This window comes from Pseudomonas cremoris (genome assembly GCF_014230465.1).
Window position 1 is genome coordinate 55,604 of sequence record NZ_JAAXCY010000008.1, and the last position, 56,792, is coordinate 112,395.

The 56,792-nt window shown below is 60.3% G+C and carries 58 protein-coding genes (2 of these 58 running past the window's edge); 25 read left to right on the forward strand and 33 right to left on the reverse strand.

All coding sequences use genetic code 11. From position 1 onward, the window contains the following. The 5 genes from HF257_RS20205 to HF257_RS20225 form a co-directional block, all read right to left on the reverse strand. On the reverse strand, positions 1-1,808 hold the 5' portion of the coding sequence (locus HF257_RS20205) for a TonB-dependent receptor domain-containing protein (RefSeq protein WP_185707928.1). 829 nt of this gene lie to the left of the window's left edge; only the first 1,808 of its 2,637 coding nucleotides appear in the window; it begins with the start codon at positions 1,806-1,808; its stop codon lies off the left edge, out of view. 254 nt (positions 1,809-2,062) lie between these two features. Beyond that, complete coding sequence (locus HF257_RS20210; RefSeq protein WP_185707930.1) at positions 2,063-3,001, reverse strand: FecR domain-containing protein; 939 nt, start codon at positions 2,999-3,001, stop codon at positions 2,063-2,065. Continuing rightward, positions 2,998-3,522, reverse strand: a complete 525-nt coding sequence (locus tag HF257_RS20215) for a sigma-70 family RNA polymerase sigma factor (RefSeq protein WP_185707932.1) — start codon at positions 3,520-3,522, stop codon at positions 2,998-3,000. The genes HF257_RS20210 and HF257_RS20215 overlap by 4 nt, the downstream gene beginning before the upstream one ends. Before the next feature lie 108 nt (positions 3,523-3,630). Further along, a complete protein-coding gene (locus tag HF257_RS20220) occupies positions 3,631-4,422 on the reverse strand; it encodes a phosphate/phosphite/phosphonate ABC transporter substrate-binding protein (RefSeq protein WP_185707934.1) in 792 nt (263 codons plus the stop codon). 9 nt (positions 4,423-4,431) lie between these two features. Continuing rightward, positions 4,432-5,361 carry a fatty acid desaturase gene (locus HF257_RS20225; RefSeq protein WP_185707936.1) on the reverse strand — a complete coding sequence of 310 codons (930 nt, stop codon included), beginning with the start codon at positions 5,359-5,361 and terminating at the stop codon, positions 4,432-4,434. A gap of 301 nt (positions 5,362-5,662) precedes the next feature. Here HF257_RS20225 and HF257_RS20230 point away from each other — a divergent pair, with 301 nt between their 5' ends. Together HF257_RS20230 and HF257_RS20235 are read left to right on the forward strand one after the other, a co-directional pair. Continuing rightward, positions 5,663-6,100: a GNAT family N-acetyltransferase gene (locus HF257_RS20230; protein ID WP_185707938.1), complete on the forward strand. Its 438-nt coding sequence runs from the start codon at positions 5,663-5,665 to the stop codon at positions 6,098-6,100. Between the two features lie 60 nt (positions 6,101-6,160). After that, complete coding sequence (locus HF257_RS20235) at positions 6,161-6,979, forward strand: class I SAM-dependent methyltransferase (protein ID WP_185707940.1); 819 nt, start codon at positions 6,161-6,163, stop codon at positions 6,977-6,979. 136 nt (positions 6,980-7,115) lie between these two features. Here the strand turns inward: HF257_RS20235 and def are convergent, their stop codons facing one another. From def to HF257_RS20250, 3 genes are all read right to left on the reverse strand, one after another. Then, positions 7,116-7,655: a peptide deformylase gene (gene def, locus HF257_RS20240; protein ID WP_185707943.1), complete on the reverse strand. Its 540-nt coding sequence runs from the start codon at positions 7,653-7,655 to the stop codon at positions 7,116-7,118. Between the two features lie 3 nt (positions 7,656-7,658). Beyond that, positions 7,659-8,609: a YihY/virulence factor BrkB family protein gene (locus HF257_RS20245; RefSeq protein ID WP_185707945.1), complete on the reverse strand. Its 951-nt coding sequence runs from the start codon at positions 8,607-8,609 to the stop codon at positions 7,659-7,661. Positions 8,610-8,779: 170 nt separating this feature from the next. Continuing rightward, positions 8,780-8,965: a CsbD family protein gene (locus tag HF257_RS20250; protein ID WP_176994235.1), complete on the reverse strand. Its 186-nt coding sequence runs from the start codon at positions 8,963-8,965 to the stop codon at positions 8,780-8,782. Positions 8,966-9,165: 200 nt separating this feature from the next. Here HF257_RS20250 and HF257_RS20255 point away from each other — a divergent pair, with 200 nt between their 5' ends. Further along, the gene (locus HF257_RS20255; protein ID WP_185707947.1) at positions 9,166-9,543 is read left to right on the forward strand and encodes a hypothetical protein; all 378 of its coding nucleotides are present in this window, start codon (positions 9,166-9,168) and stop codon (positions 9,541-9,543) included. Positions 9,544-9,719: 176 nt separating this feature from the next. Here the strand turns inward: HF257_RS20255 and fadD1 are convergent, their stop codons facing one another. Together fadD1 and fadD2 are read right to left on the reverse strand one after the other, a co-directional pair. Then, entirely contained in the window at positions 9,720-11,411 is a 1,692-nt protein-coding gene (gene fadD1 / locus HF257_RS20260; protein ID WP_185707949.1) for a long-chain-fatty-acid--CoA ligase FadD1, read from the reverse strand. Between the two features lie 389 nt (positions 11,412-11,800). Next, positions 11,801-13,489, reverse strand: a complete 1,689-nt coding sequence (gene fadD2, locus HF257_RS20265; protein ID WP_185707951.1) for a long-chain-fatty-acid--CoA ligase FadD2 — start codon at positions 13,487-13,489, stop codon at positions 11,801-11,803. Positions 13,490-13,698: 209 nt separating this feature from the next. Between fadD2 and HF257_RS20270 the strand changes: the two genes are divergently transcribed. Next, complete coding sequence (locus HF257_RS20270; protein ID WP_185707953.1) at positions 13,699-14,643, forward strand: alpha/beta hydrolase; 945 nt, start codon at positions 13,699-13,701, stop codon at positions 14,641-14,643. Positions 14,644-14,697: 54 nt separating this feature from the next. After that, on the forward strand, positions 14,698-15,168 hold the full coding sequence (locus HF257_RS20275; RefSeq protein ID WP_105523957.1) for a MaoC family dehydratase: 471 nt from the start codon (positions 14,698-14,700) through the stop codon (positions 15,166-15,168). An 88-nt stretch (positions 15,169-15,256) separates the two neighbouring features. On the opposite strand, the gene HF257_RS20280 is transcribed toward HF257_RS20275, so the two are convergent. Further along, the gene (locus HF257_RS20280; RefSeq protein ID WP_025858443.1) at positions 15,257-15,724 is read right to left on the reverse strand and encodes a ferritin-like domain-containing protein; all 468 of its coding nucleotides are present in this window, start codon (positions 15,722-15,724) and stop codon (positions 15,257-15,259) included. A 205-nt stretch (positions 15,725-15,929) separates the two neighbouring features. On the opposite strand from HF257_RS20280, the gene HF257_RS20285 reads away from it, so the two are divergent. Together HF257_RS20285 and HF257_RS20290 are read left to right on the forward strand one after the other, a co-directional pair. Continuing rightward, the gene (locus HF257_RS20285) at positions 15,930-16,166 is read left to right on the forward strand and encodes a DUF3820 family protein (protein WP_017139191.1); all 237 of its coding nucleotides are present in this window, start codon (positions 15,930-15,932) and stop codon (positions 16,164-16,166) included. A gap of 10 nt (positions 16,167-16,176) precedes the next feature. Next, positions 16,177-17,352, forward strand: coding sequence for an aminotransferase class V-fold PLP-dependent enzyme (locus HF257_RS20290; RefSeq protein WP_185707955.1), 1,176 nt, complete (start codon positions 16,177-16,179; stop codon positions 17,350-17,352). A gap of 204 nt (positions 17,353-17,556) precedes the next feature. Here HF257_RS20290 and HF257_RS20295 read toward each other — a convergent pair whose 3' ends face one another. Genes HF257_RS20295 through zwf form a run of 3 tightly spaced genes read right to left on the reverse strand, consistent with a single transcriptional unit; the run spans position 17,557 to position 20,406 of the window. After that, complete coding sequence (locus HF257_RS20295; RefSeq protein ID WP_185707957.1) at positions 17,557-18,222, reverse strand: bifunctional 4-hydroxy-2-oxoglutarate aldolase/2-dehydro-3-deoxy-phosphogluconate aldolase; 666 nt, start codon at positions 18,220-18,222, stop codon at positions 17,557-17,559. A gap of 17 nt (positions 18,223-18,239) precedes the next feature. Continuing rightward, a complete protein-coding gene (gene pgl, locus HF257_RS20300; RefSeq protein WP_185707959.1) occupies positions 18,240-18,953 on the reverse strand; it encodes a 6-phosphogluconolactonase in 714 nt (237 codons plus the stop codon). Then, entirely contained in the window at positions 18,940-20,406 is a 1,467-nt protein-coding gene (zwf, locus tag HF257_RS20305) for a glucose-6-phosphate dehydrogenase (RefSeq protein WP_185707961.1), read from the reverse strand. Before zwf ends, pgl begins: the two co-directional genes overlap by 14 nt. Before the next feature lie 219 nt (positions 20,407-20,625). Between zwf and HF257_RS20310 the strand changes: the two genes are divergently transcribed. After that, the gene (locus HF257_RS20310) at positions 20,626-21,486 is read left to right on the forward strand and encodes a MurR/RpiR family transcriptional regulator (protein ID WP_185708207.1); all 861 of its coding nucleotides are present in this window, start codon (positions 20,626-20,628) and stop codon (positions 21,484-21,486) included. A 130-nt stretch (positions 21,487-21,616) separates the two neighbouring features. Here the strand turns inward: HF257_RS20310 and HF257_RS20315 are convergent, their stop codons facing one another. The 10 genes from HF257_RS20315 to HF257_RS20360 all read right to left on the reverse strand — a co-directional run bounded on the left by HF257_RS20315 (position 21,617) and on the right by HF257_RS20360 (position 32,834). After that, positions 21,617-22,462 (reverse strand): D-hexose-6-phosphate mutarotase, encoded by an 846-nt coding sequence (locus HF257_RS20315; RefSeq protein ID WP_185707963.1) that lies wholly within the window; start codon positions 22,460-22,462, stop codon positions 21,617-21,619. Positions 22,463-22,613: 151 nt separating this feature from the next. Then, positions 22,614-23,960, reverse strand: coding sequence for a carbohydrate porin (locus tag HF257_RS20320; protein WP_185707965.1), 1,347 nt, complete (start codon positions 23,958-23,960; stop codon positions 22,614-22,616). Between the two features lie 85 nt (positions 23,961-24,045). Further along, the gene (locus HF257_RS20325; protein WP_185707967.1) at positions 24,046-25,206 is read right to left on the reverse strand and encodes an ABC transporter ATP-binding protein; all 1,161 of its coding nucleotides are present in this window, start codon (positions 25,204-25,206) and stop codon (positions 24,046-24,048) included. 2 nt (positions 25,207-25,208) lie between these two features. Then, positions 25,209-26,054: a carbohydrate ABC transporter permease gene (locus HF257_RS20330; protein WP_185707969.1), complete on the reverse strand. Its 846-nt coding sequence runs from the start codon at positions 26,052-26,054 to the stop codon at positions 25,209-25,211. Next, on the reverse strand, positions 26,047-26,955 hold the full coding sequence (locus HF257_RS20335) for a carbohydrate ABC transporter permease (RefSeq protein ID WP_053257700.1): 909 nt from the start codon (positions 26,953-26,955) through the stop codon (positions 26,047-26,049). Before HF257_RS20335 ends, HF257_RS20330 begins: the two co-directional genes overlap by 8 nt. Before the next feature lie 80 nt (positions 26,956-27,035). Further along, positions 27,036-28,322 carry an ABC transporter substrate-binding protein gene (locus HF257_RS20340; protein ID WP_185707971.1) on the reverse strand — a complete coding sequence of 429 codons (1,287 nt, stop codon included), beginning with the start codon at positions 28,320-28,322 and terminating at the stop codon, positions 27,036-27,038. Between the two features lie 104 nt (positions 28,323-28,426). Continuing rightward, positions 28,427-29,686, reverse strand: a complete 1,260-nt coding sequence (locus tag HF257_RS20345; RefSeq protein ID WP_185707973.1) for a D-mannose isomerase — start codon at positions 29,684-29,686, stop codon at positions 28,427-28,429. 249 nt (positions 29,687-29,935) lie between these two features. Continuing rightward, positions 29,936-30,766, reverse strand: coding sequence for an ATPase (locus tag HF257_RS20350; RefSeq protein WP_185707975.1), 831 nt, complete (start codon positions 30,764-30,766; stop codon positions 29,936-29,938). A gap of 123 nt (positions 30,767-30,889) precedes the next feature. Then, complete coding sequence (locus HF257_RS20355) at positions 30,890-31,888, reverse strand: NAD-dependent epimerase/dehydratase family protein (RefSeq protein ID WP_185707977.1); 999 nt, start codon at positions 31,886-31,888, stop codon at positions 30,890-30,892. A 52-nt stretch (positions 31,889-31,940) separates the two neighbouring features. Next, positions 31,941-32,834: a LysR family transcriptional regulator ArgP gene (locus tag HF257_RS20360; RefSeq protein WP_185707979.1), complete on the reverse strand. Its 894-nt coding sequence runs from the start codon at positions 32,832-32,834 to the stop codon at positions 31,941-31,943. A 98-nt stretch (positions 32,835-32,932) separates the two neighbouring features. On the opposite strand from HF257_RS20360, the gene HF257_RS20365 reads away from it, so the two are divergent. The 6 genes from HF257_RS20365 to HF257_RS20390 all read left to right on the forward strand — a co-directional run bounded on the left by HF257_RS20365 (position 32,933) and on the right by HF257_RS20390 (position 40,149). Continuing rightward, the gene (locus tag HF257_RS20365; RefSeq protein ID WP_185707980.1) at positions 32,933-33,334 is read left to right on the forward strand and encodes an ACT domain-containing protein; all 402 of its coding nucleotides are present in this window, start codon (positions 32,933-32,935) and stop codon (positions 33,332-33,334) included. A gap of 5 nt (positions 33,335-33,339) precedes the next feature. Next, the gene (locus HF257_RS20370; RefSeq protein WP_185707982.1) at positions 33,340-33,939 is read left to right on the forward strand and encodes a LysE/ArgO family amino acid transporter; all 600 of its coding nucleotides are present in this window, start codon (positions 33,340-33,342) and stop codon (positions 33,937-33,939) included. Positions 33,940-34,117: 178 nt separating this feature from the next. Continuing rightward, a complete protein-coding gene (locus tag HF257_RS20375; protein WP_017125974.1) occupies positions 34,118-34,714 on the forward strand; it encodes a superoxide dismutase in 597 nt (198 codons plus the stop codon). Positions 34,715-34,897: 183 nt separating this feature from the next. After that, a complete protein-coding gene (locus HF257_RS20380; RefSeq protein ID WP_185707984.1) occupies positions 34,898-36,949 on the forward strand; it encodes a putative bifunctional diguanylate cyclase/phosphodiesterase in 2,052 nt (683 codons plus the stop codon). A gap of 127 nt (positions 36,950-37,076) precedes the next feature. Continuing rightward, entirely contained in the window at positions 37,077-38,420 is a 1,344-nt protein-coding gene (locus tag HF257_RS20385; protein ID WP_185707986.1) for an imelysin family protein, read from the forward strand. Between the two features lie 274 nt (positions 38,421-38,694). Beyond that, positions 38,695-40,149: a TrkH family potassium uptake protein gene (locus HF257_RS20390; protein WP_185707988.1), complete on the forward strand. Its 1,455-nt coding sequence runs from the start codon at positions 38,695-38,697 to the stop codon at positions 40,147-40,149. On the opposite strand, the gene HF257_RS20395 is transcribed toward HF257_RS20390, so the two are convergent. After that, the gene (locus tag HF257_RS20395) at positions 40,106-41,164 is read right to left on the reverse strand and encodes an AraC family transcriptional regulator (protein WP_185707990.1); all 1,059 of its coding nucleotides are present in this window, start codon (positions 41,162-41,164) and stop codon (positions 40,106-40,108) included. The two genes, HF257_RS20390 and HF257_RS20395, sit on opposite strands and share 44 nt — an antisense overlap. Positions 41,165-41,326: 162 nt before the next feature. On the opposite strand from HF257_RS20395, the gene HF257_RS20400 reads away from it, so the two are divergent. The 4 genes from HF257_RS20400 (at position 41,327) to HF257_RS20410 (ending at position 43,472) form a co-directional block, all read left to right on the forward strand. After that, positions 41,327-41,638, forward strand: coding sequence for a DUF962 domain-containing protein (locus tag HF257_RS20400; protein WP_185707991.1), 312 nt, complete (start codon positions 41,327-41,329; stop codon positions 41,636-41,638). A gap of 159 nt (positions 41,639-41,797) precedes the next feature. After that, complete coding sequence (locus tag HF257_RS33455) at positions 41,798-41,926, forward strand: hypothetical protein (protein WP_256581662.1); 129 nt, start codon at positions 41,798-41,800, stop codon at positions 41,924-41,926. 74 nt (positions 41,927-42,000) lie between these two features. Beyond that, the gene (locus HF257_RS20405; protein ID WP_185707993.1) at positions 42,001-42,171 is read left to right on the forward strand and encodes a hypothetical protein; all 171 of its coding nucleotides are present in this window, start codon (positions 42,001-42,003) and stop codon (positions 42,169-42,171) included. A 104-nt stretch (positions 42,172-42,275) separates the two neighbouring features. Further along, positions 42,276-43,472, forward strand: a complete 1,197-nt coding sequence (locus HF257_RS20410; protein ID WP_185707995.1) for an MFS transporter — start codon at positions 42,276-42,278, stop codon at positions 43,470-43,472. Here the strand turns inward: HF257_RS20410 and arfB are convergent. From arfB to HF257_RS20450, 8 genes are all read right to left on the reverse strand, one after another. Further along, entirely contained in the window at positions 43,469-43,882 is a 414-nt protein-coding gene (arfB, locus tag HF257_RS20415) for an alternative ribosome rescue aminoacyl-tRNA hydrolase ArfB (RefSeq protein ID WP_185707997.1), read from the reverse strand. The genes HF257_RS20410 and arfB overlap by 4 nt on opposite strands. Before the next feature lie 12 nt (positions 43,883-43,894). Then, complete coding sequence (locus tag HF257_RS20420; protein WP_185707999.1) at positions 43,895-44,578, reverse strand: pentapeptide repeat-containing protein; 684 nt, start codon at positions 44,576-44,578, stop codon at positions 43,895-43,897. A gap of 105 nt (positions 44,579-44,683) precedes the next feature. Next, positions 44,684-46,105, reverse strand: a complete 1,422-nt coding sequence (locus tag HF257_RS20425; RefSeq protein WP_185708001.1) for an amino acid permease — start codon at positions 46,103-46,105, stop codon at positions 44,684-44,686. Positions 46,106-46,689: 584 nt separating this feature from the next. Continuing rightward, positions 46,690-47,901 carry a 23S rRNA pseudouridine(2605) synthase RluB gene (gene rluB, locus HF257_RS20430; protein WP_010208149.1) on the reverse strand — a complete coding sequence of 404 codons (1,212 nt, stop codon included), beginning with the start codon at positions 47,899-47,901 and terminating at the stop codon, positions 46,690-46,692. A gap of 303 nt (positions 47,902-48,204) precedes the next feature. Continuing rightward, complete coding sequence (gene scpB / locus HF257_RS20435; protein WP_185708003.1) at positions 48,205-49,137, reverse strand: SMC-Scp complex subunit ScpB; 933 nt, start codon at positions 49,135-49,137, stop codon at positions 48,205-48,207. Between the two features lie 12 nt (positions 49,138-49,149). After that, positions 49,150-49,848, reverse strand: coding sequence for a segregation and condensation protein A (locus tag HF257_RS20440; protein WP_177325347.1), 699 nt, complete (start codon positions 49,846-49,848; stop codon positions 49,150-49,152). Between the two features lie 120 nt (positions 49,849-49,968). Beyond that, entirely contained in the window at positions 49,969-50,598 is a 630-nt protein-coding gene (locus HF257_RS20445; RefSeq protein ID WP_185708208.1) for an L-threonylcarbamoyladenylate synthase, read from the reverse strand. A 13-nt stretch (positions 50,599-50,611) separates the two neighbouring features. Then, entirely contained in the window at positions 50,612-51,475 is an 864-nt protein-coding gene (locus HF257_RS20450) for a PHP domain-containing protein (protein ID WP_185708005.1), read from the reverse strand. Between the two features lie 87 nt (positions 51,476-51,562). Between HF257_RS20450 and HF257_RS20455 the strand changes: the two genes are divergently transcribed. The 7 genes from HF257_RS20455 to HF257_RS20485 all read left to right on the forward strand — a co-directional run. Beyond that, positions 51,563-52,159, forward strand: coding sequence for a septation protein A (locus HF257_RS20455; RefSeq protein WP_185708007.1), 597 nt, complete (start codon positions 51,563-51,565; stop codon positions 52,157-52,159). 1 nt (position 52,160) lies between these two features. After that, complete coding sequence (locus HF257_RS20460) at positions 52,161-52,460, forward strand: YciI family protein (protein WP_015885584.1); 300 nt, start codon at positions 52,161-52,163, stop codon at positions 52,458-52,460. Between the two features lie 106 nt (positions 52,461-52,566). Further along, positions 52,567-52,974, forward strand: coding sequence for a translation initiation factor 2 (locus HF257_RS20465; RefSeq protein WP_185708009.1), 408 nt, complete (start codon positions 52,567-52,569; stop codon positions 52,972-52,974). Positions 52,975-52,981: 7 nt separating this feature from the next. Further along, complete coding sequence (locus HF257_RS20470) at positions 52,982-53,659, forward strand: response regulator transcription factor (protein WP_185708011.1); 678 nt, start codon at positions 52,982-52,984, stop codon at positions 53,657-53,659. A 252-nt stretch (positions 53,660-53,911) separates the two neighbouring features. Then, positions 53,912-54,376, forward strand: coding sequence for an LTXXQ domain protein (locus tag HF257_RS20475; RefSeq protein WP_185708013.1), 465 nt, complete (start codon positions 53,912-53,914; stop codon positions 54,374-54,376). A 67-nt stretch (positions 54,377-54,443) separates the two neighbouring features. Continuing rightward, the gene (locus tag HF257_RS20480) at positions 54,444-55,787 is read left to right on the forward strand and encodes a sensor histidine kinase (protein ID WP_185708015.1); all 1,344 of its coding nucleotides are present in this window, start codon (positions 54,444-54,446) and stop codon (positions 55,785-55,787) included. Between the two features lie 40 nt (positions 55,788-55,827). After that, a protein-coding gene (locus HF257_RS20485) for a CoA transferase (RefSeq protein WP_185708017.1) crosses the window boundary here: on the forward strand, positions 55,828-56,792 show its 5' portion. The gene runs 385 nt beyond the window's last position; only the first 965 of its 1,350 coding nucleotides appear in the window; its start codon is at positions 55,828-55,830; its stop codon lies beyond the right edge, outside the window.

Sequence of the window (56,792 nt, forward strand, 5' to 3'; positions counted from 1 at the left end):
GACGTACCGATCTGCCCCAGGCTCGGTGCGTGGTAGGCGTTGTTGATGGTGCCGCGCAGCGCCACTTGCGGCGTGAAGTCATAACGCGCCGAGAGCTTGCCGGTGGTGGCCGAACCGAAGTCCGAGTAATGCTCGGTGCGCCCGGCAATGCCGACTTGCAGCTTATCGGTAACCTGGTTTTCCAAACCGAAATACACGCCGCCGACATCACGTTTGAACGTGCCCGCATCGTCCGGAGTCAGGCCGGACGCCTGCACTGCACCCACTTGCACGTTGTCGATGCCGCCGTAGGAGTAAGAGTCGTAGTCACCGGCTTCCAAGCGGTACTGCTCGTGACGATAGGCCACACCGGCCGAGACAGTCAGCGGGTGGCTGGACCAGTTCACGTCGAGGTCCTTGGCGTAGTCGAGGGTGATGTTGGTCTGGTCGTTGACCAGCGTGGCGACGTTGAATTTGGTCGGGCTGTTGGCGCCGTAGCTGGGGTTGACGGTGTTGAAGGCCAGCTCATCGTGCTCGTCCCGACCGTACGTGGCGCTCAGGTCGAAGCGGCCGATGCTGTCGTCTTCATAGCGCGTGCCCACCGTGATGGCGCCGTCTTCATAGCGATAGCGGTACTTGGGAATGGTGCCGTTGGGGTAGATCGACGTGACGTTGTTCGGGCTGCTGGCCAGCAGCGGCGGCGTGTTGTTGACCGAGGTGTCCTGGCCGAACGTGGCGAAACTGTAGACGCGCCACTGATCGTTCAGGCCGATTTCGGCGTTGGCCGCCAAGTTGTATTTGTCGCGCCCGGCACCGCCCCAGCGCGGGTCTTGCACACGGCCATCGGCCACGTATTTGTCGCCGATATCGTCCGGCTTGTTGTTCAAGGTGTTGAAGCTCAGGGTCAGGAAACCATCGCCCGGCAGGCCTATGCCGTACCAGCCATCGGTGGTTTTGCTGAAGCCATCGCCCTGGGCGTATTTGCCCAACTGGGTGTTGATGCCACCACCACTGTCGCGCTCCTTGAGCACGATGTTGACCACCCCGGCCACCGCGTCGGAGCCGTACTGCGCAGAGGCACCGTCACGCAGCACTTCGACGTGGTCGATGGCGCTGATGGGGATCATGTCCAGGTCGACCGGCTGGGCGCCAATGAACGGCACGCCACCGGAAATGTTCACCACCGCCGAGGTGTGCCGACGCTTGCCGTTGATCAGCACCAGCGTCTGGTCGGGCGACAGGCCACGCAGCGACGCGCCTTTGGGATCCTGTCCACGGGTGGCGCTGTTGTTCTGCGGAAAGTTGAACGACGGCAGCAATTGGAACAGCGCCTGGTTGAGGCTGGTGGCGCCGGTCTGCTTGAGTTCTTCGGCGTTGATCACGTCCACCGGCGCGGCGCTGGTGAGGGCCGTTGCGTCACTGCGCCGGGTGCCGATGGCGACCACGCGGTCCAGGGTCGGCACCTGGGCGGCGCTGGTTTGCGCCTTGACGTTGCTGGTCGAGCTTTTGGGCCCGCCTTCCTTGATGATAAACGCGCCATCCGGGCTGACCTGCACTTGCAGGCCGGTGCCCTTGAGTGCGGCATCCACTGCCTGTTGCGCTGACAGCGAACCGTCCACGCTGGCCGAGGAATAGTTACCTAGTTGCGGGGTGAAGGAGATCACCTGGCCGCTTTGACGGCTGATGTTCAGCAACACTTCATCCAGCGGACCCGGCGCGATGTGATAGACCTGACGCGCATCGCTGGCACTGGCGGCAAACGACAACAACAGGCTGGCCAACGGCACCAGGGCAAAGGTTCGACGCGACACACGGTTGAACTGACTCACTGTGGCTCCCCCCAAGGAAACTCGGTTGCACTGCTCCCCGCAGCGCTTACGGGAGTGATGTGGGATGACGCGGAGGAAACTTGCAGATCGTTTGGTTATGTCCTTAGAACCGGGCCCCGACCTTGAACTGATAACCCAATCCCTGTGGGAGCGGGCTTGCTCGCGAAGGCGTTGGGGCAGTGATGAATGTGCAAGCTGACACGCCGCTTTCGCGAGCAAGCCCGCTCCCACATTGGTCCGAGTCGACGCGCAGGTCAGGTCGCACTGACCGTCACCCACAACCCCGTACGCCGAGTGATGTGGATCGGCAACGTGCGCGCCAGGGTGTCGAGGATCTGCTGGGGGTTGTCCAGCCGGTACAGGCCGCTGACACGCAACTCGGCCACCGCCGGGTCCAGGCGCAGCACGCCGTTGTGATAGGGCCGCAGTGCCTCGATGACTTCGGCCAATGGACGGTCGCGCACTTGCAGGAAACCATCGACCCAAGCGGTGGCGCCCGAAGAGCTGGTTTCTATCGGGCCAAAACCGTTGCGGTCGTAATGCACTTCATGGCCGGCGGCGAGTTGCAGGCGTTCACCGTGCCTGTTGTCGATTTCCACCGCGCCGTTGAGCGCGACTACCTGCCCCTGCCCTTCCCGTTCGCGCACCAGGAAGCGGTTGCCGTAGGCACATAAGCGAGCTTGGTCGGTCTGGATCAAAAAGGGCTGGCGGCGGTCGCTGGCGACCTTGGCCAGCAACTCGCCTTCGCGCAGGCGCACCAGGCGCCGTTGCGGGCTGAACTGGATATCCGCCGCGCTCTGGGCGTTAAGCAATAACTCGCTGCCATCGTCCAGCGTCACCGTGCGGCGCTCGCCGGTGCCGGTGCGGATATCGGCCGTGAGTTCGGTCAGCCCCATGGGCTTGGCCAGGAACGCAGCGCCCACCGCCACGCCGGCACCGGCCAATGCGACTTGCAACACATGGCGACGGCTGGACGGCGCCTCCAGCGCCTGCTGCAACACCTTGCCGCTCACCCCTTGGGCCTGGGGAACCTGGAACACGCCGAGGCGGGTTTCCAACTGTCGGCACAGCGCATCGTGGCGCGGGTCGGCGGCGCGCCATTGTTCGTAGCGTTGCCAGTCACCCGCCGTGGCCTGGCCGGAACGCAGCAGCACATACCAGCGGGTGGCGCTGTCGATCAGCTCTTCGCTCATTCCAGGCACAGCCGCAGGCAACGGTTGAAGGCGCGGGTCATGTAGTCACTGACCGAACGCTGGGAGATGCCCAGTTCGGCGGCGATTTCCGGGTAGGTCAGGCCATTGAGCTGGGACAACAGGAACGTTGCCTTGACCTTGGCTGGCAAGCCGTCCAGCAACTGGTCGATGGCTTGCAGGGCTTCGAGCATTTGCGCCAACTCTTCGGGAGACGGCGCGGTGCAGGTCTCGTCGGTATCCAAGGCATCGAGGTAGGCGCGCTCCAGGTCACGGCGACGCCACAGCTGATACATCAAGCGCTGGGCGATGGTGGTGAGCAAGGCTCGGGGCTGGCGGATGGCCTGCTCTCCAGACGCACTCAGGCCCGGCGACGTCAGGAGCTGCACGAAGGTGTCGGCGGCGATGTCTTCGGCATGGGCACGGGAATCCAGATGGCGGTGCAAACGGCTGCACAGCCAGTCGTAATGACTGCGGAATAATCCGCCCACGTAATCGCTGTGAGAAGTGTCGGCGCCGGACATAGTGGCTCCATCTGAGTAGGTTGCGCGTTATGTCCGGTGTTCCGGTGGGGCGATCCTAGCAAGGCTGCTTATTCTTTAATAATATTTAAAAGGTATTTTTATATAGCTTTATTTAAGGATCGGATAGCCGATGCTGGCGGCATGCTGTTGGTAGTCCAGCAGCACTTGGTAGTCGTCCTCACTGGCCGGTAGCACTTCCTGTACACCGAGTGTTTCCACCACCTGCGGCAAGTCGCGTAGCGCCTGGTTCATCGCCTGACGAATCTGCGTGATCTGTTCGTCGCTCAGGCCCAGCGGACCGATATACGGCAAGGTCGGGCTCGGCGCGCTGCGCATGACGATGCGCAGCGCTGCCACTTCTTCCGGGGCAAAACGCGCCAGATAGTCGTAGGTCACGCTGTCGATGGCGGCGAGGTCGGCACGGTTTTCCCGCAGCCAGCGCAGGCTCTCACGGTGTGCGCCGCTAATGCCGACGCTGCTAAAGAAGCGTCCGTCGCGCTGCAGCGGGGCAAGGCGTTCGCGCAACAGGTTCATGCCGCTGTTGGAGTCGTGGCCGTTGATCACGCCACGACTGTTGTAGAACGCCGCCAGGGTGGTGCGCGGGTTGTCGTCGCGGGTCAGCAGCAGGCTGCAATGCTCGCCATGGCTGCTATGGGGCAACTCATAACGGGGGCGGCCAATGACGCGGACCTGGCCGCGCAGTTGGGTCATCAACGGGTAGCCGCAGGTTTGGGTGACCAGCAGTTCCGGGGCGAGCCAAAGACCGTGCAAGTCGAGGTGGTCAGCGTTGCGACGGTCAAGGTCCAAGCGTTCGAATATGCGCGCCAGCCACTGCTGGTTGGCCTGCTGAATGGGCTCGGGCGCCACATACATCAGCAGCTCGGCGTAGTGGTCACTCATGATCGTCTCTCACGCAAAAGGATGCCGGGGGCTGTCGATGGCCTTGAGGCCGTGGCGGCTGATCAGTTGGCCGTAGCCGTGCACCAGGAAGCCGCCGCTGCGTTCCACCCATTGCTCGCGGCGGGCGCGGTAGACCGTGGGCAACAAATACCACGGCAGTTTCGGCAAGTCGTGATGCACCAAGTGCAGGTTGTTGTTGAGGTACAGCCAAGTCCACGGCCACGACGCCTCGTTGAGCACGGTGCGCTGCTCCGGTTGCGGATGCGGGCGGTGTTCATAGTAGGAACGGATAGACGCGAGGGACAAAGCCGGCACGCTGACCAGCAACAGGTAGTGCCACACCGACAGCGCGCTGTAGTGGGCGATGAAGCTTAGCATCAGCACGGTAACGGCGCCGTGGGCCAGCCACATCGGCCATACCGTTGGCAGGCGCTGCAATTGATGGCGAGCCAAGCGGCCAATCGCCAACGGTGCCGCCAGCAAGAAGCGGCCGAGTACGGTCTTGGTCAGCCAATGCACGCCGCGTTCGAACAGTGAACTGCTGTCCCACTGCTGCTGGTTGAGGTAGCGGCTTTCCGGGTCGATCCCCGGCAGGGTCAGGTCCTCGTCGTTGTGGTGCAGCAGATGGCTGTCGCGGTACAGCGTGTAGGGATACCACACGGCAAACGGGGCGTAGCCGAGCAGTTTGTTCAGCAGCAGTGACCGGGTGGGATGACCATGCAGCAGTTCGTGCTGCACCGACAACCACAGCGTCACCAGCGGGATCAGCAACAGCGTGCTCAACCACAGGCCCAGCCAATGGCTGCCGAGGATCACGGCGAACCAGCCGGTATACACGCCAATCAATAACAGCCAGGTCGGCCATTCGGTTTTTGCGGTGAAGCGTTGCGCCAGGGCTTCGATTTCCCGGCGTTGGGTAGGATCAAGGTAGTTGGCCATCGGCAGCTCAGAGCAGGTGTTTCCTGCTCTGTGCACTGGCGCGGGAAAATCTTGCAGATTGTTTGGTTCTAAGCTTGGAACTTAATGGCCGAACAAGCCGGTCTCGGATTTCTTGGCTTTCTTGTCGGCGCGTTTTTCATCGGCGGTCTTTGCCGGTTTTTTCTTCGCGGCTTTCTTTGAATCCATACCTTTGGCCATGATGCGTACTCCACTAACAGGGGATGTAGCACTGGGTATACCACCTATTGCGCGGCAGAAGGCGCTTATAATCCCCTCCCCTTCATAACGCTGCCTGAACACCATGCCCGAGTTGACCATCGATCTGCTGGCAGAGCCCCTGTGGCCGCTGCTGAACAAGTTTTACCGCAGCCACAATTCATCGATGAAGGCGCTCAAGGGAGGTCAACTGTGGGTGGCGCGCGATGGCGAAATAGTCGCCGGGTTGTGCCTGACGCCGGTGGTGGGCGGGCAGTGGTTGACGGGCGTATTCGTGGACCCTGCGTATCGCGGCCAGGGGTTGGCGGCGACCTTGATTCTTGAGGCGGTGGCCTCAGTGGAGGGCACGGTTTGGTTGCTGTGCCATCCAGACCTGGAAGGGTTGTATCAACGCATGGGGTTCACTCAGGACACAGTGCTGCCCCAATCCTTGAGCGAGCGGCTGGTGCGTTACAAGCGCAACAAACCCATGATCGCCATGGGCTTAGAACGTTTGGTAAGGACGACCTCGGATAATGTGTGATCAGCCGACAGAGGGCCCATGCTAGCCTCGGCGGCACAGTGGCCCACTTTTCGGATAATCATGAAAACGACGTTTGCAGCGCTATCCCTTACTGCCCTCCTCCTCCCCACCTTTAGCCAGGCCGCCGACGCGCCGATCAGCGCCAAGCAGTACCAAAGCGTACTGGCCGGCAGCTGGCGCGACCCGGCCAACAGCGCCCGCGACGGTTATCGCCACCCAAAGCAGACCCTGGAGTTCTTTGGCCTGGGCGCCAAGCAGACGGTGATCGAAATCACCCCGGGCGGCGGCTGGTACAGCGAGGTGCTGTCACCACTGCTCAAGGATCACGGGCAGTACATCGCCGCCGTGCAGGCCGCCAGCACCAGTGCCTATGCGCGCACGTCCGAGGAGAACCTGAAAAACAAGTTCGCCGCAGACCCGACGCGTTACCGGAAGGCCCAAGTCGTCGAGTTCGATCCCAAGGCGCCGGTGTTCGGCAAGCCGGCTTCGGCGGATGCCGTACTGACGTTCCGCAACGTGCATAACTGGGTGGAAGCAGGCACTGCGCCGGCCACCTTCAGTGCGTTTTACAAGGTGCTCAAACCGGGCGGCGTACTGGGTGTGGAAGATCACCGGGCCAAGGACGGAGCAGATCTTGAAGCGATCAAGGACACGGGTTACCTGACCACGGCCCAAGTGGTGAAGTTGGCGACCGATGCGGGGTTCAAGCTGGCGGCGCAGAGCGAGGTGAACGCCAATCCGAAGGACACCAAGGATTATCCCGCAGGTGTGTGGACCTTGCCGCCAACGTTGAAGTTGGGGGAGCAGGATAAAGCCAAGTATGTGGCGATTGGGGAGTCGGATCGGATGACGTTGCGGTTCATCAAGCCCGCCAAATAACCCAAGTCGAACACAGACTAAATGTGGGAGCGGGCTTGCTCGCGAATGCGCAGTGTCAGTCGACAGATTTATTGACTGATACAACGCATTCGCGAGCAAGCCCGCTCCCACATTTTGACCTCATGGGGTCTGAAAGCTAGTCGTCGGCTGTGGGGTCCATGTCCGGGAACATCACTTCGATGAAGCCAAATTTGCTGAAATCCGTAATCCGCGACGGGTACAACCTACCAATCAGGTGATCGCACTCATGCTGCACCACCCGCGCATGGAACCCGTCGGCCACTCGCACGATCGGCTCACCCTTCGGGTCAAACCCTTCATAACGAATCTGCTGGTAACGGTCCACCGCACCGCGCAGGCCTGGCACCGACAGGCAACCTTCATAACCTTCCTCCAACACCGGGCTCAGCGGCGTGATCAGTGGGTTGATCAGGATGGTCTGCGGCACGGGTGGCGCGTCCGGGTAGCGTTCGCTGGCTTCAAAACCGAAGATCACCAACTGCAAGTCAACGCCGATCTGCGGTGCGGCCAGGCCTACGCCACCCACGTGTTCCATGGTCTGGAACATGTCATCGATCAACTGCCACAGCTCGGGGCTGTCGAACATTTCCGGCGGAACCGGGGGGGCGATACGCAGCAGGCGCTCGTCGCCCATTTTCAGGATTTCACGGATCATCGATCAGACTTCGTCGGTAGTGGGCTTGGAATGGTCACGGCCTAGGCCTGAGACGTGTTGTTTTTCATCCGTGACGGTGTGTTCATCAAAATCCTTCTCACCGGGGTCCTTGCCTTCGGCCGACATGTGTTCGATCACGGCATTCATCTCCGCGCCCAGCAACAGCACGGCGGCAGAAATATAGAAGTACAGCAGCAAGACGATGATCGCACCGATACTGCCATACATGGCGTTGTAGTCGGCGAAGGTCTTGACGTAGTAGCCAAAGCCCAGGGACGCGACGATCCACACCACCACCGCCAGCACGGAGCCTGGGGTGATAAAGCGAAATTTCTGCTTCACGTCGGGCATCACGTAGTACATGAGGGCCACGGCGAACATCAGCAAAATCACAATCAACGGCCAACGCAGGATGGTCCACAAGGTGACCACGAATTCCTGCATGCCGATCTGCCCGGCCAGCCATTCCATCACTTGCGGACCCAGCACCATCAACGCAGCAGCGGCCAGCAGCATGCCGGCAATGCCGATGGTGTAGAAAATCGACAGCGGGAAGCGCTTCCAGATTGGCCGACCTTCAACCACGTCATAGGCCGCGTTCATCGCGCTCATCATCAGGCGCACACCGGCCGAAGCTGTCCACAACGCAATCACGATACCCACCGACAGCAGGCCCCCCTTGGATTGCTGCAACTGGTCGATCACCGGGTTGACCTGCTCCAGGGCCTGGGGCGGCAACACCAATTCCGACTGCATGCGCAGCCACGTGAAGAAGTCCGGCAGGTGCAGGAAACCGATCAGGGCAATCAGGAACAGCAGGAAGGGAAACAGCGAAAACAGCATCTGGTAAGCCAGAGCCGAGGCGTAGGTGGGCATCTCGTCATCGACGAATTCCTTGACGGTGCGCACCAGCACTTTGTGCAGCTTGAGACCATCGAGTACCGGGAAAATCATAGCGTCTCCTTTCGCCGCAAAAAGGTTGAGTTCGTGGGCGACTCAGGGGCCGTTTTCTACATCAAGGTAGCCTATTTGGCGACCTTGAAACAATTTCGAAACTTTAATCACGGTATCTGACATAAAAACGGCCATCCGTGGATGGCCGTCTGGACTGCTTGAAAGCGCGCTTACTTGGTCGCTTTCTTCACTGCGTCCTTGGTGTCGCCGATGGCCTTTTCGACCTGGCCTTTCTTTTCCTGCACCACGCCTTCAGCGCGCAGTTTGTCGTTACCGGTGACTTTGCCGACGCCTTGCTTGATGTTGCCGACGGCCTCGTCTTTCAAACCTTTTGCCTTATCCGCTGTGCTGCCCATGGTATTTCTCCAGAAGAACAATCAAGGGTTTTTGGTCATTACCTAGAGATTGACCCGGGGCGGTTCGGCAGAGTTTCAATTATTTTCGCTGCGCATTTCATCGCCGGTCGCAGGTTTGGCTTTATGTTTTGCAGCCAACCCACGAGAATGCCCGGCACATTCAGGCTATAACGCTGAATAACAGATCCCGTAGGAAGGTTATGAAACTCAATAAAGCACAGGCCATCGCCCGCAGAAACACCGAACTGGGCGGTGCCGTACTCGGCGTCAACAACTGCCACTTCACCGACCTGGACCGCAAGCGCAACATCTGGTGGTTCGACCTGCCGGTGGGCCGCATTGCCGTGGGCCAGTACGAGTGGATTCACTTGTTGATGCATAACGCCGAGACCGACCAGTTGCTGCACTTGAAGGTGCCAACGGCATTCCTGCGTGAGCACATCGAAGGGTTGGTGGTGCGCAATGCCGGCAAGCGCAAGCCGGAGATTACCCTGGAGCTGAGTGCGGATAAGGATTCGTTCTTGAAAGACGTTCGCCCAGCAGGCGCGGGTGTGGGCTTCGCCCAGTTCTCCCTGTAAGAATGCGGTTAAACATGTGGGAGCGGGCTTGCTCGCGAATGCAGAGTGTCAGTCGCAGGATAAGTCGCTGAAACACCGCATTCGCGAGCAAGCCCGCTCCCACACTTTGGATTGCATTTCACCCCTGCTAATCAGCAAGCATTAAAAAACCCCGCATTCGCGGGGTTTTTTATGGGTTACTTTTTCAGGCCCAGCTTTTTCAGCTCTTCATCACGCAACTCACGGCGCAGGATCTTGCCCACGTTGGTGGTCGGCAACGCATCGCGGAATTCGACGGCCTTAGGCACCTTGTAGCCAGTGACGTTGGCGCGCATGTGCTCCATCACCTGGTCTTTGGTCAGGGTGGCGCCTGGCTTGACCACGATAAACAGCTTGATGTGTTCCCCGGATTTCTCGTCCGGCACACCGATGGCCGCGCATTGCAGCACGCCCGGCAGGCCTGCCAGCACGTCTTCCAGCTCGTTCGGGTACACGTTGAAGCCCGAGACCAGGATCATGTCCTTCTTGCGGTCGACAATGCGCATGTAGCCGTCTGGCTGGATGATGGCGATGTCGCCGGTCTTGAGCCAGCCTTCGCTGTCGAGCATTTCGTCGGTAGCGTCCTGGCGCTGCCAGTAGCCCTTCATCACTTGCGGGCCCTTGACGCACAGCTCACCGGTTTCGCCCAGCGCCAGCTCGGTGCCGTCGTCGGCAATGACCTTGCAGACAGTGGACGGGACCGGAATGCCGATGGTGCCGATCTGGATATTCTGGATCGGGTTCACCGTGGCTACCGGGCTGGTTTCGGTCATGCCGTAGCCTTCGCAGATGCCACAGCCGGTCACGGCTTTCCAACGTTCGGCGGCCGCCAGTTGCAGGGCCATGCCGCCCGACAGGGTGACCTTCAGCGCGGAGAAGTCCAGTTTGCGGAACGCCTCGTTGTTGCACAGCGCCACGAACAACGTGTTCAGGCCGACAAAGCCGCTGAACTTCCACTTGGACAGTTCCTTGACCATCGCCGGCAGGTCGCGCGGGTTGCTGATCAGGATGTTGTGGTTGCCGATCAGCATCATCGCCATGCAATGGAAGGTGAACGCATAGATGTGGTACAGCGGCAGCGGCGTGATCAGGATCTCGCAGCCCTCGTTGAGGTTGGAGCCCATCAGCGCCTTGCACTGCAGCATGTTGGCGACGAGGTTGCGGTGGGTAAGCATCGCGCCCTTGGCCACGCCGGTGGTGCCGCCAGTGTATTGCAACACCGCAACATCGCTGCTGGCCGGGCTGGCGTCGCTGACCGGTTGACCGTGCCCCTTGGCCAGCACGTCGTTGAACTTGATCGCGTTCGGCAAGTGAAAGGCCGGAACCATCTTCTTCACGTACTTGATGACGCTGTTGATCAGCAGGCGCTTGAGCGGCGGCAACAGGTCGGCGACTTCGGTGACGATCACGTGCTTGACGGTGGTCTTGGGTACGACCTTTTCCGCCAGGTGGGCCATGTTGGCCAGGCAGACCAGGGCCTTGGCACCGGAGTCGTTGAATTGGTGTTCCATTTCCCGCGCGGTGTACAGCGGGTTGGTGTTGACCACGATCAGGCCGGCACGGATGGCGCCGAATACGGCGACCGGGTATTGCAGGACATTGGGCAGTTGCACGGCGATACGGTCGCCGGGCTTCAGGTCGGTATGCTGTTGCAGGTACGCGGCGAATGCGCCGGACAATTCGTACAACTCACCGTAGGTGATTGTCTTGCCCAGGTTGCTGAAAGCCGGTTTGTTGGCGAAGCGCTGGCAGGACTGTTTCAGTACCGCCTGAATATTCGGATACTCGTCTGGATTGATCTCTGAAGCAATCCCGGCGGGGTACTTATCCTTCCAAAAGTCTTCGTTCATGGAAGCCCACTCCTCAGCGACGCGAATTCATCATCGCATTTGATGCGATTATTATTGGTGTATGTTTTTTTAGGTGAGTCTGGCGCTTTCAAGCAGGCCGAGATGTCACAAAGCGCGCCGAGAGTAGCAGCTTTGCCAAAGGCCGCCTAGAGCCAAAAGCGGGCCCTACAGTCATAATCACGACTGTCCTACAATATTTGGTCACACTTTAAACTGGCCTGAAATGGCCTCTAAAAAGGCTCTGGAATAAGGTATCCAGCACACCTAATAGCAAATGTGGGAGCGGGCTTGCTCGCGAATGCGGAGTATCAGTCGACATATCTGGTGACTGGTACACCGCATTCGCGAGCAAGCCCGCTCCCACAGTTTTATTGCATTTCAATTCAAGGTCAGGCGATGTCGCGCAGCTCCCTGCGCAGGATCTTGCCCACCGGCGTCATCGGCAACGATTCGCGCAGCACAATATGCTTGGGCACCTTGTACCCCGTGAAGTTGGTCTTGCAGTACGCCTTCAACTCCTCAAGGCTCACGCCCTCGGCACGCGCCACTACAAACAGCTTCACCGCCTCTCCCGTACGCTCATCCGGTACACCGATCACCGCGCAGTTGGCCACCGCCGGGTGGGCCATCACCACGTCCTCGATTTCGTTGGGGTACACGTTGAAGCCCGACACAATGATCAGGTCCTTCTTGCGGTCGACGATGCGCACAAACCCATCCTCGTCGATCACGGCAATGTCGCCTGTCTTGAGCCAGCCGTCAGCATCAAGGGTGTCAGCAGTAGCAGCCGGTTGTTGCCAGTAGCCCTTCATGACTTGCGGACCCTTGATGCACAACTCTCCGCGCTCGCCCAAGGGCAGCTCGACGCCGTGGTCGTCGATCACCTTCATCGCCGTGCCCGGCACCGGAATGCCCACGGTACCCAGCCGCGATTTATTGCCGTAGGGGTTGGTGCTGGCGACTGGCGAGGTTTCGGTCAGGCCATAACCTTCGCCAATCGCACAGCCGGTGATTTGCTGCCAGCGTTCGGCGGTGGCCTTGATCAAGGCAGTGCCGCCGGAGTTGGTGAGCTTGAGGTGAGAAAAATCCAGGGTCTTGAACTGCGGATGATCCATCAACGCCACAAACAACGTGTTAAGCCCCAACAGCCCGGTAAACCGCCACTTTTTCAGCTCCTTGATAAAGCCGCCAATGTCCCGCGGGTTGGTGATCAGCACGTTGTGGTTGCCGGACACCATCATGCACATGCAATTCGCGGTGAATGCATAGATGTGGTACAGCGGCAGCGGCGCAATCATCACCTCCTGCCCTTCCTTGATCAGCGGGTGGCCGTCCTCGCCGGTCTGGGACATGCAGGCGCGTACCTGCTGCATGTTCGCCACCAGGTTGCCGTGGGTCAGCATCGCGCCCTTGGCCAAGCCCGTGGTGCCGCCGGTGTATTGCAGCACGGCGATATCGTCCAGGCTCACCGGATGGCGAGTTACTCCCAGGCCCGCGCCCATGCGCAGTGCACGCTTGAACGACACGGCACGTGGCAGGCTGTAGGACGGGACCATCTTCTTGACCTTGTCGACCACCGTGTTGATCAGCCAGCCCTTGGCGGCAGGCATGAAGTCGCCCATTTTGGCTTCGATCAGGTAGTCAATCTCGGTGTCAGTGCACACCTCCTGCACCCGCGAGCCAAACAGGTTCAGATAGACCAGCGCACGCACGCCGGCATCCTTGAACTGGTGGCGCATCTCACGCGGGGTGTACAACGGGTTGGTGTTGACCACGATCAACCCGGCACGCAGGGCGCCGAACACGGCAATCGGGTAATGCAGCACGTTGGGCATCTGCACGGCGATACGATCGCCGGGCTTGAGGTCGGTGTGCTGTTGCAGGTAGCCGGCAAACGCCGCGCTTTGGCGCTCAAGCTCGGCGTAGGTCAGGGTAATGCCCATGTTGCTGAACGCCGGACGGTCGGCAAAGGCCTTGCAGGAACGCTCGAAGACCTCGATCACCGACTTGTACGCCGTGAGGTCGATGTCATTGGGAACGCCCGCGGCGCGTTTGTCATTCCAGAAATCAGGTTGCATTATTCTTGTCCTCTTACCTGAATGTGTCCGGCCGCTTTTGGACTTTATAAAAAGCGGAGCTTTGGGGACGTTAGCAGCTATGGCCAAACAGGCAAATACAGGAAAGAGCGTCATTAACTGCGTGAATCTTCCTACACGGCCTTGCGCTGATCAGGCGCTTTCCCTGTGATGCGCTATACACTGCAACGACCCTGAGCAAAGGAATCGCCATGAACCACAGCACCTTCTGGCTGACCGCGAATGACCGCAGCCGCCTGTACGTCAATCAATGGATGCCAGAGGGCCCGGCCAAAGCCCTGGTGATGCTGTCCCATGGCATGGCCGAGCACAGCGGCCGCTATGGGCGGCTGGCCGAAGCGTTGTGCGGCGCAGGCTACGGCTTATATGCGCTGGACCAGCGCGGCCATGGCCGCACCGCCGACGAAGGCACGCTGGGCCTGTATGCCGAGCAGGATGGCTGGAACAAAGTGGTCGGCGACCTGGCCAGCCTCAACCAGCACATCGCCCATCAACAACCGGGGCTGCCGATCATTTTGCTCGGCCACAGCATGGGCAGCTATATCGCTCAAGCTTACCTGCTGCACCACAGCGCCAGCCTGAGTGGGGTGGTGCTCAGCGGTTCGAATTTCCAACCGGTGGCGCTCTACCGCGCCGCGCGGGTGATCGCGCGTATCGAGCGAGCACGCCAGGGGCTACGCGGGCGCAGTGCGTTGATCGAGTTCCTGTCGTTCGGGTCATTCAACAAGGCGTTCAAGCCCAACCGCACGGCGTTCGACTGGCTCAGCCGTGACCCGGCCGAAGTCGATAAGTACATCAATGACCCGCTGTGCGGGTTCCGTTGCACCAACCAGCTGTGGATCGACTTGCTGGGCGGGTTGCAGCAGATCAGCAAAGCGTCCAATCTCGCCCAGATCGATCCGGGCTTGCCGATCCTGGTGACCGGCGGCGAATGTGATCCGGTGAGTGAAGGCAAGCGTCTCACCAGCCTGGCCAACGCCCTGCGCGAAGCCGGCTGCCAGCACCTGCAATTGAAGATCTACCCGCAGGCGCGTCATGAAGTGTTCAATGAAACCAACCGCGATGAAGTCACCGCGGATGTGCTGACGTGGCTCGATCAGGCCCTGACTTTGCGCAGGCCGACTCGCTGCGAATAATTTGTTTAAAATCAGCCCATTAAATTACCGATTAGCCACAGGATGCACCTTTAGATGACCCAGGTAACCAACACCCCGTACGAAGCCCTCGAAGTCGGCCAGACCGCCAGCTACAGCAAATTGGTGGAAGAGCGCGATATCCAGCTGTTCGCCGCGATGTCCGGTGACCACAACCCGGTGCACCTGGACGCCGAGTACGCCAAGGCCACCATGTTCAAGGAGCGTATCGCCCACGGTATGTTCAGCGGCGCCTTGATCAGTGCAGCGGTTGCGTGCGAGCTGCCTGGGCCGGGCACGATCTACATCGGCCAGCAGATGAGCTTTCAGAAACCAGTGAAAATTGGTGACACCCTGACCGTGCGCCTGGAAATCCTCGAGAAGCTGCCGAAGTTTCGTGTGCGCATCGCCACGCGTGTGTTTAACCAGCGCGATGAGTTGGTGGTGGACGGTGAAGCGGAGATTCTGGCGCCGCGTAAACAGCAGGAAGTTACCTTGACCGAGCTGCCGCCGATCACCATCGGCTGATCTCGATCTAAAGTTTTACACAGCACAAATGTGGGAGGGGGCTCGTTGCCCCCTCCCACATTTTTTTACAGCAATTACAGCACCGGGCTTACGACTGAGCGCGAGCCTGGTTACGCAGGGCTTTCACTTGATCGTGATTGCGTTGCGCACCGTGGAACTGACGCTCTACCAGGTCACGGATACCCAGCAGGTTGTGCTTGTTGATCTTCTCGATCGCTTCCTTATAGGCCTTCAGGGCGTGGTCTTCACCGCGCTCGGCTTCGTTCAGCACCGCTTCTTCGTCTTTACCGGTGACCAGCGACTTCACGTCGACCCAGCCACGGTGCAAGGCACCGGCCACGCTGCCGGACTCTTCCGGATCGCCGCCCAAGGCACGTACAGCGGTTTGCAGCTCGGCAGCAGCGGTTGCACAGTCGGCCGAGCGCTTGACGAACAACGCCTTGAGCTCTGGATGCTTGATATCTTCAGCACAGGTGGCGAAACCTTTCTGGCCGTCTTTGCTGGTCTCGATCAGGTCGTTGAGTACGGAGATCGATTCTTTATTGATGTCAGTCATTTTCTAATTCCTTGTGCGGGTTAAGAAGGTTGTCTTAATGATTGCAGCGCCCGTGCCAAGTTTTAGAAAACATTATTTTCCTTATTTATCAGCAACTTAATAATTATTGAACCATCTGTATGTACGTTATTTGCATGATCTGTCATTTGGCCTTCATGCAGAATGCCTGTATTTTCCAAGGCCTCGACTCAATCGCTTGAAGCCCATGAACCCGGAAAAACTCGAACTGCTGATCACCCGCGAAATGCCCTTCGGCAAGTACAAGGGAAGGATCATCGCCGACCTGCCCGGCCCCTACCTGAATTGGTTCGCCCGTGAAGGGTTTCCCCACGGTGAACTGGGCGGCCTGCTGGCACTGATGCAGGAAATCGACCACAACGGCCTGTCTGAACTGCTCGAACCGCTGCGTGTAAAACACGGTAAACCTGCCCCTCGCCATTAAGAGCCTCGCCATGCCAAGGAATGCTGATAACGAACGCCACTGGCACGCCATCGCACAGCGCTATGAGCTGGAGCCCGGTCCGATCAACCTGGAAAACGGCTACTTCGGGCGCATGAGCCGTGCTGTGCGCGCTCAGTACCTGGAGTACGTGGCGTTTATCAACCGCAGCAACTCGCTGTATGTGCGTCAGCGTTTCGAAACAGGCGAAAACGTCGAGATCCGTCGCCAACTGGCCGAACTGATCGACGTCGACCCCGAGGCGGTCGCCTTCACCCGCAACGCCACCGAAGCCTTGCAGTCGCTGATCCGTAACTACAACCGCCTGCAGCCGGGCGACCAAGTATTGATCAGCGACCTGGAGTACGACACGGTCAAAGGCGCCATGCGCTGGTTGGCTGGCGTGCGAGGGGTGGAGGTGATCGAACTGTCCCACACACACCCGGCCACTTTCGACAGCCTGCTGCAAACCTATCGCGATGCATTTGAGCAATACCCCCGCCTCAAGCTGATGGCGTTGACCCACGTCACCCATCGCACCGGCCTGGTGATGCCGGTCGAGGCGATTGCCAAAGCGGCGCGCGCGCATGATGTCGATGTGGTCCTCGATGGCGCTCACGCCCTGGGCCAGATCGAGTTCAGCCTCGCCGAGCTGGGCATCCAGTTTGCTGGCTTCAACCTGCACAAGTGGATCGGTGCACCGCTGACCCTGGGCTTTTTGTATATCGCCCCTGAGCGCCTGGCCGATATCGACCCGGACATGGGCGAGTTTCACTATCCCCTTACGGACGTGCGCGCCCGCACGTCCTACAGCACGCCGAACTTCCCGGCGCTGATGACCTTGCCACTGGTGTTTGAAGAACACCGCGACTTGGGTGGTTCGGCAGCCAAAGGGGCACGGGTGAATTACCTGCGCAATCTTTGGGCAAGCCAGGTGCGCTCGTTGCCCGGGATTGAGGTGCTGACGTCGGATGATCCAAGGCTGTATTGCGGGATCACGGCGTTCACGTTTGCAGGACGAGATCAGCAGGTGATGGCAGATCGACTGCTCAAGGACTTCAACCTGTTCACCACCACGCGTACCGGCGCAGCGTTTGGTACCTGTATTCGGGTGACGCCGGGGTTGGTGACGTCAGCGGCGGATATCGGTGTGTTGGTCAACGCCATTACCGAACTGAACGCAGATTAAAAATGTGGGAGCTGGCTTGCTTGCGAAAGCGGTGGTTCAGTTGACTCATCTGGTGACTGATACACCGCTTTCGCGAGCAAGCCCGCTCCCACATTTGATCGGCGTGCAATTCAAGGTTTTCTGCAGGCAAAAAAAAGCGGCACACCGACCAAGTGCGCCGCAAAAATGCCGTTAAGCACAGCAACAACGATTCGTTAAATCAGATCAGTCCAGCAGCGCCAGCGCCTCGGCGGTGACTTCCTGGATACGGCCCCAGTCGCCGTTCTTGACCCATTCCGGGTCGAGCATCCAGCTACCGCCCACGCACATTACGTTTTTCAACGCCATGTAGCTCTTGATGTTCGCCGGGCCAACGCCGCCGGTTGGGCAGAATTTCACTTCGCCAAACGGGCCGCCCAGCGCCTTGATCGCCGCCACGCCGCCGCTGACTTCAGCCGGGAACAACTTGAACCGGCGATACCCCAGACCGTAGCCTTCCATGATGCCCGAGGCATTGCTGATGCCAGGCAGCAGCGGGATCGGGCTGTGTACCGAGGCTTCCAGCAGGTCGCGGGTAATGCCCGGGGTGACGATAAACTGCGAACCGGCCACTTCGGCTGCTTCGAGCATATGACGGTCCAGCACGGTACCGGCACCGGTGCACAGTTCCGGGCGTTGCTCGCGCAATACCTGGATGGCCTTGAGGCCGAACTGCGAACGCAGGGTCACTTCCAATGCAGTCAAACCACCCGCGGCCAGGGCATCGGCCAGCGGCAGGATGTCCTGTTCGCGGGCGATGGTGATCACCGGCAGGATCCGCGCCTTGGCGCAGAGGCTGTCGATCAGGGCAACTTTGTCCGCCATGGACACGGTCGGCTGGGGGCTGTTCATAGCGGCTGATCCTTGGCTCATGGGCACCAGTAAATCTCTAATGTAGGTTGCAAAAACGCGCGAATCGGCATGGCAGCGACGTCATCACTGGCCAGCGCGGCGCTCAAGGTGGTCAATTTCGAACTGCCGGAAATCGACAGCACGGTGTAGTTCGCCGAGGCCAACAGCGCGCGACTCATGGTCAGGCGCTGGTGCGGCACGGTCGGTGCCAGCATCGGCCAGCAACGGCGGGTACCGTGCGGCTGCAGGGCTTCGGTCAGGTTTGGGCTGTTGGGGAACAGCGATGCGGTGTGACCGTCATCGCCCATGCCCAGTACCAGCACATCAATCGTCGGCAACTCCGCGAGCAAGCGATCAGCCTGCTCGGCCGCCTCTTCAAGGTTGGCGGCGGCGCTATACAGGCTGAGGAACTTCGCCTTGGCTGCCGGGCCTTGCAGCAAGTGCTGCTTCAACAGGCCTGCATTGCTGTCGGCGTGCTCCACCGGCACCCAGCGTTCGTCGGCCAGGGTAATGGTCACCTTGGACCAGTCCAGGCCTTGCTTGGCCAGGTTCTGGAAAAATGCCACGGGGCTGCGGCCACCGGACACCACCAACGTCGCTTCGCCACGGGCGCTGATGGCTGTGCGCAGTTGCTCGGCCACGTCATTGGCCAAGCCTTCGGCCAGCAGCACCGGCGTGCGGTACTCATGGGGTGTTACGCCCTGAGGCAGTTTCAAATCAGATATCGCCATACCACGACCTCCCATCCCGCGTGATCAGTGCAATGGAGCTCATCGGCCCCCAGGAACCCGCCGCATACGGCTTGGGTGCATCACCGGATTTTTTCCACCCGGCGATCAACTGGTCACACCATTTCCACGCGGCTTCGATTTCATCTTTACGCACAAACAGGTTCTGATTGCCGCGCATCACTTCCAACAACAACCGCTCGTACGCATCGGGGATCCGCGCGCTGCGATAGGTGTCGGAAAAATTCAGTTGCAGCGGACCGCTGCGCAGTTGCATGCCCTTGTCCAGGCCCTGCTCCTTGGTCATCACGCGCAAGGAAATACCTTCGTCCGGCTGCAGGCGGATGATCAGTTTGTTGCTGATCTGCAAGCGCTGCTCGGGAGCGAAGATGTAGTGGGACGGTTCCTTGAAGTGGATGACGATCTGCGACAGCTTTTGCGGCATGCGCTTGCCGGTACGCAGGTAGAACGGCACCCCGGCCCAACGCCAGTTGCGGATATCGGCACGCAGGGCGACGAAGGTCTCGGTGTCGCTCTGGGTGTTGGAGTTATCTTCTTCCAGGTAACCCGGCACGGCTTTACCCGCGCTGTAGCCGGCGATGTACTGGCCGCGCACCACCTGGGTAGTCAAGCCTTCCGGGCTGATCGGCGCCAGGGCCTTGAGCACCTTGACCTTCTCGTCGCGGATGCTGTCGGCGGACAGGTCGGCCGGCGGGTCCATGGCGATCAGGCAAAGCAGTTGCAGCAGGTGATTCTGGATCATGTCCCGCAGCTGACCGGCCTTGTCGAAATAGCCCCAACGGCCTTCGATCCCGACCTGCTCGGCCACGGTGATTTCCACGTGGGAAATGTAATGCTGGTTCCACTGGGTTTCGAACAGGCTGTTGGCAAAACGCAGGGCGATCAGGTTCTGGACGGTCTCTTTGCCCAGGTAGTGGTCGATGCGATAGGTACGGTTCTCCGGGAAGAACTGCGCCACGGCGTCGTTGACCTTGCGCGAGGATTCCAGGTCCGAACCGATGGGTTTTTCCAGCACGACGCGGGTGTTTTCCGCCAGGCCAACCTTGGCCAGGTTCTCGCAAATCGCCCCATACACCGCAGCCGGTGTAGCAAAGTAGGCGATCAGGGTCGGTGCAGTACCGGCAATTTCCGCCAGGGCGGCATAGTCGTCAGCATTTTTGAAATCGACGTGTACGTAGGTCAAACGAGCCAGGAAGCGCTGGGCAATGGCTTCGTCCAGCTCTTTGCCGACGTACTTGCGCAACTCTTTTTCGATATGGGCCACGTGCTCCTGCGCGGAACCGGCCTCACGGGCCAGGGCCAGGATACGGGTGTCGTCGTGCAGAAGCCCGGCGCCATCGAGTTGATAGAGGGCAGGAAATAACTTGCGCAGCGCCAGATCACCCAAGGCGCCAAACAGGGCAAAGGTGCAGGGTTCTACGGTTATCGAAGGCATGATGTTTGTTCTTTTATCAAGTTAAGCTACAAATACCTTTTTTCAAGGCATCACTCAAGGAAAAATGTAGTAATAACCACAACATTTTCCCGAAATACGCATTCCGAGTGGTGGTGTTCAGCTACCCTCAGTAGGATAGGCCACCGCAAAAGACCACTGGTCGATTGGTTGCCACCCCCTATTTGCATCGTCGCCCGAAGGAAAGACTGAATGGACCGCGTGCGAAATCTTCTGGAACAGATCCAGAACCGCCTCGAAGAATTGAACAAGGCCGAGAAAAAAGTCGCCGAGGTCATCCTGCTCAACCCGCAGCAGGCGACCCGCTTCTCAATCGCCGCCCTCGCCCAAGCCGCCTCGGTCAGTGAACCGACGGTCAACCGTTTCTGCCGTTCGTTCGGCGTCAGCGGTTACCCTGAACTGAAATTGCAATTGGCGCAAAGCCTGGCCAGTGGCGCGGCGTACGTCAGCCGCGCCGTGGAAGCCGATGATAACCCCGAGGCCTACACCCAGAAGATCTTTGGGAGCGCCATTGCCTCCCTGGACAGCGCCTGCCAGGCCCTGGACCCGGCCCTGATCAGCAAGGCCGTGGACTTGCTGATCCAGGCGCGGCAGATCCACTTCTTCGGCCTGGGCGCCTCAGCGCCGGTGGCCATGGACGCACTGCACAAGTTCTTCCGTTTTAACCTGGCCGTCACCGCCCATGCCGACGTGCTGATGCAGCGCATGATCGCCTCGGTGGCCCACACGGGTGAGTTGTTTGTGATCATTTCCTACACGGGACGTACCCGTGAGCTGGTGGAAGTGGCGCGTATCGCCCGCAGCAACGGTGCCTCGGTACTGGGCGTGACGGCTGAGAACTCGCCGTTGGCCAAGGCCAGTACCGTAAGCCTGAACATTCCATTGCCGGAAGACACCGACATCTATATGCCGATGACCTCGCGGATCATCCAGCTGACGGTGCTGGACGTGTTGGCGACCGGCATGACTTTGCGCCGCGGGGTGGATTTCCAGCCGCATTTGCGCAAGATCAAAGAGAGCTTGAATGACAGCCGGTATCCGGTGGGGGATGAGTTTAACTAGCAGGCACCTACGCCAGCAGTACGGGCCCTTTCGCGAGCAAGCCCGCTCCCACATTCGACTGCATTCTCATGCTGGAACTCGGTCGCATGTGGGAGCGGGCTTGCTCGCGAAGAGGCCCGACGCATCACCGCTATACCCCTGCCCGAGCCTGCAAACTCAAATGCGCCCTCTCCCCCGGCGCCAGGCTCGCCCCGGCCATCGCCGCTTCCACGCACACAAACCCCGATGCCTCGTTGAAGCTCACCCCCAACAGCGGCCGGCTGCCCGGATGCCACACCACGGTGTCGGCGCTGTCGCCGGTGTCGATGCACAGTTCGCGTTGCCAGGCGTGGTCCTTGAGCTGCAGTTCGCCGTCATGCTGGAACACCCGCTGGCAGCCACCGTCCACCCGCAGCTCACCTTCCTGCTGACAGGTTTGGCGACTGAGCTGGTCATAACCTTGCGCCCCGTCGAGCCCAGACAGCGCTATCTCATCAACATGACCAATACGCCAATAAGCATGCAACGCATGGCTCAGCTGGCACGGCAGTTCATCCTGATGCTCGGTGCTCAGGCGCAGTTCCAGGGTTTCGCCCAGGTGCGCGTGCAGGTCGACCTGCCAGTCGCACAGCTGCAATTGCCAGTGCAGGCGCACGCCGTCGTCGTCGGTGCTGCTGTCGAGCAGTTTCCAGTCGATCAGGCGCGCCCAACCGTGGGACGGCCAGGCGTTTTCGCTGGGATGACGGCCATACCACGGCCAGCACACCGGCACGCCACCACGAATGGCACCGACCTGTGGCCACTTGGCCGCGCACCACAACCAGGGTTTTTGCCCCGTGGGCTGAAAGTGCAGCAGTTGCGCGCCCTGGCGACTGAACACCGCCTGGCACAGTGGATGGTCGATCACCAACACATCACGCATCTGAAAACGCTCCCACGCAAACACCGGTCGTTCGCGCAGGGATTTGAAAAAGCGTTGCAGCGGTTGCTCATGCATTTGCCACAGTCCTGAATGTCTTTGTGGGAGCTCCTGGATCGCAGGCGAGCCAGCTCCCACAGGGAGATGTGCTCCCCTTCCCCAAAAAAAAGCGGATAGCCATGGCTACCCGCAAAATGCGCACAGAGAGAAGGAGCTTATCGCAACAGAGTTAGAACGTAGACTGAATTTTCAGGCCCGCTACCAACGCGTTGTCGACTTCTTTCACGCCGCCTGGGTTGGCGACGTATTGCAGGTTGGGACGCACGGTCAGCCAGTTGGTGACGTGGAAACCGTAGTTGATTTCGACGTTGTACTCGGTGTTGCGCAGGGGTGCGAAACCCGATTGGTCGTAATCGGTGAAACCGCCAGCGGCATTGATCAACTCGGCGTTTTTCTTCACGTCACTGTTGGCGTGAATCCGGGCGATGCCGATACCCACGTCATCCTTGGTACGCGCGTCGAACGGGCCTTTGTACACCAGCATGACCGACTGGTAGTTGTCGACGAGGTTGGTGTCCTTGTCGTGGAAGGTCACGTTGGCTGCGATGTTCAGGCCGCGGGAAGCGTCGCCATTGTGAGTGGTGAGTTGTTGTTGCAGCACACCCCAGTAGCCAGTCTTGCTGCTGCGAACACGGTAGGCCGCGCCGGTGGTGCCAGCGTCACCACCGTTAACGTCTTCACGTACGTCGGCAGCATCGGCGGTGCTCTTGTAGTAACCCACACGGTATTCACCCGGCAGGCCATTGACCTTCGGCGACCAGACCAATTCCACCGGAATCACGGTGCCCTTGGTGCCGCTGCCGCTGAGCTTGAAGCCGTTGCCGTGCTCCAGCTGCGATGGGTTCTGGTTGTAGGCACCGATTTGCGCATACAGCTCAGGCGTGATGTTGTACTTCACGCGGATGGCCGCCTGGCTGACAGGCCAGTTGTACCAGGTGTTCACGTAGTTACCCACTTGGGAACCGCAGAACGACAGGTTCTGGAAGTCGCACGGGAAGGTGTTGAAGTCTTCGCCTTCACCGAAGTAACCGAGTTTCACATCCAGCTTGTTGTCGAACATCTGGTGCTGGATCCAGAACTGGGTCAGACGCACCATGTGGCCACGGCCATCGACTTCTTGAGACGAGCTCAAGGTGCCGGCACGCGGGTCGCCAATGCGGTCATTGGAGATGTTCGCGCCATTACGGTTGGTCAGTTGGATCTTGGCCTGGGTGTTATCCCAGCCCCACAGCTTTTGCAGGTCCAGTGCTACGCCCAGACCGAACTGGTCAGCGTAACGGGCAGTTTTGTCGTTGTTGTAGCCACCGTGCAGGTTGCCACCGACTTCGCCGACGTAGTCCGCCTTGATGTCGATACCTTGCTCGATCAGCTTGGTACGCTCGCCGCCCCAATCGCCGGTCATCCACTTGGAATCGGCGCTGAATGCATCGTCCGCCATCGCATTGGCGGACAGTACAAGGGCTGCTGCTGCTGACAGTTGGCAGATCAGCCGGGTGTTGTTGTGTTGCTTTTTCATCCCTACATCCTCGTCTTTATTGTTATTAAACTGTTTTTATCTAACGCGGTTTACTTTTTTTATCTAAAACAACAACTTATCTACTTCAGCGGCCTTTGAATTGGGCCACATTGTCGGCATGCCCCTGTGCAGGCAATGAAGAAGCAGTGCCCAGACGCTCGCCGGTATTGGCGTCGAACAGCAAAACCTTGGAGGGGTCGAATTGCAGGGTCAGCGTCTCGCCCACCTGCGGTGCCACGTCGGGTGCCAGGCGGCAGCAGACCTTGGTGTCGTTGAGTTGCACAAACACCAGGGTGTCCGGGCCGGTCGGCTCGGTGACCTGCACTTCGGCACGAATGCTCGATGCACTGTCGCCCTCGCCCGCCGCCAACATGATCTGCTCCGGGCGCAGGCCCAGGATCACGTCGCGGTCTTCCAGGCCGGCATCCGTCACGTTCAGCGCCAACTCGCAACGCGCTTGCCCACTGTCGAGCAGTGCCACCAGACGTCCGTCCTTGCGCTGCAGGCGCAGGGGCACGAAGTTCATCGGCGGCGAACCGATAAAGCTCGCCACGAACTGGTTGGCCGGGTTGTTGTAAATGTCTTTGGGCGTGCCGAACTGCTGGATGATGCCGTCCTTCATCACCGCAACCTTGTCGCCCAGGGTCATTGCTTCGATCTGGTCGTGGGTCACGTAGACCGTGGTGGTCTTGAGGCGCTGGTGCATCAGCTTCATTTCGGTACGCATCTCGACGCGCAACTTGGCGTCGAGGTTGGACAGCGGTTCGTCGAACAGGTAGATCTTCGGCCGACGCGCCAGCGCACGGCCCATGGCCACACGTTGTTGCTGACCACCGGAGAGCTGGCCCGGCTTGCGATTGAGCAGGTGCTCGATCTGCAGCAGCTTGGCCACGCGCGCCACTTCGGCGTCGATATCAGCCTGGGGCATCTTGCGGATCTTGAGACCGAATTCGATGTTCTCGCGCACGCTCATGGTCGGGTACAGCGCGTAGGACTGGAACACCATGGCGATGTCGCGATCCTTGGGGCTCATGCCGCTCACGTCCTGGTCGCCGATCATGATCGCGCCGCCGGTGATGGTCTCAAGGCCGGCGATGCAGTTCATCAGCGTGGATTTGCCACACCCCGAAGGACCGACCAGGATCAGGAATTCGCCTTCTTTGATCGACAGTTCGATGTTCTTCAAGGTGTCGGGCAGGCCGGCGCCATAGGTCTTGTTTACATTGCGAAGTTCAAGCGTAGCCATGATTACCCCTTGACCGCGCCGGCCGTGAGGCCGCGCACGAAATACTTGCCTGCGATCACATAGACCAGCAGGGTCGGCAGCCCGGCGATCATCGCCGCTGCCATATCCACGTTATATTCCTTGGCCCCGGTGCTGGTGTTGACCAGGTTGTTCAGCGCCACCGTGATGGGCTGCGAGTCGCCACTGGAGAACACCACGCCGAACAGGAAGTCGTTCCAGATCTGGGTGAACTGCCAGATCAGGCAGACCATGATGATCGGTGTGGACATCGGCAGAATGATCTGACGGAAGATGGTGAAGAAACCCGCACCGTCCAGGCGTGCCGCCTTGATCAGCGCATCCGGAATGCTCACGTAGTAGTTACGGAAAAACAGTGTAGTAAAGGCCAACCCATAGACCACGTGCACAAACACCAGGCCGGTGGTGGTGCTGGCCAGGCCCATTTTGCCGAGGGTGAACGACGCCGGCAGCAGTACGGTCTGGAACGGCAGGAAGCAGCCGAACAACAGCAGGCCGAAGAACAGCTGCGAACCGCGGAAGCGCCAGAACGACAGCACGTAGCCGTTCAATGCACCGATGGCGGTGGAGATCAGCACGGCAGGCACAGTGATCTTGATCGAGTTCCAGAAGTAGCCATCCACGGTGGCCCAGGCCTTGACCCAGCCGATGCCGGTGACCACGGTCGGCCAGCTCAGCAGGTTGCCGGTGCTGATGTCTTCCGGGGTCTTGAAGCTGGTGAGCAACATCACCACCAGCGGCACCAGGTACAGCAGCACAGCGAAGATCAGCACCGCGTAGATCGCGATGCGGCTCAGGCTGATGGAAGGTTTGGAGGCGAGACTAGTCATTACGCTTGGTCCTCAGCTCGGAGTAGAGGTAAGGCACGATGATCGCGAGGATCGCACCGAGCATCAGGATTGCACTGGCCGAGCCCATGCCCATCTGGCCACGGCTGAAGGTGAACGAGTACATGAACATCGCGGGTAGGTCGGACGAGTAGCCCGGGCCGCCGGCGGTCATTGCCGCTACCAGGTCGAAGCTCTTGATCGCAATGTGCGCCAGGATCATCACCGCACTGAAGAACACCGGGCGCAGGCTTGGTAGCACCACGCTCCAGTAGATGCGCGGCAGGCTCGCGCCGTCGATCTGGGCGGCGCGGATGATCGACTGGTCAACGCCACGCAGGCCGGCGAGGAACATCGCCATGATGAAGCCCGAGGCCTGCCACACGGCAGCGATCACCAGGCAGTAGACCACGCGGTCGGGGTCGATCAGCCAGTCGAGACGGAAGCCTTCCCAGCCCCAGTCCCGCAGGAGTTTGTCCAGGCCCATGCCCGGGTTGAGCAACCATTTCCAGGCCGTACCGGTAACGATCATCGAGAGCGCCATCGGGTACAGGTAAATGGTGCGGATAAAGCCTTCGCGACGGATTTTCTGGTCGAGAAAAATCGCCAGCGTCACGCCGATGACCAGGGTGATGCCGATGAACATTCCGCCAAACACCGCCAGGTTCTTGCTGGCAACCCACCAGCGGTCGTTGTCGAACAACCGCGCGTATTGCGCAAGGCCCGCCCACTTGTAGCTGGGCAGGAAGGTAGACGTGGTGAACGACAGCACAAACGTCCACAGGATGTAGCCGTAGAAGCCCACCAACACGATGAACATGCTCGGCGCCAGCACCAGTTTGGGTAGCCAGCGCTGCAGTGCATCGAACGGCGAGGCTTTGCTGAACACAGCAACAGAACTCATGGGGAAATCCAATACAGGGAAAAAGGACTACAGAAACAGGCCTTGTGAGGGGTTAGGGGTCCCCCTCACAAGGTCAACCGTTACTTGGCAGACTTGATCGCAGCGCCGAGTTTCTTGGCGGTGTCGGCCGGGTCGGCTTTCGGGTCGTTGATGTAGTTGGTCACGACATCAAAGAACGCACCTTGCACGGCCAGGGTCGTGGCCATGTTGTGCGCCATGCTTGGTTGCAGGCCGCCGGTCTTGGCATCGGCCAGGAAGTCCTTGGCCGCAGTCTGGGCGCACTCGTCGAAGCCGAGCTTGTCCATCTCGTGGAGCATGTCGTTACGAACCGGGATCGAGCCTTTGTTGATGCTGAAGACTTTCTGGAAGTTTTCACCCAGCACGACTTTGGCAATGTCCTGCTGGCCAGCCGCAGTGCCTTTGTCTTTCTGCTTGAACACCGCCAGGGAGTCGATGTTGTAGGTGAACGCTTTGTCGGTGCCCGGGAAGGCTACGCACTCGTAGTCCTTGCCGGCGACTTTCTTGGCAGCCGTCCATTCGGACTTGGCCCAGTCACCCATGATCTGCATGCCGGCCTTGCCGTTGATGACCTTGCCCGCTTCGAGGTTCCAGTCCTGGCCTTTGCCGTCGACGTCCATGTAGGTCGCGACTTTCTTCAACTCAGTCAGCGCCTTGACCATTTCCGGGCCAGTCAGCGCGGCGTTGTCCAGGTCGACCAGAGCTTTCTTGTAGCCATCAGCACCCATTACCGACAGAACCACCGCTTCGAAGACGGTGCTGTCCTGCCAAGGCTGGCCACCGTGGGCGAGCGGAATGAAGCCCGCAGCTTTGAGCTTGTCGCCGGCTGCGTAGAATTCTTGAAGGGTGGTTGGGTTCTTGGTGATACCGGCTTTCTTGAAGACTTCCGGGTTGATCCACAGCCAGTTCACGCGGTGGATGTTGACCGGCACGGCGACGTAGTCACCGTCGAACTTCACGGTATCGGAGACTTTCTTGTCGAGCAGGGAGTCCCATTTTTCTTCTTTGGCAACGTCTTTGAGCACGTCGGTGTCGAGCAAGCCAGTGGACGCCCACTCCTGAATGTCCGGGCCTTTGATCTGGGCGACACCAGGCGGGTTGCCAGCGACTGCACGGCTTTTCAGCACAGTCATGGCAGTGGCACCGCCGCCGCCTGCAACGGCACCGTCTTTCCAGGTGAAGCCGTCTTTTTCAACTTGGGCCTTCAGGACATCTACAGCCGCTTTCTCACCGCCAGAGGTCCACCAATGCACAACTTCAACCGTCCCTTTCGAGTCGGCGGCAAATGCACTGAGGGGAAACAACGAGGCAATGGAAATAGCGACGGCGAGGCGATTAATCGCGTTCATCTGAGTACCTTTTTTTGTTGTTATGCATGCAAGTCTAGAGCTTGCGCTGCACGGAGTTTAAACAGGGATGTTTAGGGCGCAGGTAACAAAGGGACGTACAAATGTCACCAGCTGGTGACATAAGCTCCGACCCCCAATGCACTGGCCATGCTTGGCGCTAACGGTAGCGCAGGCAGCAGAACCGCTTGCCAGGCATGGTACAGGTCCGGCTTGCCGCCCCAGATGTTGCTGCTGGGTTGGTTGTGCGGGCTGAGTTCGTGGTGCCAGCTGCCGTGGACACGGTCGATAAAGTGGGTTTCGCAAAATTCCCAGAAGCGCCGGTACCAGGTTTCGTAATGCAACTGGCCGGTGCGCTTGAGCAGGGCCTGGGCGGCTGCGCTGGCTTCGGCGTGGGTCCAGTGCAGGCGTTCACGCACCACGGGGCGTTGGTTCCAATCCAGGGTGTAGACGATGCCAGGGGCGCCATCCACCGCCCAGGCGTATTCGCAGGCGCTGGCGAACAGGCCCTCGGCGTCAGTCAGCAGCCAGTCCGGTGTAACCAGCCCGGCGCGCAGGCGTGCGGCTTCCAGGTGCAGCACCAGCCGCGCCCATTCAAAACCATGGCCTGGGGTGATGCCGTAGGGTCGAAAACCATCGGCGGGGTTGTCTTCGTTGTAACCAAGCACCGGTTGCCAATGGGCGTCGAAATGCTCGATCACCATGAACTGGTTGGCGGCGGCGTGGGTGTGGATGACGCGCTCGACGATGCGCAAGGCGCGGTCCAGCCAGCGGTTATCACCGGTCACATCGGCCAGCGCCAGGAATGCTTCGGTGGCGTGCATGTTGCTGTTGGCGCCGCGATAGGCTTCGACGCCGCTCCAATCCTGGGCGAAGGACTCGAGCATCACGCCCTCCTCCTCACTCCAGAAGAACTGCTCGATGATATGAATCGCGTCGTTCAACAACGTTTGCGCACCGGGGGCGCCCGCCACCACCGCAGAGCTGGCCGCCAAGGCCACGAACGCATGCAGGTAAGCGGCCTTGCCACGATTGCCATCGAGGGCATGGGGCGTGGCGAACCAGCCACCGTGTTCAGCATCCTTTAATGGGCCGCTAAGCGCCGCGACACCGTGCGCCACTAGCTCGGCATAGCCGGGCAGCCCCATGGCGTGGGCCATGGCGAAGCTGTGGGTCATGCGGGCGGTGTTCATGGTTTCGGCGTAGGCATTGGCCGGTAGTTGGCCTTTATCGTCCAGGTTGCCGAAGCCGTCGGGCAGCCGGGACGCCTTGGCGAATGCCAGCAGGCGCTGGCCTTCGGCGGCGAGCCAGGCGTGATGGGCAGGTGCGTTCAGCCAACTGCTGGCAGGCAGTGGTTGGGTGGTCATGGGTGGCCCTTATTATTGTTGGCGGGATGACCGGAGTCTAAACAAGGGTGGGGTGGGGGCAAGTAACGAAGGGCAAGGGAAATGTCACTGAGCGGTGACAATAGTGCAGGCAAGCATTATTCAACTCTTTGCCGCAGACCAAAATGTGGGAGCGGGCTTGCTCGCGAATGCGGTGTATCCGTCAACTCATCGGTGACTGACAGGCCGTATTCGCGAGCAAGCCCGCTCCCACATTGGGGCCGGTGTCGGTCACTGGCCGAGCGGTGTCGCCCGCGCCGGAGAATTGAGTTGCTGCTGCAGGTTCTGCACCTGGCTCTGCAAGGTGGTGATATTGCGTGTGGTCTGGATGCGGAACACGTCGAACTCTTTATTGGTCGGCGCATCGCTATTGGCTGGCTTGTTGTCCTGCTCGCTTTTAAGCACCACCAGGTCCTGCTCCAGTCGGGCGATAGCGGCGCTCGGATTGCCCTGTTTCTTCAACGCAGCGACGTCAGCAGCCAGGTCTTTGACCTGAGTATCCCCTTGCGCCGCCTTGAGGGTGGCAACAGCGTCGGTCAGGGCCTGTACCTGGCCTTGCAGCTTGCTGTTGGCGTTGGACAGGTCGGTGGTGCTGGCGGTCATTTGCGCCAGGCGCTTATCCAGTTCGGTGGCCTGGCCGGCCACGCCGACTTGTTGCTTACCCTGCTCCAGCAACTGGGTCTCCAGTTGCTTGATCTGCAGCTTCAGCGCTTCGCTGCCATTGTTTACGCTGGCCTCGCTGGCCACGACCTTGCCGGAAATGTCCTGCAGGCGCCCCGCGGCTTCTTCGCTGATGCGCGCAAAGCTTTCCTGGGTGGCAACCAATTGCTGGCCCATCAGGGAGATCTGCTGGAAGCTCCACCAGGCAAGGCCCGCAAAGGCGATCAGCAGTGCACCGATCAAGGCCCACAGCGGGCCGGTGCTGGCGCTCTTGACCTTGACCACGGGTGTATTGCGCGACCGCACCGACGTGGCGGGCGAGGGCTCGAAATCATCGTCATCCCCAACGTCGGCCCGCAGGCTGGGCACATTGTCGAAGTCGTCTTTAGCATCGTTGCGCATGAATCAACCCTGAATCGGTGAGGTGGCTGGAAAGCCGAGCGACGGGAGTATAAACCGCGTTCCCGCCGCACTGATCGACCCGGAACCACGAATTCGGTTCCCGAAGTGTTGCCGGTTGTGAGCTTACTTGAACCCCGGATCCTGGGCTTTCCACCAACTGCAGAACTCGTCGAGGGCGGTCCACAGGCTGACCTTGGGCTCGTAATCCAGATAATGCCTGGCACGACTGATATCGAGGGTGAAATCTTTGTTCATGACCTGCATGCCCAGACGCGATAACGCCGGCTCCGGACGCCCCGGCCACATCGCACAAAAGGCTTCATTGAGCGCCGCGACGCTGTAGGACAAACCGTAGGACCGGTAACGCGTCACCTGGGGCATTTCCATTTGGCGCATTACGTAGTTCACCACATCCCACACCGGGACCGGCGCGCCGTTGCTGATGTTGTAAGCCCTGCCCAGCGCCGAGCCTGGAGCAAGCAAGCTGCTGAGCAGCGCTTCGTTAAGGTTGTGCACGCTGGTGAAGTCGACCTTGTTCAGGCCGTCGCCAACGATTGCCAACCGGTTCTTGCGCTGCATTTTCAGCAGGCGCGGGAAGATGCTCATGTCACCGGCACCGGTGACAAAGCGCGGGCGCAGAGCCAGAACTTCGAGACCGAATTCCTGGGCGCCGAACACCTTTTGCTCGGCCAGGTATTTGGTGGCGGCATAGGGGTGCTTGAAGCGCTTGGGCACTTGCTCTTCGGTCAGGCCAAGATGGTCGCGCCCGTCGAAATAGATCGACGGCGAGGACAAGTGCACCAGGCGCCCCACCTGCTGCTTTAGGCAGGCTTCAACGACGTTTTCAGTCACCAGCACATTGCCCTGATGGAAATCCTGATACTTGCCCCATAGCCCGACGGCGCCGGCACAGTGCACTACGGCTTCGACATCGCGGCACAAGTTGCGCACCAGGTCGGCATCATTCAGGTCACCCTGGATAAACTCGGCGCCGCGCCTGACCAGGTGTTCCACACCTTCGGCGCGCCGCCCGTTGACCCGCACGTCCAGGCCTTGCTCCAGGGCAAAACGCGCAAAGCGCCCGCCAATGAAGCCGCTTGCGCCGGTGACCAGAATTTTCATGTATTACCCCGTGTTCTTTCGTTTTTCATCGCTGTTGCCTTGACGCCCGCCATCACTCCAACGGCACCAACCATTGCCCACATGCCTGGGCCAGATGGTCGGTCAACAAGCCCAACAGTTGCCCGCCACTGCGCCAATGATGCCAGTACAGCGGCACATCGATGGGCTTATCTGGCAATAACTCCACCAGCACGCCTTTCGCCAACTGGTCACGCACCTGCAATTCCGGCACCAGCCCCCAACCGAGGCCAGCCTCAGTCAAGCGGATAAACCCTTCAGACGATGGGCACAGATGATGTTCGAAACCACCATCCACGCCGAGGGACGCCAAGTAACGGTGTTGCAGGAAATCGTCCGGTCCGAACACCAATGCTGGCGTGCGCGCGAGCTGATCTGCACGCACACCCTCGGGAAAGTGCCGGGCTATAAAGGCCGGGCTGGCTAACGCCCGGTAGCGCATGGCACCCAACAGCAAGCTGCGCGCACCCGCTACGGGGCGTTCGCTGGCGCAGATACAGGCAGCCACTTCACCGGCGCGCATGCGTTTGAGGCCGACGGTCTGGTCCTCGACGACCAAGTCCAGCAACAAGTGTTGTTCCGCGCAAAAACCGCTGACCGCCTCAGCCCACCACGTGGCCAGGCTATCGGCGTTCAGGGCGATGCGCAGCCGCTCGGGCATGCCCTCCTCGTCCAAGGCCGGCACCTGGCTTTGCAGGTCGCGCTCCAGCAGACGCACCTGCTGCACATGGTTGAGCAAGCGCCGGCCAATGTCAGTCGGTGTTGGCGGCGTGGCCCGAATCAGGACCGGCTGGCCGATACGCGCTTCGAGCAACTTGATGCGCTGGGAAATCGCCGACTGCGACAACCCGAGCACCTGGGCACCCCGTTCAAAGCCAGCCTGTTCCACCACCGCCGCGAGGGCGGAAAGCAATTTATAGTCGAACATCAGTTTCTCTAATGAGCGATCAGCAATATTGGTTTTTCTTATACAGCTTAGCGCTTGAGAATGGCCAGCATTGCTTATCTCTATCAAAGGAACTTCACATGGCTGGCGAAACCGCCCTGGCGACCCTGCTACGCAGCATGAGCCCGCATCTGAATGACGGCGACTACGTGTTCTGCACGCTGCCCGACAACCGTATCCCGACAGGTTGCGACGTGATCGGCAGCTTTCGCGAACAGGAAGGCCTGACGCTGATTGTCGAACGCCAACAAGCGGAACAGGCCGGTTTGGCCTTCGACTATGTGGCGGCGTGGATCACCTTGAATGTGCACTCAGCCCTGGAAGCCGTGGGCTTGACCGCGGCCTTCGCCAGTGCGCTGGGCAAGGCTGGCATCAGTTGCAATGTGATTGCCGGCTATTACCACGATCACCTGTTCGTCGGCCGCGCCGATGCTGAACGCGCCCTGCAGGTACTACGGCAATTGGCGGCGGACGCGGAGTAGATCCTATGTGGCAAAGCTATCTGAATGGCCTGTTGGTGGCCCTCGGCCTGATCATGGCGATCGGCACCCAGAACGCGTTTGTCTTGGCGCAAAGCCTACGCCGTGAACATCATTTGCCCGTCGCGGCGCTGTGCGTGGTGTGCGATGCGTTGCTGGTCGCCGCCGGGGTGTTCGGCCTGGCCACGGTCCTGGCGCAAAACCCGCTGTTGCTGGCGGTTGCACGTTGGGGCGGCGCGGCGTTCCTGTTGTGGTACGGCACACTGGCATTGCGCCGGGCTTTTTCCAAGCAGAGCCTGGAGCAAGGCGGCAACTTCAAGGTACGGTCCTTGCGCGCGGTGATGCTCAGTGCGCTGGCGGTGACACTGCTCAACCCCCATGTGTATCTGGACACGGTGCTGCTGATTGGCTCGTTGGGCGCGCAGCAAACCGAACCCGGCGCTTATGTCGCAGGCGCCGCCAGTGCATCGTTCCTCTGGTTTTCCACCCTGGCACTGGGCGCCGCGTGGCTGGCACCGTGGCTGGCACGCCCGGCAACATGGCGCCTGCTGGACTTGCTGGTGGCCGTGATGATGTTCAGCGTGGCCTACCAATTGATCGCCGCGTAGGGAATATTCCAAAACGCTCTGGAACCTCTATCCCACACAGTTGTTGCGTGGTTTTGCCGCACCCCCGGTGCTATGATCCAGCCCCTGCGCCGCAAAGAGTACAAACTCCCCGGCGCTTGTTTGGCCGCCCGTGATCGGCCTTGCGCTCACCGCAACTGACCTGATTAGGAGAATCATCATGGCTTTCGAATTGCCGCCGCTGCCCTACGCACACGATGCCCTGCAGCCGCACATTTCCAAGGAAACCTTGGAATTCCACCACGACAAGCACCACAACACCTACGTCGTGAACCTGAACAACCTGGTGCCTGGCACCGAGTTCGAAGGCAAGACCCTGGAAGAAATCGTCAAGTCTTCCTCGGGCGGCATCTTCAACAACGCCGCTCAGGTCTGGAACCACACTTTCTACTGGAACTGCCTGGCGCCAAACGCCGGCGGTCAACCTACCGGCGCGCTGGCTGAAGCCATCAACGCTGCGTTCGGTTCGTTCGACAAGTTCAAGGAAGAATTCACCAAGACTTCCGTCGGCACCTTCGGTTCCGGTTGGGGCTGGCTGGTGAAAAAGGCTGACGGTTCCCTGGCCCTGGCCAGCACCATCGGCGCCGGCAACCCGCTGACCAGCGGCGACACCCCGCTGCTGACCTGCGACGTCTGGGAACACGCCTACTACATCGACTACCGCAACGTGCGTCCAAAGTATGTGGAAGCGTTCTGGAACCTGGTCAACTGGAAGTTCGTGGCTGAGCAGTTCGAAGGCAAGACCTTCACTGCCTAAGCACCGCTTGCAGTAGAAAGAGCCCGGCCTTTGCCGGGCTTTTTCATGGGCGCGATTCGTCAAAGCTGATCGCCCTGCCAACTTCCAGAAAGTAATCGCAAGAATGTCCCTTTGACTGGCATCACGGGATTGCCAATACTCATGGCATATTGAGGCTACCCGCATGGAACAAGGAATGACCCTTTGAAGCTGGAACTCAAAAACAGCTTGTCGGTGAAGTTGCTACGGGTTGTGCTGCTGTCGGCATTGGTAGTGGGCGTAGCGCTGAGCGTGGCGCAGATCGTTTTCGATGCCTATAAGACGCGCCAGGCCGTGGCCGGTGATGCCCAGCGCATCCTCGACATGTTTCGCGACCCCTCGACCCAGGCCGTCTACAGCCTGGACCGCGAGATGGGGATGCAGGTCATTGAGGGCCTGTTCCAGGACGATGCCGTGCGCATGGCCTCCATCGGCCATCCCAACGAAACCATGCTCGCGGAAAAAAGCCGCGCGCTGCAACAGGCCCCCAGCCGCTGGCTGACAGACCTTATTCTGGGCCAGGAACGCACCTTTACGACGCCACTGGTGGGCAAGGGCCCCTACAGCGAGTATTACGGCGACCTGAGCATCACCCTGGACACGGCCACTTATGGCCAGGGCTTTATCGTCAATTCAGTGATCATCTTCATTTCGGGGGTGCTGCGCGCACTGGCCATGGGCCTGGTGCTGTACCTGGTCTATCACTGGCTGTTGACCAAACCACTGTCGCGGATCATCGAGCACCTGACGTCGATCAACCCGGACCGGCCCAGTGAACACAAGATCCCCCAGCTCAAGGGCCACGAGCGCAACGAACTGGGGATTTGGATCAATACCGCCAACCAGTTGCTCGAATCCATCGAGCGCAACACCCACCTGCGCCATGAAGCGGAAAGCAGCCTGTTGCGCATGGCTCAATACGACTTTCTCACCGGCCTGCCGAACCGTCAGAAATTGCAGGAGCAACTGGACAAGATCCTGACCGACGCCGGTCGCCGGCAACGCCGCGTGGCGGTGTTGTGTGTGGGGCTGGATGACTTCAAGAGCGTCAACGAACAGTTTACCTACCAGGCCGGCGACAAATTGCTGCTGGCCCTGGCCGATCGCCTGCGCGCCCATAGCGGCCGCCTCGGCGCCCTGGCCCGCTTGGGCGGCGACCAATTCGCCCTGGTACAGGCCGATATCGACCAGCCCTACGAAGCCGCCGAACTGGCGCAAAGCATTCTCGATGACCTGGAAGCGGAGTTTCCCCTCGACCACGAAGGCATCCGCCTGCGCGCCACCATCGGCATCACCCTGTTCCCGGAAGATGGCGACAGCACCGAGAAGTTGCTGCAAAAAGCCGAACAGACCATGACCCTGGCCAAGACCCGTTCGCGCAACCGTTACCAGTTCTATATCGCCAGCGTCGACAGCGAGATGCGCCGCCGCCGCGAACTGGAAAAAGACCTGCGCGACGCCCTCAGCCGCAACCAGTTCCACCTGGTGTACCAACCGCAGATCAGCTACCGCGACCACCATGTCGTGGGCGTCGAAGCGCTGATCCGCTGGCAGCACCCGGAACATGGCCTGGTACCCCCAGACCTGTTTATCCCGCTGGCGGAGCAGAACGGCACCATCATTGCCATTGGCGAATGGGTGCTTGACCAGGCCTGCCGCCAATTGCGCGAATGGCACGACCAAGGCTTCAGCGACCTGCGCATGGCCGTCAACCTGTCCACCGTGCAGTTGCACCACACCGAGTTGCCGCGGGTGGTCAATAACCTGATGCAGATCTACCGCCTGCCGCCGCGCAGCCTGGAACTGGAAGTCACCGAAACCGGCCTGATGGAAGACATCAGCACAGCCGCCCAGCACCTGCTGAGCCTGCGTCGCTCCGGGGCGCTGATCGCGATTGACGACTTTGGTACTGGCTATTCGTCGTTGAGCTACCTGAAAAGCCTGCCCCTGGACAAGATCAAGATCGACAAGAGTTTCGTCCAGGACCTGCTGGACGATGACGACGATGCCACCATCGTGCGGGCCATCATCCAGTTGGGCAAAAGCCTGGGCATGCAGGTGATTGCCGAAGGCGTGGAAACCGCCGAGCAGGAGGCGTACATCGTCTCCGAAGGCTGCCACGAAGGTCAGGGTTACCACTACAGCAAACCCTTGCAGGCTCGGGAGCTGGCCGCTTTTTTGAAGCAGGCGGAGCGCAATAACGCAGCCATTCTCTGACAGAACAAACCGATACTAAATATTTCCCTCGTATAACTCTTTACACAAAATGCAAATCTTTCGCATTATGTCGCAGTTTTTGCGCTCCCCCGCGCGCCCCATCAACAACCGAAGCAGGATGTTCGCCATGATTCGTATGCCCCTGGCCACCGCCAGTCTGCTGGCCATTGCCATTTCTCTCGCCGGTTGCGGCGAAGGTAAAGACAAGGCCGCCGCGCCTCAGGCGCCGACCCCGGCTGCCAGCACTACCGCTCCAGCGGCTGCCACCCCTGCCGGCCAGGTCGACGAAGCAGCCGCCAAGGCTGTGGTTGCGCATTACGCAGACATGGTGTTCGCGGTCTACAGCGACGCCGAGTCCACCGCGAAAACCCTGCAAACCGCTATCGACGCGTTCCTCGCCAAGCCGAACGACGAAACACTGAAAGCCGCCCGCACTGCCTGGATCGCCGCCCGCGTGCCTTACCTGCAGAGCGAAGTGTTCCGCTTCGGCAACACCATCATCGACGATTGGGAAGGCCAGGTGAACGCATGGCCACTGGACGAAGGCCTGATCGACTACGTCGACAAGTCCTACGAACACGCTCTGGGTAACCCAGGCGCGACAGCCAACATCATCGCCAACACCGAGATCCAGGTCGGCGAAGACAAGGTGGACGTGAAAGACATCACCCCGGAAAAACTCGCCAGCCTCAACGAGCTGGGCGGTTCCGAAGCCAACGTCGCCACCGGCTACCACGCCATCGAATTCCTGCTGTGGGGCCAAGACCTGAACGGTACCGGCCCTGGTGCCGGCAACCGCCCTGCGTCGGACTACCTCACCGGCGACGGCGCCACTGGCGGCCACAACGAGCGCCGCCGCGCCTACCTGAGCGCCGTGACCCAACTGCTGGTCAGCGACCTGGAAGAAATGGTCGGCAACTGGAAACCCAACGTCGACGACAACTACCGCGCTACCCTGGAGGCAGAACCTGCCACCGACGGCCTGCGTAAAATGCTGTTTGGCATGGGCAGCCTGTCCCTGGGCGAACTGGCCGGTGAGCGCATGAAGGTTTCCCTGGAAGCCAACTCGCCAGAAGACGAACAGGATTGCTTCAGCGACAACACCCACAACTCGCACTTCTACGACGCCAAGGGCATCCGCAACGTCTACCTGGGTGAGTACACCCGCACCGACGGCACCAAGATGACCGGCGCCAGCCTGTCCTCCCTGGTTGCCAAGGCTGACCCGGCTGCCGACAACGCGCTCAAAGCCGACCTGGCCGCGACCGAAGCAAAGATCCAGGTCATGGTTGATCACGCCAACAAGGGTGAGCACTACGACCAGTTGATCGCTGCCGGCAACGACGCGGGCAACCAGATCGTACGTGACGCCATCGCCGCACTGGTCAAGCAGACCGGTTCGATCGAAGCCGCCGCAGGCAAGCTGGGCATCAGTGACCTGAACCCGGATAACGCTGATCACGAGTTCTGATCAGTGCCGAGTTGAAAAAAGGCGACCTTCGGGTCGCTTTTTTTTGCCTGCTTTTCCCCCGTCAAACAAACACCACAAACCCATGTGGGAGCGGCGGTGCGACGATTCGACTTGCTCGCGAATGCGGTGTGTCTGTCAACTAATCCATCGACTGATCCACCACGTTCGCGAGCAAGCCCGCTCCCACATTTGACCTGTGGCGACTTCTAGCTTCGGTTTACATGCCCCACACCCCAGGTAGAATGGCGCCTCTGCCCTATCTCGAGCGAACTTCATGGCGTTGCCGACCCTACGCATCATCGGTTTCATCATCGGCATCTTCCTGATCACCCTCGCGATCGCCATGGTCGTGCCTATGGCCACCCTGGTGTTCTTCGAACGCACCCGCGACTTGCCCTCGTTCCTGTGGGCCAGCCTGATCACCTTTATCGCAGGCCTGGCGCTGGTGATTCCCGGTCGCCCTGAACACGTGCACCTGCGTCCCCGGGACATGTACCTGCTGACGGTCAGCAGTTGGGTGGTGGTGTGTATCTTCGCCGCCTTGCCGTTTTTGCTGACCCAGCACATCAGCTACACCGACTCGTTTTTTGAAAGCATGTCCGGCATCACCGCCACCGGTTCCACCGTATTGAGCGGGCTGGACAGCATGTCGCCGGGCATCCTGATGTGGCGCTCGCTGCTGCACTGGCTCGGCGGCATTGGCTTTATCGGCATGGCGGTGGCGATCCTGCCGTTGCTGCGCATTGGTGGCATGCGCCTGTTCCAGACCGAATCCTCGGACCGCTCGGAAAAAGTCATGCCCCGCTCGCACATGGTGGCGCGGCTGATTGTGGCGACGTACGTGGGCATTACGATCCTCGGCAGCCTGGCGTTCTGGTGGGCCGGCATGGGCCTGTTCGACGCGATCAACCATGCGATGTCGGCGATTTCCACCGGCGGCTTTTCCACCTCCGATGAGTCCCTGGCCCACTGGAAACAACCGGCGGTGCACTGGGTGGCGGTGGTGGTGATGATCCTCGGCAGCTTGCCGTTCACCCTGTATGTCGCCACCTTGCGCGGTAACCGCCGGGCGTTGATCAAGGACCAACAGGTACAAGGGCTGCTCGGTTTGTTGGTCGTGACGTGGCTGGTGCTCGGCACCTGGTATTGGTGGACCACAGATTTGCCTTGGCTGGACGCGCTGCGCCACGTGGCAGTGAACGTCACGTCGGTCGTCACGACCACCGGCTTTGCACTGGGGGACTACAGCATCTGGGGCAACTTCTCACTGATGCTGTTCTTCTACCTCGGCTTTGTCGGCGGCTGCTCGGGCTCTACCGCAGGCGGGATCAAGATCTTCCGCTTCCAGGTCGCCTATATCTTGCTCAAGGCCAACTTGAACCAGTTGATTCACCCGCGCGCGGTGATCAAGCAGAAGTACAACGGCCACCGTCTCGATGAAGAGATCGTACGGTCGATCCTGACGTTTTCGTTTTTCTTCGCCATCACCATCTGCGCCATCGCCCTGGCCCTGTCGCTGCTGGGCCTGGACTGGATGACCGCACTGACCGGCGCTGCCAGTACGGTATCCGGCGTCGGCCCGGGCCTTGGCGAAACCATCGGCCCGGCCGGCAACTTCGCCAGCCTGCCGGATGCGGCCAAGTGGATCCTGTCGTTCGGCATGTTGCTGGGTCGATTGGAGATCATTACGGTGTTTGTGCTGTGCATCCCGGCGTTTTGGCGCCACTGACCGCCGACGCTTCCAGCAATCGCGTCCGGTACTCGCCGGGCGTGACATCGAACCAACGGCGAAACGCGCGGAAAAAATTGCTCGGGTCGGCAAAGCCCAGCAGGTAGGCAATCTCCAACAGGGTCATGCTGGGCTGCGCCAGGTATTGCTCGGCCAGTTCGCGGCGGGTGTCGTCGAGCAGGGTCTGGAAGCTGGTGCCCTCCTCCTGCAAGCGCCGTTGCAGGGTGCGCTGGGACAGGTGCAGCGTCTGGGCCACCACTTCGCGCTTGGGCTCGCCCTGGGGCAGCAGGCGGCACAACACCTGGCGTGCCTTATGGGTCACGCGGCTTTCCGAGAAGCGCGCCAGGTATTCCCCGGCAAATCGATCATGCAGCAGCGCCATCGCCTCATTGGCCGTAGGTAGCGGCGCGTCCATATCGGCGCGTTCGAAAATCAGCGCGTCATAGGGGGCATTGAATTCCAGCGGCGCGTGGAACGCTTGTTTATACGGCGCCAGGTCCGCCGGTTGCTCGCCTTGCAACACGACTTTGCGCGGTTGCAGGGTGCGCCCTGTCAGCCAGCCGCACAGTGCCAACGCGCTGGCGAGTGAAGCTTCGGCACTTTGCCGGGTGGGCGGCAGGTGGTCGCCATGCACCGTCAGAATCAGCGCATAGCCCTCGGGTAAAAGGCGGAAACTCAGGTCGGCGCTTTCAGCGATGATCCGCTGGTAGCGCACCAGGCGCATAAAGCCTTCGGCCAGCGTGTTGCTGGACATCAGCGCATAACCCGCCACATGAAACGATGCCGGGCGCACTACCTTGCCCATGTTCAGGCCTATCGCCGGGTTGCCCGACAGCTCCACCGCACGCTGCCAGAGGCGCGTCATGGAGTCTTGCGGAAACCGCGCATCGGGGTCCTTCAGGGCGGCATAGTCCAGGCCCAGTTGCTTGAACAGCGCCCGGCAATCCAGGCCGTCCATTTCCAATGCCTTGACTATCCCCATCGCCCAGCTTGCAGAAGTTGTTCTCTCGCTCATGGCGTCTTCTTAATAAAGCAGGCTTAAAACGGCAGCCAGGAAAGCCAAGGATACTAAAGTGGCATCTATTGTCACTGGCTGTTACCACTGATCACTCTAGACTCAAATAAGCTCCCCGCCGAACATCTGTTGGGCGGCACAACAATGAAAGGGCCGGCTACCGTGGAAAACGTCAAACAATTCAACAGCTTCGCCGAGTTCTACCCGTATTACCTGAGTGAGCACGGCAACAGCACCTGCCGACGCCTGCATTTTGTCGGGACCACGCTGGTGATTGGCATCTTGGCCTATGCCGTTGGTCGGGGTTCGCTGGGCTTGCTGCTGGCGGTGCCGATTGCCGGCTACAGCTTTGCCTGGATTGGCCACTTCTTCTTCGAAAAGAACCGCCCAGCAACGTTTAAGCACCCGTTCTACAGCTTATTGGGGGATTTCGTGATGTACCGCGACATGATCCTCGGCAAGGTACCTTTCTAGCCCTGTGACCTCGTGTCACTTGCGTTAAAGAATGAAAGTTCCGACATCCGCCGACATAAAATTCTTTTTGTCATTTGCAGTGCTGTATCCTGCCAAGGCTTTTTGAGAGCGCGGAATCACCTGCGATTGAAAAAACAGACCTTGCGAGGAGCGACGACGATGCACGAGATACCTAATCTCCCCTTCCCAAGCCTGCACCCTACAGAGCAGCCAACACCGCAGCAGGCCAGCGACAAGCAGCCTGAGGCCAAAGAAGCAAAACCAGTCGACAGCGAAAGCCAGGACTGACGCCGTACCAGACCGTGTGGAAAGCGCAGTTTTGAGCGCTTTCCACACTGCCTGAATGAACCGAGCCCCCCGCCATGACCGACACCCCAGATACTGCCGTACTCGACGCTGCGTTACAGATGGTCGACGTCTGGAACCGCCTCAGCGCGGACAAACAAGCCCTGTTGCTCAAGCGCTTCGGTACACAGGAAAACGCCCTGGCCGCCCTGGTTACCACCCAATTGCTGGCCCCCGCGCAAGCCTGATGCGTTTTTGATCGACAGTTTTTAAGTTTTAGCCGCCCGGCCCGGCCAAAGCGCCGGTATCATTAGCAGCCTATCTTTACCTGCTGCGACAGTGGACCTCTCCCATGCCAGATACCCAGCGCCCCCTAGCGGTCACGCTGCAAGTCGTTTCCATCGTGCTGTTTACCTTTATCGGCTACCTGAATATCGGCATTCCCCTGGCCGTGTTGCCGGGTTATGTCCACAGCCAACTGGGCTATGGCGCCGTGATTGCCGGGCTGGTGATCAGCGTGCAATACCTGGCCACCCTGCTCAGCCGTCCGTATGCCGGCAAGATCATCGATAATCTGGGCAGCAAGCGCGCAGTGCTGATCGGCCTCGCGGGCTGTGGCCTGAGCGGCGTGTTCATGCTGTTGGCGGCGTGGTTTTCCAGCCTGCCGGCGGTGAGCCTGGGCAGCCTGCTGGTCGGGCGCCTGGTACTGGGCAGCGCAGAAAGCCTGGTGGGGTCTGGCGCCATCGGCTGGGGCATTGGCCGCGTGGGTGCGGAAAACACCGCCAAGGTGATTTCCTGGAACGGCATCGCCAGTTATGGCGCCCTGGCCGTCGGCGCGCCGTTGGGTGTGCTGCTGGTGCGCAACTTCGGGCTGTGGAGCATGGGTGTCAGCATCATCTTGCTGGCGATCGTTGGCCTGCTGTTGGCCTGGAACAAAGTCGCCGCTCCGATTGTTGCCGGCGTGCGCCTGCCGTTCATGAACGTGCTGGGCCGGGTATTGCCCCACGGTTGCGCATTGGCGCTGGGCTCGATCGGCTTTGGCACCATCGCCACCTTCATCACCTTGTATTACACCACCCAGCATTGGGAAAACGCGGTATGGGCCCTGAGCCTGTTCGGCGCCAGTTTTATCGGCGCGCGCTTGCTGTTCGGCAACCTGATCAACCGTATTGGCGGCTTCCGGGTCGCCATTGCCTGTTTGTCGGTTGAGGTGCTTGGCCTGCTGCTGTTGTGGCTGGCGCCGGATGCCAACTTGGCCCTGGCCGGTGCGGCGCTGAGTGGGTTTGGTTTTTCCCTGGTGTTCCCGGCGCTGGGCGTGGAGGCGGTCAACCTGGTGCCTGCATCCAGCCGAGGCGCGGCAGTGGGGGCTTATTCGCTGTTCATCGATTTGTCGCTGGGGATCACCGGGCCGCTGGCCGGAGCCGTCGCGTCAGGCTTCGGCTTTGCGTCGATCTTCCTGTTCGCGGCCCTCAGCGCCCTGGGTGGGCTGTTGCTGAGCGTATACCTGTATCGCCAGGCGCCTAAAGCTCGCGAGGCACGCGGCGACTAGAAGTCTACCTTGCCGCGCCCGGCCTTGATGGTACCGCGCTTGGTCTTGGATTCGAGCCGGCGCTTTTTCGAGCCCAGGGTTGGCTTGGTCGGCCGACGCTTTTTCTCCACTTTGGTGGCACTGATGATCAACTCCACCAAGCGCTCCAACGCATCCGCGCGATTTTGCTCCTGGGTCCGGTATTGCTGGGCCTTGAGCACCAACACACCGTCACTGGTGATGCGGCTGTCCCGCAGCGCCAGCAGCCGCTCCTTGTAGAACTCCGGCAGCGACGAGGCCGGTATATCAAAACGCAAGTGCACCGCACTCGACACCTTGTTGACGTTCTGCCCGCCCGCGCCTTGGGCGCGAATGGCGGTCAGCTCGATCTCGGCATCGGGTAGGTGCACATTGTTGGAAATCACCAGCATCAATCAAAAACCTTAGGCAACGGACAAGCCCAACTCGGACAGCAACATCGACGCCTGGGCTTTGGAAATCACGGCGCCTTTGAACAGTTTGGCATCATTGAGGCGAAACCCGCTCAAATCTGCGCCACGCAAGTCGGCACCGGCGAAATTAGCGCCGTTGATACGGGCGTGGGCCAGGCTGCAGTCGATCAGCTCAGCCTTGCGAAAGTCAGCGTCCGACAAGTCGCTGTCGGAGAAGTCCAGGTTGTTCAGCACAGTCCGGGCAAACGACAACCCGGACAGGAAGGCACTGTTCAGTCGGGTTTCGCTGAAACTCAGCCCCAGGGATGCGCAATGTGTGAAGTTGGCGCCGGTCAGCTTGCAGTGCTCAAAACTCGCTTGGGGCAGTTTGCTGCGCTGCCAACGCGTGTTGTTCAGGTCGCAGCTGTGGAATTGCGCTTCCAGCAGGTTGGCCGCTTCGAAAATGGCGTGGCTGGCGCGGCAGCTTTTCCACTGGGTGCCCTCCAGGCGCGAGCCGAGGAAGGACGTCTGGACCAGGATGCAGCGTTCGAAGACCCAGTGCTCAAGCACCATCCGCGACAGATCGGCACCACTCAGGTCGACGCCAATCAGGCGCAAGGGGCCGCTGTGCCGGTCGATCAAGTCTTCCAGCTCGTCGCGTCGCAAGGTGCCGCCGTCGATATCGGTATGCTGCATGGGGCCTCCGAGCCAGGAACAAATGTAAACGAGGCGCGAGTCTAACCTGCCCGCGCCAACAAAAAACCCGGCAAAGCGCCGGGTTGTTTGTTTACGGGAAAGCTCCTACTCCAGAACCGTCGCCGTTGTGCTCAGTGCTGCTTTGGCCTTGCGCTTGTTCTTGATGCCATAACATACCGCCATGAACGCCACCCATACCGGGATCGCGTACACCGACACCTGAATGCCAGGAATCATCAGCATGATCACCAGGATAAACGCCACGAACGCCAGGCAGACATAGTTGCCGTACGGGTACCACAGCGCCTTGAACAACGGCACCTGGCCGGTGCGGTTCATGTGCTGGCGGAACTTGAAGTGGGAAAAGCTGATCATCGCCCAGTTGATCACCAGCGTGGCCACTACCAGCGACATCAGCAGTTCCAGCGCGTGTTGCGGGATCAGGTAGTTCATCAGCACAGCCACCAAGGTGATTGCCGCCGAGGCGAGGATAGAGCGTACCGGCACGCCACGCTTGTCGATCTTGGCCAGCGCTTTAGGCGCATCGCCCTGCTCGGCCATGCCCAGCAACATGCGGCTGTTACAGTAGGTGCCGCTGTTGTACACCGACAGCGCCGCGGTCAATACCACGAAGTTGAGGATGTGCGCCGCGGTATTGCTGCCCAGCATGGAGAACACTTGCACGAACGGGCTGCCGCTGTAGGCATCGCCGGAAGCGTTGAGGGTTTCCAGCAGGCTATCCCAGGGCGTCAGCGACAGCAGCACCACCAGGGCGCCGATGTAGAAGATCAGGATGCGGTAGATCACCTGGTTGATCGCTTTCGGAATCACGGTGCGCGGTTGGTCAGCCTCTGCGGCAGTAAAACCGAGCATCTCCAGGCCGCCGAAGGAAAACATGATGATCGCCATGGCCATCACCAATCCGCCCACGCCGTGGGGGAAGAAGCCGCCGTGCTCCCACAGGTTGCTCACCGACGCTTGCGGGCCGCCGCTGCCGCTGACCAGCAGGTAGCTGCCCAGCGCGATCATGCCGACGATGGCCACGACTTTGATAATGGCGAACCAGAACTCGGCCTCACCGAACACTTTGACGTTGGCCAGGTTGATCAGGTTGATCAGCACGAAGAATGCGGCTGCCGAGACCCAGGTCGGGATCTCCGGCCACCAGTAGTGCACGTACTTACCAACGGCCGTCAGCTCCGACATGCCCACCAGGATGTACAAGATCCAGCAGTTCCAGCCCGACAGGAAGCCAGCGAAACCGCCCCAGTACTTGTGGGCAAAGTGGCTGAAGGAGCCGGCCACCGGCTCCTCGACGATCATTTCGCCGAGTTGGCGCATGATCATGAAGGCGATAAAGCCACAGATGGCATAACCCAGGATCATCGACGGGCCAGCGGACTTGAGCACCCCGGCCGAGCCCAGGAACAGGCCGGTACCGATGGCGCCACCGAGGGCGATCAACTGGATATGACGATTTTTCAGGCCGCGTTTCAGCTCGCCTGAAGAGGAATGGGGTCCACTCATGAAAAGGGTCTCACGCAAGGTTTGATGATGTTGAATGCACGTGGCTGCCGTGAGTCTCGACTCAAGCAGCGCCGCTCAAACCCCAGCGCAGGCACCAGGAATACAGCGTTTTTCTAACGGTCATGCGTCACCTGTTTGTTTTTATCTGTGACGAAATCGAACCCGCCAGGCTCGTGGCCAGGCGGAGTGATCAGGGAAGGTAAACCCTGAGGTCTTGGCCTTTTGCGTGGATACGCAAGGAGGGTCACAGTAAAACGCGGCGCATTGTACACGCTAGAAAGCTTCAGGCCGAGTCCTGTCGTCGCGGGTGAAAACTGTCAGGTAATCCTTACAGCATCACGCCCCTCAATAAACACACGACCAACTCGTAAAATATTCGTTACACGGCGGAACACAGACGTTACAGACACTGGAGATCACCTGTGGGAGCGGGCTTGCTCGCGAAAGCGGTGGGTCAGTCACAGATATTTCGACTGACACACCGTATTCGCGAGCAAGCCCGCTCCCACAGTTTTTGACCGTATTCCAATGCAAAAAAAAACGCCAACCCGAGGGTTGGCGTTTTTTATGCCGCGATCAAATTATCACTGCGGCTTCTTGCGACCAAAACCAGGACGCTGACCGGAACCGGCCGGCGCGCCGCGGCGCTTGCCCGACGGCTCGTCTGCGACCAGTTTCGGGCCAGGGCGCTTGTTTGCCGCGGGCTTGGCTGGACGCTTGGTGCTGGCGTTATCGGCTGGGCGATCCGCCTCACCACGATTGCTGCGACCACCCGCCGGAGCCGGACGTGGCGCACGTGGAGCACGCTCGCCTTCCTGACGCGATGGCGCAGTTGGACGACGCTCACCTTCGATCTGCGGCTCACGGGAGATGCGACCGCCGGTTGCCGGTGCATTCAGCGCCGGGCGCAGAGTGCGGGCAACACGCTCGGTACGCGCCACAGGGCGCGACGATTTGCGCTGCATACGCTCAAGCTTGTCTTTGCTCTTGGCGTTCATCTGCGGCATGGCGACCGGCGTCAGGCCGACTTCGGCGCTGAGGATGTCGACTTCGTACTGGCTCATTTCGCGCCAGCGGCCCATCGGCAGGTCGGAGTTCAGGAACACCGGGCCGAAACGCACGCGCTTCAGGCGGCTGACCACCAGGCCCTGGGACTCCCACAGGCGACGTACTTCACGGTTACGGCCTTCCATCACCACGCAGTGGTACCAGTGGTTGAAACCTTCGCCACCGGGTGCTTGCTTGATGTCGGTGAACTTGGCCGGGCCGTCTTCCAGCACTACGCCCGCCTTGAGGCGCTCGATCATCTCGTCATCGACTTCGCCTCGAACACGCACGGCGTATTCGCGGTCCATCTCGTAGGACGGGTGCATCAAGCGGTTGGCCAGTTCACCGTCGGTGGTGAACATCAGCAAGCCGGTGGTGTTGATGTCCAGGCGGCCGATGTTGATCCAGCGGCCTTCTTTAGGCTTGGGCATCTTGTCGAACACGGTCGGACGGCCTTCTGGGTCGTCACGGGTGCAGATCTCGCCGTCAGGCTTGTTGTACATGATCACGCGGCGCACCGATTCGGCGGCCTCTTCACGCTTGATGACCTTGCCATCAATGGTGATTGCATCGTGCAGGTCGACGCGCTGGCCGAGGGTAGCCTCGACGCCGTTGACCTTGATGCGCTTCTGGGTGATCCAGGCTTCGACGTCGCGGCGCGAGCCCACGCCGATACGCGCCAGCACCTTTTGCAGCTTTTCGCCTGCTGGGCCGATTTCCTGGCTGTCGTTCTGGTCTTTGTCGTTCATCTTAAGCACCTCCCGGTGGGTCGATTCAGGCGTGGCCTGAAGAGTGTTGAAAGCGGGGCTTTGGCCGAATAGGTCGGCAAAGGGTCGCGAATCATACGCGCATGGCGCGCGTTGCGCATCAGAGAGTAGTCGATAAAGGTCAAGTCACCTGCTTTGCGCCGACCGATGGCCCACAGCGGTCAACATGTGGGAGCGGGCTTGCTCGCGAATGCGGTGTGTCAGTCACCACATAAGCCAACTGATAGGCCGCTTTCGCGAGCAAACCCGCTCCCACAGGGGTTCGTCAGTGTTTGCCGAACCGCGTCAGTCTTCGAACTGGCGGCGTTCGGCTTCGATGGCTTCGGCCAGGGCGCGGGCTTCGTCTTCTTCGTCGCTCAGGGGCGGCTGTTCCAACGCTGCGACAGCGGCCAGCAGTTTTTCGCGGGCTTCGGCCACGCCGAGGATGTCTTCCTCAGGTTCGGGCTCAGGTTCAGCCTCTGGCTCTGACTCAACGTTTTCCTCGGTTTGCAACCCAGCCGCACCGTCACGCAGCAAGTCATCAAAATCAGTCTTGATCCCTTGCTCCATGTCATCCAGTTCCAGCAGCAATGTGTGGAAGCTGGTCTCGTCCTTCGGCTCTTCCGGCTCGGCACTGGCATCGGCCAGTTCCTGCAAACCTGCCGGCACCGGCGCGTCGTCGAAGTCGAGCACCGGCTCGGCTTCCATCTCGCGCAGTTCGGCCAGCGGCGGCAGGTCGTCGAGGTTTTTCAGGTTGAAGTGATCGAGGAATACCTTGGTAGTGGCAAACATCGCCGGTTTGCCGGGCACGTCGCGGTAGCCGACGATGCGGATCCACTCGCGCTCAAGCAACGTCTTGACGATATGGCTGTTGACCGCCACCCCCCGCACATCCTCGATCTCGCCCCGCGTGATCGGCTGGCGATAGGCGATCAGCGCCATGGTCTCCAGCATTGCCCGCGAATAACGCTGCGGGCGTTCTTCCCACAACCGGCCGACCCACGGCGAAAACTTTTCCCGAATCTGCAGGCGATAACCCGACGCCACTTCGCGCAGTTCAAAGGCGCGACCGTCGCAAGACTTGCGCAGGATCTCCAGCGCCTTCTTGAACACTGGCGGTTCCGGGCGCTCGGCTTCTTCAAAGAGTTCGAACAGGCGCTCCAGGGATTGGGGTTTACCCGAGGCCAGAAGAAAGGCCTCCAGCAGCGGGGCCAGTTCGCGGGGTTCAGTCAAATTCATCGATTCAGCTCTTTATTCGGCTCGCGCCCGCACGTGGATAGCCGCAAAAGGCTCATTCTGGACCAGCTCGACCAAGGACTCCTTGACCAGTTCGAGGACCGCCATAAAGGTCACCACCACCCCCAGACGCCCTTCTTCTTTGGTGAACAGCTCGACAAACGGCACGAAACCACCGCCCTTGAGGCGTTCCAGCACATCGCTCATACGCTCGCGGGTCGACAGCGCCTCGCGGCTGACCTGATGGCTTTCAAACATGTCGCCACGGCGCAGCACTTCGGCCATGGACATCAGCAGTTCTTCCAGACTCACATCCGGCAACAACTTACGAGCGCGGGCCTCGGGTGCGTCGAGCTTGGGCACCACCACATCACGACCGACGCGGCTCAGGCCGTCGATGCCTTCGGCCGCAGCCTTGAAGCGCTCATATTCTTGCAGGCGGCGGATCAGTTCGGCGCGCGGGTCGTCTTCTTCCGCCTCTACTGTTTCCGAGCGCGGCAGCAGCATGCGCGACTTGATTTCGGCGAGCATGGCAGCCATCACCAGATACTCGGCGGCCAGTTCCAGGCGCACCGACTGCATCAACTCGACATAGCCCATGTACTGACGGGTGATTTCCGCTACGGGAATATCGAGGATGTTGATGTTCTGCTTGCGGATCAGGTACAGCAGCAAGTCCAGCGGACCTTCGAAGGCTTCCAGGAAGACTTCCAGCGCGTCCGGCGGAATGTACAGGTCCAGCGGCATTTCCAGCACGGCCTGGCCGTAGACCATGGCAAACGGCAGTTCCTGCTGGGCGCCCGCCTGGCTGTCGACGGTTTCCACGGCCGACATTCAGGCCTCGACCATGAACGGAGCCGGGTCGCCGCAACCCACACGGATCACCTCTGGCTCGCCGTCGGCCAGGTTGATCACGGTAGAAGCCTTGCCGCCGCCGAAGCCGCCGTCGATGATCAGGTCCACCTGTTTTTCCAGGAGCTGGCGCATTTCGTACGGGTCTTCCAGGGGCTCGGTGTCGCCGGGCATGATCAACGACACGCTCATCAGCGGCTCACCCAGCTCTTCGAGCAGCGCCAGGGCGATGGGATGCTCCGGCACCCGCAGGCCGATGGTGCGTTTTTTCGGGTGCAACAACAGGCGCGGCACTTCGCGGGTGGCGTTGAGAATAAAGGTGTAGGGCCCTGGCGTATGGGCCTTGAGCAGGCGGAACGTGCCGGTGTCGACCTTGGCGAACAGCCCGAGCTGGGACAGGTCGCTGCAGATCAGTGCGAAGTTGTGCTTGTCGTCCAACTGACGCAGGCGTCGTACACGCTCCACCGCGCTCTTGTCGCCGATCTGGCAACCAATGGCGTAGGACGAATCGGTTGGGTAGATCACCACGCCGCCGGCACGGATGATCTCCACGGCCTGTTTGATCAGGCGCGCCTGAGGGTTTTCCGGATGAATCTGGAAGAATTGACTCACGTGTTCTACCTGTTCAGACGGTGGCAGTAATGGGGTCATGCTTGAATCGCCCCGACAAAAGCGGCAGGTCTTCAGGTACCTGGCGATACTCGCCGATTTCGGACCACCCACCTGGGCCATGAAAATCACTGCCGGCGCTGACCAGCAGACCAAATTCGCGGGCAAGAATCGCCAGGCTGCCGACCTGTTCGGCGGGCTGGTGCCCGTTGACCACCTCGATAGCGTGGCCACCCGCTCCAATATAGTCGCTGATCAGCTTGCGACGCTTGCTGCGGGTGAAATCGTAATGCCAGGGATGCGCCAGGCTGACCCAGGCCCCGGAGGCCCTCAAGGTCTCGACGGTGTCTTCAAGCGTCGGCCAGTGTTGCTTTACATCGCCCAACTTGCCGGCGCCCAGCCATTTGCGAAAGGCTTCGGCGCGGTCTTTAACAAAACCTTCACGCACCATCCAATCGGCAAAGTGCGGCCGGGCCGGCGCGTTGCCGCTGTCGCCCAGCTCCTGCTGGATGGCACGGGCGCCGTCGAGGGCATTGGGCATGCCTTTAAGGCTGAGTTTTCGACTTATTTCTTCGGACCGCAACCAGCGGCCATCGTGCAGATCGGCAATGGCCTGCACCAAGGGTGGGGCCGTTTGATCGAAACCGTAGCCGAGCACATGAATAGTGGCGCCGCCCCAGGTGCAGGACAATTCCACGCCGTTGACCAGCTGCATACCCAGACTGCGGGCCGCAACCCGGGCTTCGTCGAGGCCTTCGAGGGTGTCGTGGTCGGTCAACGCCAGGACTCGCACGCCTCGTTCAAACGCTCGCGCAACCAGTACCGCGGGCGCCAGGGCGCCGTCGGAGGCCGTGCTGTGGCAGTGCAAATCAACATTCACGGGAGTGTGTAACCTCAAGTCAGCTGGCGCTTTCGCTACCAAGGATGTTTGTTATTATGCCGCCACATCCAGCTTCTGGCTCTTACTGTGAAACAATTCATCGACTTCATCCCGCTGTTGCTGTTTTTCATCGTTTACAAACTCGACCCCAGGGTCATCGACCTGGCCGGCCATGAGCTGACCTTCGGGGGCATCTACAGCGCCACTGCCGTACTGATCATCAGCTCCGTGGTGGTCTACGGCGCCATCTTCATCTCCCAGCGCAAACTGGAAAAAAGCCAATGGCTGACCCTGGTCGCGTGCCTGGTCTTCGGCAGCCTGACCCTGGCCTTCCACAGCGAAACCTTCCTTAAATGGAAAGCCCCGGTGGTGAACTGGTTGTTCGCCCTGGCGTTCATCGGCAGCCACTTCATCGGCGATCGCCTGCTGATCAAGCGGATCATGGGCCACGCGTTGACCCTGCCCGAGCCGGTATGGACGCGCCTGAACGTGGCCTGGATCGTGTTTTTCATCTTCTGCGGCGCTGCCAACCTGTTCGTGGCATTCACCTTCCAGAGCTACTGGGTCGACTTCAAGGTCTTCGGTAGCCTGGGCATGACCGTATTGTTCCTGGTCGGCCAGGGTATCTACCTGTCGCGCCACCTGCATGACACCGACCCTACTACGCCAAAAACCGAGGACTGACATGCTCTACGCAATCATTGCCACTGACGTTGCCAACTCGCTGGAAAAACGCCTGAGTGTACGGCCGGCCCACGTCGAGCGTCTCAAGCAGCTGCAAGCTGAAGGCCGCATCGTACTGGCCGGCCCGCACCCTGCCGTAGACAGCAACGACCCAGGCGACGCCGGTTTCACCGGTAGCCTGATCGTCGCCGAGTTCGCTTCCCTCGCCGATGCCCAAGCCTGGGCCAAGGCCGATCCGTATGTGGCGGCCGGCGTCTACGCGGATGTCGTGATCAAGCCGTTCAAGCAAGTCCTGCCTTGAATGCAGCCGCGCTGAACCTAATCGGTTCGGCGCGCTCCTAATTGCTCATTATTCTCGGTAACCTGCCGACAACGTTCTGAATATTCGTGTGGAATCAGGAGTTCCGATGCGCTTACGTCAGTTGTGTCTGTTGGCAGTGTTAACGATCGGGGCTACGGCCCACGCTGAAGAAACCCCGAACACCGGCAATTCGACGCCCCTGTCGTTGAGTGCCGGCAGCCAGATCTCCGAATTGCAGCAACGCTTGAAAGAGAGCGAACGCCTTCGTGAAGAATTGGGCAAGCAACTACAAAGCGCGGATGCTACGCGCGAAAGCGCACAATTGAGTCGCCTTCGCCAAGAGAACCAACGCCTGGCCCAGCAACTCAAAGATACACAGGGTGGCGCCTTGACCCAGTGGCTGACCGAGCAACAGCAATGGTTTGTCACCGGTGGGGCCGTCGCGCTGATCGCCTTGCTGTGCGGAATCTTCGCCAGCGGTGGGCACCGTCGCCGTCGACAATGGCTAAATTGAGTGAGTCATGAGCGAGCTGTTACTGATAGATGATGACCAGGAGCTCTGTGAGCTGCTGAGCAGTTGGTTGGGCCAGGAAGGTTTCCAGGTTCGCGCCTGCCATGATGGCTTGAGCGCACGTAAAGCGCTGGCTGACAGTGCGCCTGCCGCCGTGGTGCTCGATGTGATGCTGCCCGATGGCAGCGGCCTGGAGTTGCTCAAGCAATTGCGCACCGATCACCCCGACTTGCCGGTGTTGATGCTCTCGGCCCGTGGCGAGCCGCTGGACCGCATCCTCGGCCTGGAACTCGGCGCCGACGATTATCTGGCCAAACCCTGCGACCCGCGGGAGTTGACCGCCCGCCTGCGCGCCGTCTTGCGCCGCAGCCATCCGGCTGCCGTGTCTACGCAGCTTGAGCTGGGTGATTTGTGTTTCAGCCCGGTGCGCGGCGTGGTCAGCATCGACGAGCAGGAATTCGCCCTCACCGTCTCCGAAAGTCGCCTGCTAGAGGCCCTGCTGCGCCAGCCTGGCGAGCCGCTGGATAAACAGGAACTGGCGCAGATCGCCTTGGGCCGCAAGCTCACCCTTTACGATCGCAGCCTGGACATGCACGTCAGCAACCTGCGCAAGAAGATCGGCCCGCACCCGGATGGCCGACCACGGATCGTCGCCCTGCGCAGCCGTGGCTACTACTACAGCCTCTGAACACGCTACAAAATCCCTGTGGGAGCGGGCTTGCTCGCGAATGCGATAGATCAGCCACTATTTGCAGCGACTGACACACCGCATTCGCGAGCAAGCCCGCTCCCACATTTGAATAGCTAAACACTGAAAGTTTTGTCAGCCTCGATCAAAACCCTCTTTACCCAAGCTTTACGCTCACCTGACCGCCGCTGACCTTGATCTCCGTAATCTACTCACATCCGGACTCACCGGAATAGAGACAGGAGAATCACCATGCGCAAGACCCTTATCGCTTTGATGTTCGCCGCTGCCCTGCCTACCGTTGCCATGGCTGCAATGCCCGATGGCCAAGGCCCGATGGGTGGCCCTGAAGGTCACATGATGGGTGGCCCGGGACACGGCGGTGAACACGGCCCGCGCGGTAAAGGCGGCCCATTCAGCCAACTGGACCTGAGCCGCGAACAGCGCCAGCAAATCGGCAAGCTGATGGGTGACCAATGGCACGCTCGCAAAGACCTGGTCAAAAAGTACCTGGACAAACTGCCAGCCGCTGACCAGAAAGCCATGCAAGACGAGATCGCTGCCGGCAAGCAGAAAACCCAGGCTGACATCCGCGCCGTGCTGAAACCCGATCAACAGAAGAAATTCGACGAGATCGTCAAGAAACAAGCCGAGCGCCGCGCTGAGTGGAAGGAATTCCAGGCATGGAAAGCCCAGCAACCGCAAAAAGCGCAATAATGATCTAGTTTTACTTCCCCAGCCCAGTGGCCAACGCCGCTGGGCTTTTCCTGTTTGAGGGTTTCCTGTGCGTTCATTGTTCTGGCGGATCCTGGCCAGTTTCTGGCTGGCTATTGCCTTGGTTGCCGGATTGTCGATCCTGCTTGGGCATATGCTGAATCAAGATGCCTGGATTCTCAGCCGTCACCCCGGCCTCAATAACCTTGCCGAAGAGTGGACCCAACTCTACGAAACCCAAGGCGAGGACGCCGCCCAGGACTTGCTGCAACAGCGCAAGCGCCAATACCACATCGACGTGCAAGTACTGAACGAAAGCGGCGATCCGGTGGTGCGCGGCACCTTCCCGCGCCGCGCGGCGGCCTTTGAAGCCCGTCAAAATGACAGTAAGGACAGCCACTTGCCCTGGCGCCGCCTGACCGCCGAGTACACCAGCGAAAAAACTGGCGACACCTACCTGCTGATCTACCGCATCCCCCACCCGGAACTGGACGCCTGGCACCGCAACAGCCTGCTCTGGCCGCTGAGTGCGCTAGCGATTGCCCTGGTGGTGCTGACCCTGTTCAGTTTGCTGGTGACGCTGTCCATCACCCGTCCACTCAGCCGTTTGCGTGGCGCAGTGCATGACCTTGGGCAAGCGACCTACCAACAAAACAGCCTGGCGCAATTGGCTAACCGCCGCGATGAGTTCGGTGTGCTCGCCACCGACTTCAACCGCATGGGCGCACGCCTGCAAAGCCTGATCAGCAGCCAGCGCCAGTTGCTGCGCGATGTTTCCCACGAACTGCGTTCGCCCCTGGCTCGTCTGCGCATCGCCTTGGCATTGGCCGAACGCGCCAGCCCCGAAGAACGGGAAAAACTCTGGCCGCGCCTGACACGCGAATGTGATCGCCTGGAAGCACTGATCAGCGAAATCCTGGTGTTGGCGCGCGTCGACGCCGACAACGCCAGCGCCGAGGAGGTAGACCTCAACCCACTGCTCAAGACCTTGCAAAAAGACGCCTTGCTCGGCGCACCGGAACAAAAGGTGCAACTGACCACCGAAACCGGCCTGCACCTCAAGGGCTGGCCGACCATGATCGAACGGGCGGTGGATAACCTGCTGCGTAACGCCCAACGCTTCAACCCGCCGAGCCAGGCAATCGAGCTCCAGGCGCAGCGCCAAGGTGAACGTATCCTGATCAGCGTGCGTGACCACGGCCCCGGTGTTGAAGCCGAACACCTGAACCAACTGGGCGAGCCGTTCTATCGCGCCCCCGGCCAGACCGCGCAGGGCCACGGCCTGGGCCTGGCGATTGCGCGGCGCGCCGCTGAGCGCCATGGCGGCAGCCTGATCCTGGCCAACCATCCCGAGGGCGGTTTTATCGCCAGTATCGACCTGCCGTTGGAGCCAGGGGTTGTCACACCGGCCTGATGATCTTTTATAGTGGCCCTTCTCTAACGGAGGGCCTTTGATGACTGACCTGCTGACACCCATCCAAGCCGCACTCGATTTACCGCACACACCTCTCGCCACAACCGAAGCCGGTGCCTTGCCCTCGACCTTCGCCGTTACCGAACTGGCCAGCGCCACTCTCGGCGCTGCAGGCCAGGCCGTGGCCCAGTTGATTCAGCAGCAGACTGGGCGTTTGCCGAACGTTAGTGTCGACCGACGTCTCGCGTCTTTCTGGTTCTCATCCTCGATTCGTCCGGTAGGTTGGCAAACCCCACCCCTGTGGGACCCGGTGGCCGGCGACTACGCCTGCGCCGATGGCTGGATTCGCCTGCACACCAACGCACCCCATCACCGTGCCGCTGCCGAGCGAGTCCTGGGCAAGGTTGCCGACCGTGCCGAAATGGCCAGCAAGGTTGCCCCATGGAATGCCGCCGAACTGGAGCAAGCGATTGTCGATGAGGGCGGTTGCGCGGCGCAGATGCGTTCGTGGCAGGCCTGGCAAGCTCATCCGCAAGGCTTGGCGGTCAATGCCGAAGCGCTGGTGCAGCGCCAAACCTATGCGACCACTACCGACAAATCCTGGCTCGGTTCTGCGGCACGCCCGCTGGCGGGGATCAAGGTGCTGGACTTGACTCGCGTGTTGGCCGGCCCCGTGGCCAGCCGCTTCCTCGCGGGCTTGGGCGCCGATGTACTGCGCATCGACTCTCCCACCTGGAACGAACCCGGCGTGGTGCCGGAGATGACCCTGGGTAAACGCTGCGCCCGCCTCGACCTGAAAAGCCCCGAAGGCCGCCAGGTTTTCGAAAAGCTGTTGAAAGACGCCGACATCCTGTTCCACGGCTACCGCGCCGACGCCCTCGAACAACTGGGCTACACCGCCAACGAACTGCAGCGGATTGCCCCCGGCCTGATCGACGTGAGCCTCAATGCCTATGGCTGGAGCGGCCCATGGCGCAATCGCCGGGGTTTCGACAGCCTGGTGCA

Coding starts and splice junctions, on each gene's coding strand:
- HF257_RS20350 (WP_185707975.1), bottom strand. CDS start 30,766: ATGCGCAACGATGCTAAAGACGACTTCGACAATGTGCCCAGCCTGCGG.
- def (WP_185707943.1), bottom strand. CDS start 7,655: ATGATCCGTGAAATCCTGAAAATGGGCGACGAGCGCCTGCTGCGTATC.
- HF257_RS20340 (WP_185707971.1), bottom strand. CDS start 28,322: ATGAACGCGATTAATCGCCTCGCCGTCGCTATTTCCATTGCCTCGTTG.
- HF257_RS20215 (WP_185707932.1), bottom strand. CDS start 3,522: ATGTCCGGCGCCGACACTTCTCACAGCGATTACGTGGGCGGATTATTC.
- HF257_RS20280 (WP_025858443.1), bottom strand. CDS start 15,724: ATGACTGACATCAATAAAGAATCGATCTCCGTACTCAACGACCTGATC.
- HF257_RS20420 (WP_185707999.1), bottom strand. CDS start 44,578: ATGCAGCATACCGATATCGACGGCGGCACCTTGCGACGCGACGAGCTG.
- HF257_RS20230 (WP_185707938.1), top strand. CDS start 5,663: ATGCCCGAGTTGACCATCGATCTGCTGGCAGAGCCCCTGTGGCCGCTG.
- HF257_RS20255 (WP_185707947.1), top strand. CDS start 9,166: ATGAAACTCAATAAAGCACAGGCCATCGCCCGCAGAAACACCGAACTG.
- HF257_RS20210 (WP_185707930.1), bottom strand. CDS start 3,001: ATGAGCGAAGAGCTGATCGACAGCGCCACCCGCTGGTATGTGCTGCTG.
- HF257_RS20410 (WP_185707995.1), top strand. CDS start 42,276: ATGCCAGATACCCAGCGCCCCCTAGCGGTCACGCTGCAAGTCGTTTCC.
- HF257_RS20355 (WP_185707977.1), bottom strand. CDS start 31,888: ATGAAAATTCTGGTCACCGGCGCAAGCGGCTTCATTGGCGGGCGCTTT.
- HF257_RS20245 (WP_185707945.1), bottom strand. CDS start 8,609: ATGATTTTCCCGGTACTCGATGGTCTCAAGCTGCACAAAGTGCTGGTG.
- HF257_RS33455 (WP_256581662.1), top strand. CDS start 41,798: ATGCACGAGATACCTAATCTCCCCTTCCCAAGCCTGCACCCTACAGAG.
- HF257_RS20425 (WP_185708001.1), bottom strand. CDS start 46,105: ATGAGTGGACCCCATTCCTCTTCAGGCGAGCTGAAACGCGGCCTGAAA.
- HF257_RS20295 (WP_185707957.1), bottom strand. CDS start 18,222: ATGAACAGCCCCCAGCCGACCGTGTCCATGGCGGACAAAGTTGCCCTG.
- arfB (WP_185707997.1), bottom strand. CDS start 43,882: ATGCTGGTGATTTCCAACAATGTGCACCTACCCGATGCCGAGATCGAG.
- HF257_RS20335 (WP_053257700.1), bottom strand. CDS start 26,955: ATGAGTTCTGTTGCTGTGTTCAGCAAAGCCTCGCCGTTCGATGCACTG.
- HF257_RS20275 (WP_105523957.1), top strand. CDS start 14,698: ATGACCCAGGTAACCAACACCCCGTACGAAGCCCTCGAAGTCGGCCAG.
- HF257_RS20385 (WP_185707986.1), top strand. CDS start 37,077: ATGATTCGTATGCCCCTGGCCACCGCCAGTCTGCTGGCCATTGCCATT.
- HF257_RS20365 (WP_185707980.1), top strand. CDS start 32,933: ATGGCTGGCGAAACCGCCCTGGCGACCCTGCTACGCAGCATGAGCCCG.
- HF257_RS20325 (WP_185707967.1), bottom strand. CDS start 25,206: ATGGCTACGCTTGAACTTCGCAATGTAAACAAGACCTATGGCGCCGGC.
- HF257_RS20370 (WP_185707982.1), top strand. CDS start 33,340: ATGTGGCAAAGCTATCTGAATGGCCTGTTGGTGGCCCTCGGCCTGATC.
- HF257_RS20250 (WP_176994235.1), bottom strand. CDS start 8,965: ATGGGCAGCACAGCGGATAAGGCAAAAGGTTTGAAAGACGAGGCCGTC.
- HF257_RS20225 (WP_185707936.1), bottom strand. CDS start 5,361: ATGGCCAACTACCTTGATCCTACCCAACGCCGGGAAATCGAAGCCCTG.
- pgl (WP_185707959.1), bottom strand. CDS start 18,953: ATGGCGATATCTGATTTGAAACTGCCTCAGGGCGTAACACCCCATGAG.
- HF257_RS20395 (WP_185707990.1), bottom strand. CDS start 41,164: ATGAGCGAGAGAACAACTTCTGCAAGCTGGGCGATGGGGATAGTCAAG.
- HF257_RS20460 (WP_015885584.1), top strand. CDS start 52,161: ATGCTCTACGCAATCATTGCCACTGACGTTGCCAACTCGCTGGAAAAA.
- zwf (WP_185707961.1), bottom strand. CDS start 20,406: ATGCCTTCGATAACCGTAGAACCCTGCACCTTTGCCCTGTTTGGCGCC.
- HF257_RS20390 (WP_185707988.1), top strand. CDS start 38,695: ATGGCGTTGCCGACCCTACGCATCATCGGTTTCATCATCGGCATCTTC.
- HF257_RS20235 (WP_185707940.1), top strand. CDS start 6,161: ATGAAAACGACGTTTGCAGCGCTATCCCTTACTGCCCTCCTCCTCCCC.
- HF257_RS20220 (WP_185707934.1), bottom strand. CDS start 4,422: ATGAGTGACCACTACGCCGAGCTGCTGATGTATGTGGCGCCCGAGCCC.
- HF257_RS20470 (WP_185708011.1), top strand. CDS start 52,982: ATGAGCGAGCTGTTACTGATAGATGATGACCAGGAGCTCTGTGAGCTG.
- HF257_RS20405 (WP_185707993.1), top strand. CDS start 42,001: ATGACCGACACCCCAGATACTGCCGTACTCGACGCTGCGTTACAGATG.
- HF257_RS20345 (WP_185707973.1), bottom strand. CDS start 29,686: ATGACCACCCAACCACTGCCTGCCAGCAGTTGGCTGAACGCACCTGCC.
- HF257_RS20475 (WP_185708013.1), top strand. CDS start 53,912: ATGCGCAAGACCCTTATCGCTTTGATGTTCGCCGCTGCCCTGCCTACC.
- HF257_RS20465 (WP_185708009.1), top strand. CDS start 52,567: ATGCGCTTACGTCAGTTGTGTCTGTTGGCAGTGTTAACGATCGGGGCT.
- scpB (WP_185708003.1), bottom strand. CDS start 49,137: ATGAATTTGACTGAACCCCGCGAACTGGCCCCGCTGCTGGAGGCCTTT.
- HF257_RS20360 (WP_185707979.1), bottom strand. CDS start 32,834: ATGTTCGACTATAAATTGCTTTCCGCCCTCGCGGCGGTGGTGGAACAG.
- HF257_RS20315 (WP_185707963.1), bottom strand. CDS start 22,462: ATGCATGAGCAACCGCTGCAACGCTTTTTCAAATCCCTGCGCGAACGA.
- HF257_RS20320 (WP_185707965.1), bottom strand. CDS start 23,960: ATGAAAAAGCAACACAACAACACCCGGCTGATCTGCCAACTGTCAGCA.
- HF257_RS20290 (WP_185707955.1), top strand. CDS start 16,177: ATGCCAAGGAATGCTGATAACGAACGCCACTGGCACGCCATCGCACAG.
- rluB (WP_010208149.1), bottom strand. CDS start 47,901: ATGAACGACAAAGACCAGAACGACAGCCAGGAAATCGGCCCAGCAGGC.
- HF257_RS20270 (WP_185707953.1), top strand. CDS start 13,699: ATGAACCACAGCACCTTCTGGCTGACCGCGAATGACCGCAGCCGCCTG.
- HF257_RS20285 (WP_017139191.1), top strand. CDS start 15,930: ATGAACCCGGAAAAACTCGAACTGCTGATCACCCGCGAAATGCCCTTC.
- fadD2 (WP_185707951.1), bottom strand. CDS start 13,489: ATGCAACCTGATTTCTGGAATGACAAACGCGCCGCGGGCGTTCCCAAT.
- HF257_RS20330 (WP_185707969.1), bottom strand. CDS start 26,054: ATGACTAGTCTCGCCTCCAAACCTTCCATCAGCCTGAGCCGCATCGCG.
- fadD1 (WP_185707949.1), bottom strand. CDS start 11,411: ATGAACGAAGACTTTTGGAAGGATAAGTACCCCGCCGGGATTGCTTCA.
- HF257_RS20375 (WP_017125974.1), top strand. CDS start 34,118: ATGGCTTTCGAATTGCCGCCGCTGCCCTACGCACACGATGCCCTGCAG.